The following is a 57,671-nucleotide window of genomic DNA, read 5'->3' as shown; positions in this document are numbered from 1 at the left end:
AACAGAAGTACAGATAAATTGCAACGAAATAAAATCCGAATAAGAAGATAGTGAGAAAAGCAAATAAAAAGATAAAACTATAGAATAAAAATAAATATAAAATAAATACAAAATAAAAATAGAAAACATATTGACATATGACAATAATAAATATATTATAAACATATGAACAATTATTCATATGTTTGGAGAAAGGTGGAATTAAAATGATAAATCACAATGTAGAATGTTGCGATGAATGTAAGACTCATGAAGACTTGTTGAAAATCGTTAATGATAATATGCCTGATGAGGATGAATTATATGATTTGGCAGAGTTATTTAAAGTATTTGGAGATTCTACAAGAATACGTATACTTTTTGTATTATTTGAATCTGAAGTATGTGTATGTGATTTGGCAGAAACTTTGAACATGACTCAGTCAGCCGTATCTCATCAGTTGAGAATTTTAAAGCAGGCTAAACTTATTAAGAATAGAAGAGAAGGTAAATCAATTTTCTATTCACTTGCAGATGGTCATGTGAGAACGATAATTTCCCAGGGAATTGAACATATAGAAGAAAAATAAATATATTAGAGATTAGAAAGTCAGTACTAAAGCATTAGTGGAAAGGATGTTAATTATGAAGAAGAAATTTAAATTACAGGATTTGGATTGTGCAAATTGTGCAGCAAAGATGGAAGATTTAATTAAGAAAATTGATGGAGTAAATGATGCATCTGTAAGCTTTATGACACAGAAGATGATGGTTGATGCAGACGATGCAAGATTTGATGACATTATGAAAGAAGTAGTAAAGGTTTGTGCAAAGGTAGAACCTGACTGCAAGATTTTATTATAATTGTCCATAATTATAAAGCCGGCAGATTTTCAATGCATAAGTCAAAGAAAGTTACCGGCTTTATAAATAGAAATTAGAAAAGACAGTTTTTGATTATACATCCGTAAAATAAATACGGAAGAATGGAGCATGTTATGAGTGAAAAGCAAAAAAAGATGTTAGGACGAATAATAGCCACATTAATTTTGTTTGTAATTCTTCTTGTATTAGAAAAAACAGGAAAGTTTGATGATATAAATAAATGGATATTATTTGTTATTTATCTTGTACCATACATTATTATTGGATATGACATTGTGTTTAAGGCATTTAGAAATATAAGTCATGGACAGGTGTTTGATGAAAACTTTTTGATGATGATTGCTACATTTGGTGCATTTGGAGTTGGTGAATATTCAGAAGCAGTAGCAGTTATGCTGTTTTATCAGGTTGGTGAATTATTTCAGGCATATGCTGTTGGTAAATCAAGAAAGTCAATTTCAGACATGATGGATATTTGCCCGGAATATGCAAATATTGAAACTGAAAACGGATTAGAACAGGTTGACCCGGATGATGTAGAGGTAGGAAGTATTATAGTAATTAAACCGGGAGAAAAAGTACCACTTGACGGAGTTGTTATTGAAGGAGAGTCATTTGTTGACACTGCAGCCTTAACAGGGGAATCTGTTCCAAGAAAGGTTAGCGTAGGCGATGAAATTATAAGTGGATGTGTTAACGGAAGTACTACCTTAAAAGTAAAAACTACAAAGGAATTTGATGATTCTACAGTAGCTAAGATTCTTGAGTTAGTAGAAAATGCAAGTAGTAAGAAAGCTCGAGTTGAAAACTTTATTACAAGATTTGCAAAGTATTATACACCTGTAGTTACTATTGGTGCAGTTGCTTTGGCAATAATACCGCCTTTGTTTTGTGGTGGACAGTGGGGGGATTGGATTCAGAGGGCTTGTATATTCCTTGTAATCTCATGTCCATGTGCTTTAGTTATATCAGTTCCGTTGGGATTTTTCGGTGGAATTGGAGCTGCTTCTAGAATTGGAATACTTGTAAAGGGAAGCAATTATTTAGAAGCATTGGCAGAAATGTCAACAATAGTATTTGACAAGACAGGAACTCTAACTAAAGGTGAGTTTAAAGTATCAGGGATAAATGCAGTCGGATGTAGTGAAAAGGAATTGTTGGAAGTAGCAGCATATAGTGAATCGTATTCGACACATCCTATTGCTGAGTCTATTAAAAATGCATATGGAGAAAAAATAGATACATCAAAACTTCAGAATGTTGAAGAAATTGCAGGGCATGGAATACATGCACAGTTTGCAGGAAAAGATGTTTTTGTTGGCAATGAAAAACTGATGAATAAACAAAACATTTCCTATGAAAAATGTGATGCAATTGGGACAATAATTTATGTAGCGATTGATGGCAAATTTGCAGGCTCACTAGTAATTTCTGATGAAATAAAAGAGGGCACTAAAGAAGCTATTGCTGATATGAAACATGTTGGTGTTAAAAAGACAGTAATGCTTAGCGGAGACCAGAAGGAAATAGTTGAGAAGGTGGCAAATGAACTTGGAATTGATGAATATCATGCACAATTGTTGCCGGCAGACAAAGTAGACCGTGTAGAAAAACTTCTTGAACAAAAGAACGAAAAGGATAAAGTAGCATTTGTTGGTGATGGAATTAACGATGCTCCTGTACTCACAAGAGCTGACATAGGTATTGCAATGGGAAGTATGGGAAGTGATGCGGCAATTGAAGCAGCGGACGTTGTATTAATGGATGATGATGTTACAAAAATTGCTTCAGTTGTAAAAATATCAGGAAAAACACTCTCGATTGTAAAACAAAACATTGTATTTGCATTAGGAGTTAAAGCGTTAGTACTTATATTAGGAGCTTTTGGCGTTGCAAATATGTGGGAAGCAGTATTTGCAGACGTTGGAGTATCAGTAATAGCAATACTTAACTCAATGCGAACATTGAAAGAAGAATAGATGAATAAAATGAAAAACATGGCCAGTTTAAAATTGACCATGTTTTTTGAGTTTAAAGATAATATATAAACAAATAAGTATACAAAAATTATACAGGAATAACATGGTGCAAATTTGTGATTAATAATTTAGTGCCATTTATTGACACAAAAAAACAAGTGTGCTATAAAATGAGTTAGAAACAAATAACTACAGATAGATGATTGAAACATTTTAGTAATGCTTTGCATAATAGGGCAATAAAATGGATTGCTAAATTTTAATAAGTTTTACAATAGTTTTGAAGTCTTAAGGTAGCAGTAGAATTAGGAGGAGAAAAATGTTAGACATATTAAAGAAAATTGATATTAAGAAAACAGGAATTTTTGCAGCAGGTGTATTGTTTGGAACAGCAGGTGTAAAAGTTTTAGGAAGTAAGGATGCTAAAAAAGTATATACAAACTGTACAGCAGCAGCTCTTAGAGCTAAAGATTGTGTTATGAAGACAGCTACAACAATTCAGGAAAATGCAGAAGATATTTATGCAGAAGCTCAGCAGATTAATGAAGAAAGAGCTGCAGCAGAGGAAGCAGAAAATATTGAAGATGAATTTGAAGATGTAGTTGAAGATACAACAGAAGATGCAGAGTAAATTTGAAGTTAATAGTTTATAACTTATTAAATTACATAAATGCAGATAAAAATAACTTTATATCGAAATAGGTACTATGAAAGCAGCGAGGGCAGGGAATAACTGCTTAAGTTGCTTTTTATAGTTGTATGGAGGCACAATAATGAAAGTTAAAATTATGCATGAAATAAAAGGCCGTATACGTTTTCATGTCACTCAAAAAAGAATGTCATATGAACAGGCGGATATATTGCAATATTATTTTTCTATGGGAAAGAATATTACTCATGTAAATGTTCAAAACAGAACAGGTGATGTGACTGTATGTTATCAGGGAGATAGAGAAGAAGTTATTAAAATGATTAAAACATTTTCTTATGAGAATGTTGAAGTCCCAAAGATATTTCTTGAAAATTCGGGTAGAGAATTAAATGAAAAATACAAAGAAAAACTTATAAATAAAGTAGTTCTTAGATATAGTTCAAAATTATTTATCCCATATCCAATAAGAGCAGCCATATCAGTTGTTAAATCAACAAAATATATTAAACATGGAATACAGACTCTTCTCAAAGGAAAAATTGAAGTACCGGTATTAGATGCAACGGCAATAACAGTTTCTATGCTTAGAGGAGATATGGAAACAGCAGGTTCAGTAATGTTTTTACTTGGAATAGGTGAAATTCTTGAAGAGTGGACTCACAAGAAATCTGTTGATGATTTAGCAAGAAGCATGTCACTTAACATTGATAAAGTATGGCTTGTTGGCAGTGATGGAAAAGAAGTTCTTGTTGATTCAAATCAGATAAAAGCAGGGGACAAAGTTGTAGTACATATGGGAAATATTATTCCTTTTGATGGCACGGTTACAGATGGAGATGCCATGGTAAATCAGGCATCTATGACAGGAGAATCACTTCCGGTACAAAAGGAAAAAGATAGTTCAGTATATGCAGGAACAGTTGTTGAAGAAGGGGAACTTACAATTTGTGTTAAAGAGGTAAGTGGCTCAGGAAGATTTGATAAAATTGTATCAATGATTGAAGAGTCGGAAAAACTCAAGTCTCAGGTAGAAGGAAAAGCAGAACATTTGGCAGACAGACTTGTTCCATATACTTTACTTGGAACAGGTATAACGTGGCTTATAACAAGAAATGTTACAAGAGCTTTGTCAGTGCTCATGGTTGACTTTTCATGTGCATTAAAACTTGCTATGCCGATATCTGTTTTGTCAGCAATTAGAGAGGCAAGTATTTATAACATAACCGTAAAGGGTGGTAAATATCTTGAAGCAATAGCAGAAGCAGACAGTATTGTGTTTGATAAAACAGGCACACTTACAAAGGCACAACCTACAGTTGTAGATGTTATTTCATTCAACGGACAGTCTCAGGATGAATTGTTAAAAATTGCAGCGTGCTTAGAAGAACATTTTCCACATTCTATGGCTAAGGCTGTTGTAGATGCAGCAGCAAAGAAAGGTCTTGAACACGAAGAAGAACATACAAAGGTTGAATATATAGTTGCTCATGGCATTTCTACGTTTTATAACGGAAGAAAAACAATTATAGGAAGCTCACATTTTGTATTTGAAGATGAAAAATGTGTCGTTCCAAAAGGAATGGAAGAAAAATTTGATAATTTGCCATTGCAGTGTTCTCATCTTTATCTTGCGATTGAAAATGAACTTGCAGGTGTAATCTGTATAGAAGATCCGCTTAGAGATGAAGCAGAAGCAGTTATTAATTCATTAAAAAAGGCAGGATTAAGTAAAGTTGTTATGATGACAGGTGATAGTGAAAGGACTGCCTCGGTTATAGCAAAACGTGTTGGTGTTGATGAATATTATTCAGAAGTACTTCCGGAGGATAAGGCAAAATTTGTAGAAAAAGAAAAGTCGCTTGGGCGAAAAGTTATAATGATAGGTGATGGTGTAAATGATTCACCGGCGTTATCAGCGGCAGATGTAGGAATTGCAATAAGTGATGGCGCTCAAATTGCAAGAGAAATTGCTGATGTTACAATAGGTGCTGACAGTTTATATGAAATCGTAACATTAAAAGCAATTAGTAATGGACTAATGAAGAAAATTCATAAAAACTACAAAGATATAGCAATATTTAACACAGGATTAATTGTTCTTGGAGTGGCAGGAATTATTCAGCCTACATTAGCAGCACTTTTGCATAATACATCAACTTTATTAATAAGCTTGCGTAGTATGCAGAATTTATTGGATGACTAATAAGTTAAAACAATAACAATTATGTTTGGTCAAAAGTTTACAACTGTGATGGATACGGATTGGTATATAGTATTTTATAAAAGTGAAAAATTCAAGGCTCTAAATCTTAAGAAGTAAAGTTTAGAACCTTGAATGATGAACTTTAAGAAAATTATATAAACCAATCCTTTTTATTATTACAGTTTAATTATCACACTCTAAAACAAGAACTTCACAGCTTTCAAGGCTAATAGAGGTAGTCGGTAGAGAACTCCTGCCTTTATTAGAAAGAATAATGTGTTTAAAGGAATATTCAACGGGAACGGTAGCAGTATCCTTTCCAAAGTTTGCAATAACAAGTATACGTTTGTTATTAAATACACGATAATAAGCCATAACTGTTTCTGTATTTTCATATGCAGGAATAAATTCGCCGTAAGTAAATGTTTCTATATATTCATCAGACTTGCGTACTGATAATAATTTTTTGTAGTAGTTAAGCACAGAATCGGAATCTTTTTCCTGAGTATCAACATTAATTAATTTATAATTCGAGTTAACTTTTAACCAAGGTGTACCATTTGTAAAGCCGGCATTTTTAGAAGAATCCCACTGCATAGGTGTTCTTGCATTGTCACGACTCATTTTGCTACAGGCAGCTAATGCATCCGTGTCATTAAGACCGGCTTTTCTTGCAATGTAATATTGGTCTATTGTGTTTATGTCGTTAAATTCATCAACGCTTTTCCAAATGGCATTTTGCATTCCAATTTCCTGCCCCTGATAAATAAATGGAATTCCACGAAGCAAAACACTTATTGTCCCTAGCATTTTTGTACCATCAGCGTTTCTGGCATATTCAGGTAAAAATCTTGATACTCCACGAGGTTCGTCATGGTTTTCTATAATATTTGCTTCAAATCCAACCTTTTGGACATCAAGTTGTGAGTTAATGATGGTTTCACGCCACTTCTTAAAAGTGATGTCTGGTGAATCATACCAACCATGCTTACCGTCACTAAGGCACTGCGCACTGAAATCAAAAATAGTTGAGAAATATCCGTTTTCGCCAATAAACTTATTAAGTTCAGATTTGTTTAAATTAAAAGCTTCGGCAACAGTAAATGCTTCATATTTCTCAAACGTGTTTTTCTTTAAGTCGTCTAACAATTCGCCTATTCCATCAACACTCTCTATCATGCGCCAACATCCTGACAAGCCATCAGGACCGTCAGGTCCAAAATCAGGAAAATCAAGGTCTTTTTTGATATTCATAATTGCATCAATTCTAAACCCGGCAAGACCTTTTTCAAGCCACCAGTTTACCATATCAAAAAGTTTTTGCCTTAGAATTGGATTTTCCCAATTTAAATCGGGCTGTTCTTTTGCAAACATATGTAAATAATATTTATCAGTTCCAGGTACAGGTTCCCAACAACTACCACCAAAATATGAACGATAATTGCTAGGTGGATTACCATTTTTGCCTTCTCTGAAATAGAAATAATCAGCGTATTCGCCATCAGGGTCAGCTAAAGCTTTCCTAAACCATTCATGTTGATCAGAACAGTGATTTATAACTAAATCCATTATAATGTACATATTACGTTTTTTTGCTTCAGAAAGTAATTCATCAAAATCTTCCATAGTTCCGAATTCTTTGGCAATAGAATAATAGTCAGAAATATCATAGCCCTGATCAATAAAAGGTGACTTGTAAATAGGAGAAAGCCATATAATGTCAATTCCTAATTCTTTTAAATAATCCAGTTTAGATATTATACCTTTTAAATCACCAATTCCATCCCCATTAGTATCAAGAAAACTTTTAGGATAAATCTGATAAGCAACCTTATCATGCCACCATTTTTTATTCATATAAATACCTCATTTTTACTAAAACTGATGCTTAGTAAATTCTTTCACTCATATAATGTAAATACATTGAAATATATGTATTATACTGCTATTATAAAAATAAAAAATGAAATTATCTTGCAGTATTTTAACAATATATAACACAATACTGCTATTGAAAATAAAATATATGAAGTAATGATAAGAGGTAATGAATTTGAAAAAGGTACATACACTTGCGATAGATCAAAAAGAAGATGCTAAACATGGAGAAAGTTTTTTTCCCGTACAAAAATATATAACAAATCTTTCTTCAGAATACATGGGAGTAACTAACCATTGGCACGAAGAGGCGGAACTTACGTTGATTACAAGTGGAAAATGTATATATAAGATTGATTTAGTTGAATATGAAGTAGAAGAAGGAGATATTTTATTTGTTCCTCCATTGTTTTTACATTCAATAACATTAGGAAATAATAAAAAAGTAAGTTCTGAAACATATGTATTTCACCTGAAATTTTTAGGAGGAAATTCTACAGATATATGCTCGACAAGGTATCTTGCACCTATTATGAATCAGGAGTTTTCCATGCCATACGTTATAAAACCAAATTATCCGGCATATGTATCTCTTAGAAAAATATTTAATCAGATTAATACAACATATGACGAATCAATAATTGGTTATGAACTTGCATTGAAATCATTATTTTTACAAACAATATTCTTATTGCTTCAATATAGTAAAAAGGTAGCGGTGCCGGAGACAGAAAAGGTGTCGGACAAGATAAAAAATGTACTTGATTATATTGAACTTCATTATTCTGAAACAATTACCGTGTCACAATTAGCTAAACTTTGTTATTTTAGTGATTATCATTTTATGCGATTTTTTAAAAAACATATGAATATGACTTGTGTTGAATACATTAATAATTTGCGGCTTGAAAAAGCAGTCGAATTATTTGAAAAGGGAAACTCATCAATAATGGAAGTTTCATTATCTGTAGGGTTTCACAATCTTTCATATTTTCACAGGGCATTTAAGAAAAAGTATCATATGACGCCTCTTTCTTTTATAAATGATTTGAAAAAATATAGTTAAAGTATTTAAGAATTGATATTTCGATATCTTCCCGGAGTAGTGCCGTATTTTTTCTTAAAGCATCTGTTAAAATAAGATAAATTCTCAAATCCGGTATTAACAGAGATATCAATAATATCATCAGAAGTTGTGGTTAATAATTTAGCTGCAACTTCTAAACGATAATCATTAAGATATTGTATAAAACTCATACCCATAGTTTCCTTAAAAAATTTCATGAAATAGGATTTACTGTAAAAGCAATGACCTGCAATTTCCTCTATAGTAATATTACTTTGAAAATTATCTGCAATATAAGTCAGAATAGACTTTACCTTATCAAGGGACTTTTTACTGATAGGTTTAACTTCGTTTAAGCCACAACTTGAAATTAAGATATAAAATATTTGAAACAGATGGGATTTGACTGATAACTGATATGCATATGGACGAAAATCACATAATCTGTCAATTTCATTGATTTGGGAAACAACAGGATTATAGTATTCAAAACAGTCATTAATAACAGGATAGATATTTAAATTTCCCGAAAGCAAAGAACTAACAAATTTATCATTACATAAATCATATCCTGAAGATTTAAGAAGACCTGATTTAAATAATATATTTTCATATTCCATAATATTATCTTCATTCTGACTTATTGAATGCAATTGACCTGGAAATACAAAAATTATATTTCCGGCTTCAACTGAGTATGATACTAAATTAACATTAACTATTCCGCAACCTTTCTTTATTACTATAATTTCAACTTCATTATGCCAATGCAAATTAACAGAATTGAAATCTAAAGGAATAGAACACAAATAAGTATTATAAGGAAAATCATCAGGTGTATGAGTTTTAGTTTCGTGATAAATCTTGTATTGATCTTTATTCATAAAATAACCTCCAAAATAAAAAAAGGATAGTATTGTGCAAATAATCGAAAGAATAATGCAATAAATTATAAGATGACAATATTATAATATAAACACAAAAATAAAACCATAATATTTTAGGAGGTACAAAAATGCAACTTTCGGAAATTATTAAAACAGAATATAATAAATCAATTTCAGAATGTACAAACGAAGAGATTTATTATTCATTGCTTACTTTAGTCAAAAATATGGCTGAAAGTAAACAACATAAAAATTCTAAGAAGAAACTATATTATATTTCAGCGGAATTTCTTATAGGAAAATTGTTATCAAATAATCTTATAAATCTTGGAATTTATGATGATGTAAAAAAAGAACTTGCAGATAATGGGAAAAATCTATGTGAAATAGAAGAATTTGAAAAAGAGCCGTCTCTTGGAAATGGTGGGCTTGGAAGACTTGCGGCATGCTTTTTAGATTCAATAGCAACATTAGGCCTTAACGGGGATGGAGTAGGATTAAATTATCATTTTGGCTTGTTTAAGCAGATATTTAAAAATAATGCCCAGACTACAGTACCCGATCCATGGCTTACTAAGAAAAGCTGGTTAAATAAGACAGATGTAACATATAAGGTTAAATTTAAAGGAATGACTGTTACTTCAAGAATGTATGATATTGATGTTACAGGATATAACAGCACAACAAATAAGCTTCATTTATTTGATATTGAAAGTGTTGATGAAAACATTGTAGAAGACGGAATTAATTTTAATAAAGAAGATATAGAAAAGAATCTTACGTTATTCCTTTATCCTGATGATAGTGATGATGCAGGTAGAATTTTAAGAATTTATCAGCAGTATTTTATGGTATCAAGTGCGGCGCAACTTATTTTAGATGAGTGTATTGAAAAAGGGTGCAAACTTTATGATTTATCAGACTATGCTGTAATCCAGATAAATGATACACATCCAACAATGGTTATTCCTGAACTTATTCGTTTGTTGGTAGAACGTGGATTAGAAATGGACGACGCAATAGAAGCAGTTACTAAGTCATGTGCATATACAAATCATACAATTCTTGCAGAGGCTTTAGAAAAGTGGCCTATTTCTTATTTGAAAAAGGCAGTACCTCAGCTTATGCCAATTATTGAAGTATTGGATGATAAGGTAAGAAGAAAATATGATGACAGCTCAGTTTACATTATTGACAGAGAAGAAAGAGTTCATATGGCTCATATAGATATTCATTATTCTTCTAGTGTAAATGGAGTAGCATCGCTTCATACGGATATTCTCAAAAATGTTGAACTAAATAATTTTTACAGAATATATCCTGAAAAATTTAATAATAAAACAAACGGAATTACTTTTAGAAGATGGCTACTTCATAGTAATCCGCAGCTTACAGAACTTATCATATCACTTATAGGAGACGGATATAAAAAGGATGCTACACAATTAGAGAAACTTTTAGAATATAAAGATAATGAAGAAGTGTTAAATAAAATACTTGAAATAAAAGACACTAAGAAAATGGAATTGAAAAATGTATTACGTGATAGACAGAATATTTCAATTAATGAAAATTCAATATTTGATATTCAGATTAAAAGACTTCACGAATATAAACGTCAACAGTTAAATGCTTTATATGTGATTCACAAGTATTTGGAAATTAAAGCAGGTAAAAAGCCAACAACTCCAATAACAGTATTTTTCGGAGCAAAAGCAGCTCCGGCATATATCATTGCACAGGATATTATACACCTTATTCTTTGCTTGCAGGAACTAATAAACAATGACCATGAGGTTAATCCATATCTTAATGTAGTTATGGTTGAGAATTATAATGTTACATGGGCAGAAAAATTAATTCCGGCATGTGATATTTCTGAACAGATTTCACTTGCATCAAAAGAAGCAAGTGGAACAGGAAATATGAAGTTTATGCTTAATGGAGCAGTTACACTAGGAACTGAAGATGGTGCAAATGTAGAAATACATGAACTTGTAGGCGATGATAACATCTATATTTTTGGCGATTTAAGTGAAACTGTTGTAGAAAGATATGCAAACGGAAGTTATAACGCAGCACAGTATTATAATGATAATGCACAAATAAAAGAAGCTGTAGATTTTATAACAGGTAATGAATTAATGGCAATAGGTGACAAGGAAAGATTAGAAAGACTTTCTCATGAACTTATATGGAAAGACTGGTTTATGACATTCCCTGACTTTGATGCTTATGTAAAGACAAGAGAACAGGCTTATGCTGATTATGAAAATAGAAAAGAATGGGCAAAAAAGATGCTTGTTAATATTGCAAAAGCCGGATATTTTTCATCAGATAGAACAATTGAAGAGTATAACAGAGATATTTGGAAATTATAAAAATATATAGAAATAAAAGTACCGTAAAATGGTTGGCTATAAAACTTTTTTATGGTACTTTTTTATTGCGTATTTGTCAGAAAAATAGACAGCAAAATGGCAAAAAGAAAGTGTTTAACAAGAGTGCAAAATACAAAAAAAACTGTGGTAAATGTATAAAAAAGATATAAAAACGTTGCAATGGATGTGAAAAATGCACAAAAAATACGTGAAAAATTAGCTAAAAGGCTGAAAAGACCGAAAATGGTCAGAATACCATTGAAAACGTTTCCAAAAAGTGCTAGTATCAAGCTATGGGAAACGTTTCCAATGTGAAGTTAAATAAAAAACTTTGAGAAGGAAACAACGGAGACCTTTAGTTATTTTTTATTTGAAAAGGAGAAAGAAATATGCGTAGAAAATTATTTAGTGTAGCATTATGCGCAACAATGGTAGCAGGTTTATTTGCAGGATGTGGAAACAGTTCAAGCAGTGATAAGTCAAGTGCTAAAGGATCAGTTTACTGGTTAAACTTCAAACCTGAAGCAGATGAAGCTTTACAGGATATAGCTAAGACTTATGAAAAAGAAAAAGGAGTTAAAGTAAAAGTAGTTACAGCTGCTTCAGGAAATTACAATTCAACATTGACATCTGAAATGGGAAAATCAGCAGCCCCAACATTATTCGTAGTTGGAAATCAGGCAGCAGTAAAGACATGGGATGATTATTGCATCGATCTTAAAGATACAGATGTTTACAAAGAATTAAGTACAGATGCATTTAACTTAACAGATGCAGATGGAAAGGTTTGCTCAATTGGTTACTGTTATGAAAGTTATGGAATTATCGTAAACAAGAAGTTGCTTAAGGAAGCAGGTTATGAAGTAACAGATATTAAAGATTTTGCTTCATTAAAATCAGTTGCAGAAGATATTCATAAGAGAGCTGATAAACTTGGATTTGATGCATTTACATCATCAGGCATGGATGATTCATCATCTTGGAGATTTACAGGACATTTAGCAAATATGCCTTTATTCTATGAAGGAAGAGATGAAGGATGGACAGAAGCTCCTTCAGAAATCAAAGGAACATATTTAGATAATTACAAAAATGTATGGGATTTATATATTAACAATAGTAAATATGACAAGAATTCTTTAGCAACAGGTGGATATGATGCTGAAGCAGAATTTAAGAATGGAGAAGCAGTATTCTTCCAGAATGGTACATGGGAATATGATAAATTGAAAAAGTCAATTTCAGATGATGATATGCAGATGATTCCAATTTACTGTGGAGTTGAAGGAGAAGAAAAAGCTGGTCTTTGCTCAGGAACAGAAAACTGTTGGGCAGTTAATGCAAAAGCTTCAGAAAAAGATCAGAAAGCAACACTTGATTTCATGAACTGGTTAGTAACATCTGATGAAGGAACAAAAGTTATGGCAGAACAGTTCGGTGCTATTCCTTACAAGAAAGCAGCAGACAGTGGTAACGTATTCTTAAAGAATGCAAATGATTTACTTGAAGCAGGAAATTACAACGTAGACTGGACATTTAACTACACACCAAACGTAGATGAATGGAGAGCAAGCCTTGTAGCAGCAATGAACAAATATGATGCAGGTGGATCATGGGATGATGTTAAGACAGCATTTGTTCAGGGATGGGCTACTCAGTATAAAGCAGCTAATAAGTAATAAGGTTTTAGATTGATAAGTATAAAATCATAATTAAATTATTAACACATTGTGGGGCAGGCAGTGTCTGCCCCTTTATTAAAAAATAGAAAAATATTGAAAATTCTATTTTGAATAAGAATTAGGAGGAGATTGAAGTGAAAGGAAAAAAGAAAAAACATAATGGTGGAACATCTGTAAATTCTAAACTTCTTCGCAAACCTATTCAAAGATGCTTTCTTCTATTTTTAGCACCTACATTTTTAGCATTTTGCATTGGATTTATATATCCTTTCTTGAGAGGTATTTATTTATCATTTTGTGAATTTGTTACAATAGGTGATGCTTCTTTTGTAGGTTTTAGAAATTATATGGATGCATTTAATGATGCGTCATTTATACATGCATTTTGGTATACAGCTTTGTATGCAATAGTATCCCTATTTATAATAAATGTGTTAGCTTTCTTAATAGCATATTTATTAACATTGGGGATTAAGGGAGCAAACTTATTCAGAACAGCATTTTTTATGCCTAACCTTATAGGTGGTATTGTTCTTGGTTATATTTGGAGTATGATTTTTAATGGCGTTTTAGGAAAAATTAATACTTCAATTCTTATGGAAACAAGATATGGCTTTTGGGGATTAATTATTCTTATGTGCTGGCAACAGGTAGGATATATGATGATTATATATATTGCAGGTTTGCAGGCAGTTCCGGGAGAATTAATTGAAGCAGCAAAAATTGATGGAGCAACAAAATGGCAGACATTGACAAGAGTTACAATCCCAAATATTATGCCATCAATTACAATTTGTTTATTCTTAACAATAACAAATGGATTTAAACTTTTTGATCAGAACTTAGCTTTAACAAACGGACAGCCGTTTGAACAGTTAAAGGATGGTTCAGTTATAAAGACAACAGAAATGTTGGCACTTAACATTTACAACACATTTTACGGACAGTCTCTTACAGGTAAGGGAGTTGCCCAGGCGAAAGCCGTTATATTCTTTATCTTAGTTGCAGGTATATCAATTATCCAGCTTAAGGCAACAAGATCTAAGGAGGTGCAGCAGTAATGAACAATGAGAAAACAGTGAATTCAACAATTAAAGATTCTACAGTGAAAGCTACACCGAAAAAGAAAAAAATGAAAGAGACAAGTGAAATTCCATTAAAACATGGAAAACTGTTGACTGCAATAATGACAATTGTAACTTTAGTTTATGTTAGTCCTATATTTATTGTGTTAATGAACTCTTTCAAAGCTAACACCTTTGTAAAAACAGACACATTTGCATGGCCTACTGGTGAGGCGTTAGTAGGTTGGGCAAACTATATCAAAGGTTTTACATTTGGAAATTATCCGTTTTTTAAATCGGTATTATATAGTTTTGTAATTACAGTTTTATCAACAGCGTTGATTTTGATTTGTACATCAATGGCAGCATGGTACATAGCAAGAGTTGACAGCATGGTTTGTAAGATAGTATATTACTTGTTTGTATTTTCAATGGTAGTACCATTCCAGATGGTAATGTTCACATTGTCAAATACAGCAGATTCATTGGGACTTAACACACCTTGGTCAATTCCAATTATATATTTGGGATTTGGAGCAGGAATGGCAGTATTTATGTTTACAGGATTTATAAAAGGTTTACCGCTTGAAATTGAAGAAGCAGCAGCAATTGATGGATGTGGACCAATAAGAACATTTTTTATTGTCATTATCCCAATGTTAAAGCCAACGCTTATATCAGTTGGAATTCTTGAAATAATGTGGATTTGGAATGATTACTTACTTCCATATTTAGTTCTTGACTTAGATAAATATAGAACAATTCCTATTCATATCCAGTACTTACAGGGAAGTTATGGTTCAGTTGATTTAGGAGCTATAATGGCACTTATTATATTAAGTATTATACCTGTTATTATATTCTATCTGACATGTCAGAAGCATATTATAAAAGGTGTGGCTGCAGGAGCAGTAAAAGGTTAAATGATATTTAAGGAGGAACTATGAGGGCTAGTGGAATTTTATTACCGATTTCCAGTTTGCCGGGAAAATATGGTATTGGAAGTTTTTCAAAAGAAGCATATAGGTTTGTAGATTTTTTGAAAAATGCCCATCAGAAATATTGGCAAATATTGCCTATAGGTCCAACCAGTTATGGAGATTCACCTTATCAGTCATTTTCTACTTATGCAGGAAATCCTTATTTTATCAGTTTAGAGGAATTGATTGAAGAAGGACTGTTAACTGAGGAAGAATGTGATAAGGTGGACTTTGGTAACAGAATAGACAAAGTTAACTATGAAAAATTGTATAACGGTAGATTTAAACTTTTAAAGAAGGCTTATAAAAAGAGCAATATAAGTGAAAAAGAAGATTTTGACAAATTTAAAAGCGAGAATTGTTATTGGTTAAATGATTATGCAATGTTTATGGCCATAAAAGACAGATTTAATGGTCAAAGCTTTGATAAATGGGCTGAAGATATAAAACTCAGATGGGAATATTCAATGGAATATTATCAGAATGAATTAAAGGATGAAATTGAATTTTATAAATTCATTCAATATGAGTTTTACAGGCAATGGTATAAATTAAAAAAGTATGCTAACGAAAATGGCATAAAGATTATTGGAGATATTCCAATATATGTGGCTTATGACAGTGCTGATGTATGGGCACATCCTGAATTATTTCAAATGGATGAAAATGGAAAACCGGTTGCAGTTGCAGGATGTCCTCCTGATGGATTTTCAGCAACAGGACAATTATGGGGAAATCCATTATACAGATGGGATTATCATAAGCAAACAAATTATGATTGGTGGATAAAGCGTATAGAAAGAAGTGTCAAACTATACGATGTTGTAAGGATTGATCATTTTAGAGGGTTTGATGAGTATTATTCAATTCCAGCTGAGGATGAAGATGCAACAAACGGACATTGGGAAAAGGGACCTGGGATTGACTTATTTAATGCAATTAAATATTGTCTTGGTGATGTAAATATAATAGCAGAAGATTTAGGATACATAACTGATACAGTAAGACAGTTGGTTAAAGACTCAGGTTTTCCAAATATGAAAGTTTTAGAATTTGCTTTTGATAGCAGAGATTCATCAGGACCGAAAGATTATCTGCCATATAATTATGATAAAAACTGTGTTGTTTATACAGGCACACATGATAATGAAACATTAAAGGGGTGGCTTGATAGTATCGAACCTGAGGAAGTGGAAATGATTCAAAAATACATAGGAAGAAGAGTTGATGACAAAGCAGAACTTGTTGATGAAATAATAAGACTGGCACAGGCATCAACGGCAGATACATGCATTATTCCTATGCAGGATTATCTGCATTTAGATAACAAAGCAAGAATGAATACTCCGTCTACGTTAGGAAATAATTGGATGTGGCGCATGAAATCTACTCAGATTACTAAAAAGTTAACAAATGCAATTAAAGAATTAACAGTTCTTTATGGCAGAGATTAACATAGCATATAAAAGCTACGATGGATATATTCTTTTCGTAGCTTTTTGCATAAACAGAATGTTTGTGATAAAATACTAAACCGTGAAAAATTTAGTAAATGTAGAATGAAAGGGGAAAGACATGGCAAATTTAACTATTAAAGACATAGCAAAAATATGTGGAGTTGGAATTAGCACTGTCTCTCGAGCAATTAATGATGACCCAGGTATTAATCAGGAAACCAGGAAGAGAATTTTAAAAGTTATAAAAGAATATAATTATGTTCCTAACAATAGTGCGAGAAATTTAAAAATGACAGACTCAAATACAATAGCATTACTTATAAAGGGAATTGATAACCAGTTTTTTCAGGGAATGTTAAAAATATTTGAAGAAGAATTGAAAAAATTAGAATATACATTTCTGTTACATGCAGTAGGTGAAGATCAGGATGATGTTAGTGTTGCAGTTCAGTTAGCAAAAGAAAAAAGATTAAAGGGACTTATTTTTCTTGGAGGTCAAATGGATTATTTGGATACAAGATTAGAGGAAATAGGTGTTCCATATGTATTATGCACTGTAGCAGTAAATATGATGGCACCAAAGAGAAACTGCTCGTCAGTATCTATAGACGATGAGAAAGAAAGTTATAGGGCGGTTGATTATTTGTGCAAAAAAGGGCACAGAAAAATAGCAATGATTTCAGGAAAAAATACTGACCAGGCTGTAGGTGGACTTAGATTAAGAGGCTATATGAGAGCATTAAAAGATAATGGCATAGACATAAATGATAACTTAATCAGATACATGAAAGATGATATTCCTGAATATACAGTAGCAAATGGATATGAAGTAACAAAAGAATTGTTAAAGTCAAAAGAAGAATTTACTGCATTATATGCAATATCAGATTTAACAGCTTTTGGAGCATACAAGGCAATATCTGAAGAGGGTAAATCAATACCTGATGATTACTCTGTTTTAGGGTTTGATGGAATTGAAATGTCAAAGTATTTTCAACCGTCATTATCAACAATGAAACAGCCTTGTGAACAAATGGTAAAATCATCAATAGATTTATTAATGGAACAGATAAATGGAAATAACGAAAAGAAACAATTAATCTTTGAAGCAGAATTGCTTGAGAGAGATTCTGTAAAAGAAATTTAAGGAGAACTATAGGTGTTTGGAATTGATGGCAAATTTTACGAAATAGTTTCAGCAATAGCTGATTTGGTAATTTTGAATTTATTGTTTGTACTTTGTTCGTTGCCAATATTTACTATTGGAGCATCGACGACGGCACTTTTTGGTGTTACTAAGAAGATGGCAGATAATAGAGAAGGGTACATAGTAAGAACTTATTTTAAGTTATTTAAAGAAAATTTTAAACAGTCAACTGCAATGTGGCTGATTTTATTGATGTTGTCAATAATTCCTACACTTGATTTATACATAGTGAATAGTTTAAAGGAAGGGATAGTAGTTACAGCATTGAAAGGACTGCTTCTTGGATTTGCGCTTGCAATACTGTTTGTGTTTCTTTACGCAATGGCATTGCAAAGTACTTTTGAAAATACAATTAAAACTACTTTGAAAAATGCATTGCTTATGGGTATCGGGCATTTCCCATGGACTTTATTGATACTTTGTATAACGTTACTTCCGGTTATTTTAATTATATTTTTAGGTAAAGATGCCGTAAGTATTATTTATATTATGCTATTTGCCGGATTTGCTTTGTTGGCGTATTTAAACTCATATATTTTAAATTTTATTTTCAAAAAATATATGTAAACAAATATTTAATACTTAAGTTAAGGATGATTATAAATGTTCGACTAAAAAATGTAAAGTTAATGTTTTGGTGTTAACATTATATATGATAAAGAAAAAAATCTGTCACTGATAGAAATATCATCAGGGGCGGATTTTTTTTGCAATTATTTGGGAGAGAAGAATAGAAAGCAAAAATAAATTCTTGTTAAAGTCAAAAATTACTTGAAATTATCACTGAGTTAGTATAGTATGATTATAGTTAGAAATAACTAACTTCAACAAATAAATCATTTGGACTCTTTTAGAAATACTAACCGAAAGGATAGCTACCTTTCGGTATAGAGTCCTAGTCAACAGAAAGGAGATGCGGATAGTGAATTATTTGCAGATTGAAAAAATAATTGGAAGAGAAATATTGGATTCAAGAGGAAATCCAACAGTAGAAGCAGAAGTATATTTAGCAGATGGTACAATTGGAAGAGGAACGGCACCAAGTGGAGCATCAACAGGTGAGTTTGAAGCATTAGAACTTAGAGATGGTGATAAAAATAGATATTTAGGAAAAGGTGTACAGAAAGCCGTAGAAAATATTAATACAATTATAAATGATACAATTACAGGAATGGATGCATCAAATATTTATGCTGTAGATAAGGCTATGATTGATGCAGACGGTACAAAAGGAAAAACAAAATTAGGGGCAAATGCTATTCTTGCAGTATCGATTGCAACAGCAAGGGCAGCTTCAATTGCCTTAGATATTCCTCTTTATAGATTCTTAGGCGGAATTTCAGGAAACAGATTACCTGTACCTATGATGAATATTGTAAATGGTGGATGCCATGCTTTATCATCGGGATTAGATGTACAGGAATTTATGATTATGCCTGTTGGAGCACCATCATTTAAGGAATGTTTAAGATGGTGTTCTGAAGTTTTCCACGCTTTAGCAGGAATTTTAAAAGAAAAAGGATTAGCAACATCAGTTGGTGATGAAGGCGGATTTGCACCTGCACTTAAATCTGATGAAGAAGCTATTGAAACTATCCTTGAAGCTGTAAAGAAAGCAGGATATGAACCTGGTAAAGATTTCAAGATTGCAATGGATGCGGCATCATCAGAATGGAAGAGCGAAAAAGGAAAAGGATATTATAAACTTCCAAAGGCAGGAACAGAATACACTGCAGAAGAACTTATTGAACATTGGGCTAAGTTATGTGAAAAATATCCTATCATTTCAATTGAAGACGGTCTTGATGAAGAAGACTGGGAAGGTTGGAAGAAGCTTACAGACAGACTTGGTGACAAAGTTCAGTTAGTAGGTGATGACTTATTTGTTACTAATACTGAAAGACTTGCAAAAGGTATTGAGATGGGAGCTGGTAATGCAATCCTTATCAAATTAAATCAGATTGGTTCGGTTTCAGAAACATTAGAAGCAATTAAGATGGCTCATAAAGCAGGCTACACAGCTATTTCATCACATCGTTCAGGTGAAACAGCAGACACTACAATTGCTGACCTTGCAGTTGCACTTAATACATGTCAGATTAAGACAGGTGCTCCTAGCAGAAGTGAACGTGTTGCTAAATATAATCAGCTTTTAAGAATCGAAGAAGAACTTGGAACAAGTGCTGTATATCCTGGAAACAGAGCATTTAACGTAAAATAATTAAAAATTAAACATATCGTATGATGTCAGAGGTAAAAGGTCTAAGCCTGTATGAGCATTAAAGTCAGGGCTTTTACCTTAGGCATAATTGTATAGCTTTATTGTATTAAAAATATATGAATATTTTATACAATGAATAATAGGAATCCTTTTTAGGCATGGAAGATGCCTGAAAGGGATTTTTTAATATAGAAAATTTCATAGAAATCCTATTATGTAAAAAAATTTGATTAAAAAGTGGCAAAATAAATGTTCTTATCAAATTACACAACAAAATAGGAATATAAAGTTAGGTCTTTGATTTGTAACCAAACAAAAGTGCATAGTACCAAACAAAATATACACTAGTGAAAATTGTCATAAAAAAGTAAAATTGGAAATAAATGTAAAATCCTAATTACAAATAGGAGGTATGAGTGACGAATATACAGACTGAAAGTAAGAAAAGATTGCGAATTGTAAGAGAATGGTTACAAATGTCACAGGCACAGTTGGCAAAAGAATTACATATGAATACGGAAGCTTATAGAAGAATAGAGGTTGGAAAGGTAAACATTCCGATTGAAATACTATATGAATTAGAAAATAAATTTGATATTTCAGCAAGTTTTATTATATGTGGAAATGTACAAAGTGATATGGATAAATGTTTGGATGTAGATGTATTACTTAGAAATGAATTGGAAGGTTTTGAACAGAGAATAAAGAAATATCAGGCTGAAGAAGGTTTTGAACAGAGAATAAAAAAATATAAGAATAAAATATGTGATAATTAAAATAAGGATAGTACGAAAAAGTTAATATATTTAGCAAAATATTTTAAATGTGTTTATGTGGAGAAGGTTTTGCTTAGTTATAAATTATAGGGAATAATTTATAAAATACGAAAGAAGAAATATATATAACACAATGTCATTATTCGTAGAATGAATATGATGTTGTGTTTTTATGTATAGGAGAAATGAATGAAAAAGATTTTAATTTGGGTAAGTGATGAAAGCCTGAAAAAAGTAAGTATGGTGGTAAATGAAGTAAATAGTGATATTTGTATATTATCAGTTAAAACGCAAAAAGAGGCAAATTCAGTTATAATTAATAATGATGTTGATTTGTTTATTATTGAAATAAATTCAAATAACGATAGTTTTGAATTTGCGAAAGATGTAAGAAAACAGAGGGCGTATAGATTTATTCCGGTTGTTATTATGGCTGATAATGAGAAACTTATTTTTCAAGCATATGAAATTGTCAGATGCTATGCTTTTATGAAAAAACCATATGACATGGAAGGACTAAAAGAAATATTGAAGAAACTAAATAATTATAAATTTGTAAAAAGAAAGAGTGACAAAGTTAAATTTAAGCACAATGGTGTTATTTATTTTTTTAATAAATCCGAAATAAAATATATAGAAAACAGCAACAGACAGGTTAAGATATATAGTAATGATACGGTTACAAACATAGGGTATAAAACATGTGACAGTATTATAGAGCGATTAGGTTGTAAAGATTTTGTACGGTGTAGCAGAAATGGTATAGTAAATGCAGCTCATATAGTAAATATTAGTGATGAAGGAATAATTGAAATCAAGGAATTTGATAAAAAGATAGAAATTGGAAGTAGTATTAAAAAGCAATTTATACAGGATATCAATGAATTAAATATTTTATTTAACTTAGATATATATAAAGTTATCAGGTAAGTTAAATTACATATAAAATAATAAAGATGGGTCGGGAAAATCATAGAAAAAACGAAATGACATAAAAAGTTATAAAAAAAGTGCTTGATTTTATCGCTTTACCTTACTAAAATAAATATGATAGTGTCACAAAAGATAAGATTAAGGGTGACAACTGGAGAGTTCTGATAGCTGAGGTAAACAGTTATACAGACGCCGAAGGTGTAAGGTGATATTTAAATTTTTAGAAGCATCACTAATCTCTCAGGCAAAAGGACAGGAGGAATATTATGAGCAATTTTACAGATTTTTTAGTTAAGGTAGATGATTTAGTTTGGGGAATCCCACTTATTGTGTTGATTCTTGCAGCAGGCATCTACCTTACTTTTCGGTTAAGACTATTACAGATAGTGCATTTGCCTAAGGCACTTAAGTATATGTTTAAGAACGAAGAAGAAGGACACGGGGAAGTTAGTAGTTTTGGAGCACTATGTACAGCATTATCAGCAACAATTGGTACAGGTAACATTGTAGGTGTAGCAACAGCTATTGGATGTACAGCACTTGGTACTGCAGTAGGTGGACCGGGAGCGTTATTTTGGATGTGGGTAGCTGCTTTCTTTGGAATGGCAACAAAATATTCAGAAGGATTTTTAGCAGTACGCTATAGAACGATTGATGAAGAAGGTCATGTACTTGGTGGACCATTCTATTACATAGAAAATGGTATGGGACATAAATGGAAATGGCTTGCGAAGATATTTGCATTCTTTGGAGCATGTGTAGGTTTATTTGGTATCGGAACATTTACACAGGTTAACGGAATTGCATCAGCGGTCCAGTCATTCTTTGACCCTAATAAAGAAAATACAATTAGTATTCTAGGAAATGATTATTCAATTGCTATTGTAATCACAGCTTTTGTTTTAGCTATCTGTGTAGGATTGGTTGTAATTGGTGGTATTAAGAGAATTGCTAATGTATCACAGGTAATTGTACCATTTATGGCTGTTTTATATATTGTTTCAGTATTAGTTTTAATTGTAACTAATATTACAAAATTACCTGGAGCAATAGCGACAATAGTTGAATATGCATTTGGTGCAAAGGCAGTAGCAGGTGGTGTATTTGCATCTATAGCAATTTCAATGCAAAAAGGTATAGCAAGAGGTATTTTCTCAAATGAAGCAGGCCTTGGTTCAGCACCTATCGCAGCAGCTGCAGCAAAGACAAAAGATCCTGTTCGTCAGGGACTTGTAACAATGACAGGTACTTTCATAGATACAATTATTGTTTGTACGTTAACTGGTCTTTCAATTGTAATGATGGGTTCATATAAAGTTGTCGGACTTGAAGGTGTTCAGGTTACAACACATGCTTTCCAGAACGGATTAAGTTTTCTCCCATCAGAAGTTTCAGCATTCATATTAATGGTATGTTTAGTATTCTTTGCATTCACAACTATTCTTGGATGGGATTACTATGGTGAAAGATGTTTGGAATATTTATCAAATAAAAGTAAAACTGCTGTAAAGGTTTATAGATGGTTATACATTTTAGCAGTATTCATCGGACCATATATGACTGTTAAGGCAGTATGGACAATCGCAGATATATTTAATGGACTTATGGCCATTCCAAATATTATTGCATTGTTTGTATTAAGTGGTATAGTTGCAAAAGAAACAAAAGATTATTTTGATGAAAAAAAGAAACAGAATAATAAATAGAGTATCTTAATAAATATTTTAGGAAGATATAAAACAATAAAAATAAGAAGGCAGTCTGAATGCTGATTATATGTACGAGAAATTTCGGATACATATAATAATGATTCAGGCTGCCTTTTAAGTATATGCATTTTGACGCAAGATATAAGTATATTCAGATTAGTTTACAAATATAATTTAAGTTATGTTCTTAACCTATTTATTTAAATGAAAGAACGCGGGGAAGTCAAACAAAAACATAGTTTGTTTAAAATGATTTCTGCATTATAATTAAGAAATTATTTGAGTAGAAAAATAATAAGAAAATCTTTTGTAAATATGGATGTTTTACAACAAAGGTATAATTGAATTTTTTTAGTAACTATGGTATTCTAGTTACAGATTTTGTATTAGTGCGCCCATTTTGTGGAATGATACAGATAAACATACGAAATAATAATAGAAAAAAGAGGAATAAACAATGAAGAGAGTGTTACTTAAACTTAGCGGTGAAGCTTTAGCCGGTGATAAGAAAACCGGATTTGATGAGGCAACTTGTGTTGCAGTTGCTAAGCAGGTTAAGCAACTTGTAGATAAGAATATAGAAGTTGGAATAGTTATAGGTGGAGGGAATTTCTGGAGAGGTCGTACAAGCGAAAAGATTGACAGACCTAAGGCAGATGGAATCGGTATGCTTGCCACAATTATGAACTGTATGTATGTGTCAGAAATATTCAGAACAGAAGGAATGGACACAGATGTATTTACACCATTTACATGCGGAACATGGACTAAATTATTTTCAAAGGATGAAGCTGTTAATGGATTAAAGGCAGGTAAGGTTTGTTTCTTCGCCGGAGGAACAGGTCATCCATATTTTTCAACAGATATGACAATGGTTTTAAGAGCCATTGAAATTGAAGCAGATTGTATTTTAGGAGCTAAAGCAATTGACGGTGTGTATGATAGTGATCCTGCTGTTAACCCGGATGCTAAGAAATATGATGAATTACCAATAAGTAAGATTGTAGATGACAGACTTGGAGTAATTGATCTTGCAGCAAGTGTTTTGGCAATGGAAAATAAAATGCCAATGCTTTTATTCGGATTGAATGAAGAAAATAGCATTATTAAGGCAGCAACAGGCGAGAAAATAGGAACAAAAATTACAGTAGAATAATTTATAGAATGAAGGAGTTTTAACATGGAAGAATTAATTATGACATATGAAGATAAGATGGAAAAGTCATTAGACAATTTATATGGTGAATACACATCTATTAGAGCTGGACGTGCTAATCCACATATTTTAGATAAGATTACAGTTGATTATTACGGTTCACCAACACCACTTCAGCAGGTTGGCAATATATCAGTGCCTGAAGCAAGAATGATTGTAATTCAGCCTTGGGAAGCATCTATTTTGAAAGATATTGAAAAAGCACTTTTAATGTCTGATTTAGGATTAACACCAACTAATGATGGAAAGATGATTAGACTTGTTTTCCCTGAATTAACAGAAGAAAGAAGAAAAGAACTTGTAAAGGATGTTAAGAAAAAAGGTGAAAATGCAAAAGTTGCAGTTAGAAATATTAGAAGAGATGCAATGGATGCAATTAAGAAAAAAGGAAAAGAAGATGGAATTTCAGAAGATGAAATTAAGGAATATCAGGATGATGTTCAGAAATCTACAGATAAATATGTTGCAAAGATTGATGCAGCAGTAGAAGAAAAATCAAAGGAAATATTAACAGTATAATAGAAATGTTAATAAATCCTCAGCAAAAACAATTTCGTATTAATAAGTGGCTTTTGCAAAGAATAAAAATTGATTCTGTGCAAAAGCCATTTTAGAATGTATACAGAAACCGGAGGAAGTATGGCAGAGAGTATAGATTTAACAGGAATGAATATACCTAATCATATTGCCATTATTATGGATGGCAATGGAAGATGGGCAAAAAAGAGATTTTTACCTAGAAATGCAGGACATGTGGCAGGAGCAAAGACAGTAGAAAAAATAATAGAAGACGCATATGATTTAGGCGTTAAGTATTTGACTGTATATGCATTTTCAACAGAAAACTGGAACAGACCTGATGATGAAGTTGCAGCTTTAATGAAACTTCTCAAAAATTATTTAAAAGACTGTATTAAAAGAGCAAACAGCAACAATATGAGAGTAAGAGTTATAGGTGAAAGGAGCAGATTAGAACCTGAGATTGTTGAAAAAATAGAAGAATTAGAAGAGTGTTCAAAAAATAATACAGGTATTACATTTATCATTGCACTTAATTATGGAGCAAGAGATGAAATTGTAAGAGGAATCAGAAAAATATCTAGAGAATGTGCTGAAGGCAAAATTGCTCCGGAAGATATTACAGAAGATATGTTTAACGGTTTTTTAGATACTCACGATATTCCTGACCCTGATTTATTAATCAGAACAAGTGGAGAGTTAAGATTGTCAAATTATCTTTTATGGCAGCTTGCATATACAGAATTTTATTTTACAGATGTTTTATGGCCTGATTTTAATAAAGAGGAATTAAAAAAAGCTATAGCTAAGTATAATGAAAGAGACAGAAGATTTGGAAAAGTTGAGGAGAACTAAAGATGGTAATCAGTAAATTTATGAATAAATCTTTTTATGAAAGACTTTTTAGCGGAATAATTTTGGTGATAATTGCACTTATAACCATTATTTTAGGAAATGATGTTTTACTTGTTACAGTTGGAATTGTTTCCTTAATTGGTTTATATGAAATGAACAGAGTGTTTGGTATTGAAAAATATGCTACAGGAATAATGGCATATATTGCAGTAATTATTTATTATGCAATGCTTCGTTTTGATATGATGACATATGTTCCATTTTTAATAGTTGCATTACTCATTGCGTGCATGGCTGTTTATGTTTTTGAATTTCCAAAATGCAAGACTGAACAGGTAATGGCAGCAATTTTTGGAACAATATATGTAGCAGTTATGTTATCTTTTGTTTATTTGGTAAGAATGGGTAATAATGGTGCATATAATGTATGGTTGATATTCTTATGCTCATGGGGAAGTGATACATGTGCGTATGTATTTGGTGTAGCATTTGGAAAGCATAAAATGGCACCGGTGTTAAGCCCAAAGAAATCTATAGAAGGTGCTGTAGGTGGAATACTTGGAGCAGCTGTATTAGGATTTATATATGCAACAGTATTTCAGAATAATATAGAAATGAGATATTTAGACCCTAGAATAGCATATCCAATCGTATGTGCAGCAGGAAGTCTTATTGCAATGACAGGAGATTTAGCTGCATCAGCAATAAAGAGAAATCATGATATTAAGGATTATGGTACACTTATACCGGGACATGGTGGCATAATGGATAGGTTTGACAGCGTAATATTTGTTGCACCTATAGTATGGCTCTTAATAAATTTCTTCTAAAATTTTAATATGAAAAAACTTAAATGTTAACAATTACAACATATACATTAGATAAAATATCATTTATGATAATTTTATGGTGCAGGTAAAATAAAAATAATTGTAGAATAGGTGGGAATGACAGTATGTCAAATATTATCAGTATTATAATAGCATTAATAATTTTCAGCGTATTAGTATTAATACATGAATTTGGACATTTCATTGTAGCAAAGAAAAATGGAATAGTAGTAAATGAATTCTCCATTGGAATGGGACCAAGAATTTGTAGTTTTGAAAAAGGTGGAACAAAGTATTCAATTAAATGTCTTCCATTTGGTGGCTCATGTGCCATGTTAGGAGAAGATGAAGATACAGTTGTAGAAGGTTCATTTAATTCAAAGTCGGTGTGGGCAAGAATGGCAGTAGTTTTTGCAGGACCTTTCTTTAACTTTATTCTTGCATTTGTTTTATCAGTCATTGTTATAGCAGCAATTGGAACAGATAAATCTTATGTAACGGCAGTGGATAAGTCATCACCTGCTTATGAAGCAGGGCTTAGAAAAGGAGATATAATTACTAAATATAATGGTACAGGAGTAAGTATCGGTAGAGAATTGTATTTAGAAGATTTTGTTAATCCTTTAGGTTCGGATAATGTAAAACTTACATTCATAAGAGATGGAAAAAAACAGAAAATTTCTTATAAGCCGGAAGAAGTAAAGAAATATATGGTTGGTATGTCATATAATTCCGGTGATACAGAGGCGACTATAGGAAATGTAACAGCCGGCAGTGCAATGGATGAAGCAGGAGCTCAGCCGGGAGATGTAGTGGTTGCTGTTGATGGAACAGAAATTAAATCAGGTGATGAGTTACAGAAATATATTGAAGAAAATCCATTTGGTGATAATACAGTTACGATAACGGTTAATAGAAATGGAAAGACTAAGGAACTTAAGATGACACCTCAGTATCAGACGGTTTATTCAAAAGGTTTTGAGTACAATCTTGCAAGAAAGAGAATGTCATTTGGAAGAACTTTAAAATATAGTTTTGTAGAAGTAAAATACCAGATTAATACAGTATTAAAGAGTTTAAAGATGCTTGTTACTGGAAAGGTTTCAGCAAATGAAGTATCAGGACCGGTGGGAATTGTAAGTGCAATTGGTGATACTTATAAAGCAAGTAAATCAGAAGGTGCATACAGGGCACTTTTAAGTCTCATCAATATGGCTATAATGTTGAGTGCAAACTTAGGTGTGATGAATCTTTTACCTTTGCCGGCATTAGATGGTGGAAGACTTGTATTTTGCATTATTGAAGTTATTAAGGGAAAACCTGTATCAAGAGATAAGGAAGGAATGGTACATTTCATTGGATTTGCATTATTGATGGTATTAATGCTATTCTTAATCTTTAACGATGTTAGAAAACTGTTGTAAGTAACTGCAAGTAATGTGAATGAAATTTTTTATAAATTTGTAAAATGCATCTGATTTGCAATAAAAATTAGGAGTCTGAATATGTATAGAGATTGTACAAAAGTGATAAAAATAGGTGATAAGGTAATTGGAGGAGGAAATCCAATCCTTATTCAGTCAATGACGAATACTAAAACAGAAGATGTAGAGGCAACTGTAAAGCAGATAAAGGAGTTAACTGTTGCAGGATGCGATATTATAAGATGTGCAGTTCCAACAATGGAGGCTGCTAAGGCTTTGAAGAAAATAAAAAAACAAATATCCATTCCATTAGTTGCAGATATTCATTTTGATTATAGACTTGCAATAGCAGCAATGGAAAATGGTGCAGATAAGATAAGAATTAATCCGGGAAACATCGGCAGCTTAGATAGAGTTAAAGCTGTAGTAGATGTGGCTAAGGAAAGAAATATCCCTATCCGTGTCGGTGTTAACAGCGGCTCATTAGAAAAACATATATTAGAAAAATATGGAAGAGTGACAGCAGAAGGAATTGTGGAGAGTGCACTTGATAAAGTTAAAATAATAGAAGATTTAGGCTATGATAATCTTGTTATAAGCATTAAATCATCAGATGTTTTAATGTGTGTAAAAGCTCATGAACTGATTGCTGATAAAACTAAATATCCATTACATGTTGGTATAACTGAATCAGGAACAGTTACATCAGGAAACATTAAGTCTGCAATTGGATTAGGACTTATTTTGAGTCAGGGAATAGGAGATACTATAAGAGTTTCTCTTACAGGAGATCCTGTTGAAGAGATAAGAAGTGCTAATTTAATTTTAAAGACTTTAGGATTAAAGCAGGGAGGAATTTCTGTAGTTTCATGCCCTACTTGTGGAAGAACACAGATTGACTTAATAGGACTTGCAACAAAAGTAGAAAAATTAGTGGAAAAATACCAGAATCTTGATATTAAAGTAGCTGTTATGGGATGTGTTGTAAACGGACCGGGAGAAGCTAAAGAAGCAGATTTGGGAATAGCAGGCGGAAATGGTGTCGGTATCCTTATGAAAAAAGGTGAAATAATTAAAAAGGTTCCTGAAGAAGAATTACTTAAAGCATTAGAATACGAATTGAAAAATTGGAGTGAGTAATATATGGAAAGAAAAACTTTTTTTGAAGTATTTCCAGATGTAAAACTTAATAGTGAATTAACAGAAATATTTGAACAGGTTGAAGTTACAAGAATTACTGCTAACAGAGACAGAACAAAATTGCGTATTTATATAGAAAGCAGCAGGCTTATTAATAAGCCTGCTATTTTATCTGTAGAAAATGAATTATGCAGACAATTAAAGATGGGAAAGAAAATATCCGTTCAGATAATGGAGCATTACAGTTTATCACAACAATATACTCCAAAAAATTTATTTGACATATATAAGGATAGTATTTATACGGAACTTTCCCAAAAAAGTGCGCTGATAGCGACAATGTATAAAAAGGCACAATTTCAGTTCTTGTCCGATTCAGCTTTAGAGATGGAACTTGAAACGCATCTTATGACAGAGGAACGTATGAATGTCATAAAAAATACAATTGAGAATATTTACAATATTCGTTTTAATATTCCGCTAAAAGTTGTAATTAAGAAAGTTGAAGCACAAAAGGACAAATTTAAAGAACAGAAAGAAAAGAAACTTAGAAATGAAGTTGAAATCTTAATGAGCAGAAATAAGAGCAATAAGCCTGAAAAACAGGAAGAAAAGGCACAGGAAACACCTGAAAGACCTAAGATTGTAAAATCAACCCGCTCGGATAATCCTGATGTCGTATATGGTAGAGATTTCGAATTTGATGAAGAAACTAAAATTGCAGAATTATTTGATGACTCAGGTGAAGTAGTTATTAAGGGACAGATATTTAATATGGATGAAAGAGAAACAAGAAAAGGAAAGATTATTGTTTCTTTATCTGTAACTGATTTTACAGATAGTGTAATGGTTAAATTGTTCTTAGATAATACAGAGGTTTTGGCAGATTTTAAAAGTCGTGTAGGTAAAGGCAAATTTGTAAGAATTAAAGGTAGAGCAGCTTATGATCCATATGATAAGGAAGTAAATGTTGGACACATCTTTGGAATGAAGCTTATATCAAATTTTGTTGAAATAAGACATGACACAGCAGTTGATAAGAGAATTGAATTACACTGCCATACAAAAATGAGCGATATGGACGGTGTAAGTGATGTAAGAAAAATTGTCAGAAGGGCTTATGACTGGGGTCACAAAGCAATTGCAATTACTGACCACGGTGTTGTTCAGGGCTTCCCTGATGCATGGCATGAATATTGCGATATCAAGAGTATGTGTAAAAAGCAGGGAAAAGAATTTGACTTTAAAGTAATATATGGTGTTGAAGCATATCTTGTAGATGATTTGAAGGATATGATAACAAATCCAAGAGGACAAAGCCTTAAAGACAGATATGTAGTATTTGATATCGAAACAACCGGTTTTATTCCATCTCTTGATAAAATAATAGAAATAGGTGCCGTTAAAGTTGAAAATGGTCAGATTGTGGACAGGTTTAGTACTTTTGTAAATCCTAAAGTGCCTATTCCATTTAGAATTGAAAAGTTAACCGGTATTAATGACAATATGGTAATTCATGCACCTGAAATTGAAGAAGTACTTCCAAAGTTCCTTGAATTTTGCGAAGGAGCAATTATGGTGGCACATAATGCGGATTTTGATATGAGTTTTATTTCAGCAAATGCAAAAAGATTAGGATTACCATGCGATTTTACAGTTGTGGATACATTATTAATGGCCAGATTCCTTATTATAGGGCTTGGACGATATAAACTTGATAATGTTGCAAAGGCATTGGGAGTTTCTCTGGAAAATCATCATAGAGCTGTTGATGATGCCGAATGTACGGCGCATATATTCTTAAGAATGTGTGATTTGCTTGAAGAAAAAGATATTCATGACTTAGATAAGGCCAATGAGGCAGGAAAAATGTCTGAAAATGCAATGAAGAAGGCAAAAGCGCATCATGCAATCATATTAGTGCAAAATAATATAGGAAGAGTAAATTTGTATAGGCTTATATCTATTTCTCATATAGATACATTTGCAAATGGTAAACCAAGAATTCATAAAAGTGACTATTTGAAATATAAAGAAGGATTGATTATTGGTAGTGCCTGTGAAGCAGGAGAATTATATCAGGCAATATTACATGAACATAGTCAGCAGGAAATTATGCGAATAGCTGATTTCTATGATTATTTTGAAGTGCAGCCTCTTGGAAATAACCAGTTTATGGTTAAGACAGGCGACCCTGAAAAGGATGATAAGAGACTTCTCAATTCAAATGAAGATTTAATTAATATAAATAAAAAGATAATTGAACTTGGAAAGAAACTCGGAAAACTTACGGTTGCTACATGTGACGTACATTTCCTTGATCCTGAAGATGAAATGTACAGAAGAATTATTCAGTATGGTAACGGATTTAAAGATGCAGATGAACAGCCACCGCTTTATTTAAGAACAACTGATGAAATGCTTAATGAATTTAGTTATCTTGACAGTGATTTAGCGGAAGAAATTGTTATAACAAATCCGGCAAAGATTAGTGATATGATTGAGGATATTTCACCAATCCATCCGGATAAATGTCCACCGGTGCTTGATAATTCAGAAGAGGAACTTAGAAATTCGTGTCATGCAAGAGCGAAAGAAATATATGGTGACCCTGTACCAAAAGTAGTTCACGACAGACTTGAAAAAGAATTGGATTCTATTATTGGTAACGGCTATGCGGTTATGTATATAATGGCAAGACGTTTGGTTTTAAAATCAAATGAAGACGGATATCTGGTAGGTTCAAGAGGTTCCGTAGGTTCATCATTTGCGGCAACTATGTCAGGAATTACGGAAGTAAATCCACTTAAACCACATTATTACTGTCTTAACTGTCAGTATTCGGAATTTGATTCTGAAGAAATACGTTCATTAAATGGTGGTGTAGGCTGGGATTTGCCGGATAAAAAATGCCCAAGATGTGGGGCACCGCTTCATAAAGATGGAATTGATACACCATTTGAAACTTTCCTTGGATTTAACGGTGACAAGGAACCTGATATTGACTTAAACTTTTCGGGTGAATATCAGGCAAATGCCCACGCATATACAGAAGTTATGTTTGGTAAAGGACATACTTTCAGAGCAGGAACCATTACAGGTGTAGCTGATAAAACAGCATTTGGTTATGTAAAGAATTATTTTGAAGAGCATGATATACATAAGCGTTATGTTGAAATCGACAGAATAGCAAGAGGATGTACCGGTATAAGAAAGAGTACAGGACAGCATCCGGGTGGTATTGTTATTGTCCCAAGAGATAAGGAAATATATGAATTTACACCAATCCAAAAACCTGCAAATGATATGACGACAGATACGCTTACAACTCATTTTGAATATCATGCCATAGATGCTAACCTTCTTAAGCTTGATATTCTTGGACATGATGATCCGACAATGATTAGAAGACTTGAAAAGTTAACAGGAACGAATGCTGTAGAGATTCCGTTTGATGATCCGAAGCTTATGTCTTTATTTGAAAGCCCGGAAGCATTAGGAGTAACATCTGAACAGATAAGAGGATGTCCTATCGGGACGCTGGGTCTTCCTGAAATGGGAACAGATTTTGTTATTCAAATGTATGTTGATGCAAAGCCAAAAACAATAGCCGATTTGATTAGGTGTTCGGGATTGTCACATGGTACGGACGTATGGGTTGGAAATGCTCAGGAGTTAATTGCACAGGGCAAATGTACTATTTCAACAGCAATTTGTACCCGTGATGATATTATGACTTATCTTATTGACAAAGGAATTGACCCGGGTATTAGCTTTAAGATAATGGAAGCTGTAAGAAAAGGTAAGGGACTTACTCCTGAAAATGAGCAGATTATGATTGATAATGGTGTGCCTGATTGGTATATATGGTCATGTAAAAAGATTAAATACATGTTCCCGAAAGCCCATGCAGCAGCTTACGTTATGATGGCTCTTCGAGTTGCATATTATAAAGTTTATTACCCACAGGCATATTATGCAGCTTATTTTGCCATAAGAGCAAAGGCATTTAACTATGAACTAATGTGTCAGGGTAAGGAACGTTGCGAGTATTATCTGGACAATCTTATGCGTAAGAAAGAGAATAATGAAACAAGTAAAAAAGATGAAGATACAATTGGGGATTTAAAAGTAGTACAGGAAATGTATGCAAGAGGATATGAATTTGAACCAATTGACCTTTACAGAGCAAAAGCAAAAGAGTTTCAGGTTATTGATGGAAAGGTAATGCCGTCATTTAGTGCAATAGAAGGAATGGGAGATAAAGCTGCAGAAATGCTTGAAGCGGCAGCAAAAGATGGAAAATTCCTTTCAAAAGATGATTTGAGAGAAAGGGCAAAAGTAAGTAAGACAGTTGTGGAAACAATGTCAGACCTAGGTTTGCTTGATGGAATGCCTGAAGGAAATCAGTTATCTATATTTGATTTGTAAAATATTAAGCATGTAGTTATACAAAAATATTTTTGTATAGCTGCATGTTTTTTTGTGTAAAAATCAATATTTACAGGTTGATAAATAATGAAATAATATGAAAAAAATAGAAACGTTTCAACACCGATAAATAAAAGAATTTGGTAGAAAAATACAAAAAAATGTTGGATAATAATAATAAATAGTACAATTTGATGAAAAAAATCTGTGCAAAGTTGGACTTCAAAATAAAAATAAACAAATTATAATTAAATTAAGTCGAAGGGGAAAAGGTGAGAATATGAACCGAAGAGGCAATAAAATATTAAACGAATTAATTTGGAATGAAAAACTGAACATATCAGAATTTAAAGAAAAATATAATGTTCAGGAACGCTCCATACGACTGGATATTAAGGGAATAAATGATGACTTGCAAAAAGCAGGATTGCCGGTTATTTCCGAAAATTCTGAGGGAGAATTAGAGCTAGAAAATAAGAGACAAATCAATATAAAAGAATTTGAAAAATTTATTACAAATTATGATTTTTATTCATATACAATGACTAAAAATGAAAGACACACTGTTTTGGCATTGATACTTCTTAATGGAAGAGAATACATAACTGTTGATAAATTAAAAAAAGAAATTGGTGTAAGTAGAAATACAATTTTAAGTGATTTACAGGAATTGAAAATATGGTTTGAAGACAGGGATATGAATTTAAAAGCCAAAGCTCATGTGGGTTATACAATTGAAGCATCAGAATCACAGATTCGTGAGAATATTTTGAAGTTATTGGAAATTAACAGTGAAGAATATTATCAAAACGGATATATGCTTAATATTTATTGGAATCTACTTTTGAAACAAGTTGATTATGCACAGAGTTTTGATTATTTGAAAAGTATTCTTTTAGAGGAAGAGGAAGATACAGGAGTTATATTAGAAGATTACTCATTTTATGAAGCTATTGTTGAATTGGTAATAATGGTAAACAGAATGAGTCGGGAGAAATATCTTACTTCTTTTGAAGAGAGTGGAAGAGAAGAAATTGAAATTAGTTCAAAGTATCCATTTAGTAAATCGGTGCTCAATAAAATAGCAGTAAAATATGACATCAGAATAACAGAAGAAGAAATACTTATGTTTACTAAGTGCCTGAGAAGAAAGAGATATCTTAAGGGTGAAAGAAACAGTGCAAATTCTTTGGATATAAAGGTAATGATTGCAGAAGCAATTCATTCGATATCAGGAAAATTAGGAATAGATTTTTATCTTGATTTTGGATTGTATGATTTGATGGTTGCTCATATGAAATCGGCTGTCTACAGAGTTATGAATGGAGAAGTTTTAGTAAATCCGTTCAAAGAAGCAATTATAAACGATTATCCTGAAATACTGAAGATTGTACATAAGGAATTAGAAAAACTGGAAGGATTTATAGGAAAGAAATTTTCGGAAGATGAGGTATTATTTCTTGTTTTGTATTTTGCATCAGTAATTGAAAAAGAAAAAGTTGAAAACAATAAAAATAAAAAAATTCCGGTAGCACTTGTTTGTGCAACAGGAAGAGGAACAGTTCAATTTATGTTGGCAAAGTTAAAAATACTTGATGATATTATAGAAATTGTCAGTGTATCGTCACATCATAATATGAAGGAAATAGAACAATCGGGAGCTAAGATGATTATTTCAACAATTCCTTTACCGGATGCAGTTTTACCGAGTGTAGTCATAAGAAGTCCAATGCTAGATGACAAGGATATACTGAATATTCAACAAAAAGTATTTGAACTTAAGGGACAGAATAAAGAAGAAATGGAATTGCCTAATATAAAAGATATAAATGAGAATACCGGAAAGGACATACAAGGAGCATTTTATCAATTACTTTCAACAGATAGAATTGTTCTTGATTATCCGGCTAAAGATTGGGAAGAGGCAATAAAATGTGCAGGACAGTTACTCCGTGATTCAGGAACTGTAACAGGTCAGTATATTGATGAAATGGTTAACAATGTAAAAAAACATGGAGCATATATTGTAGTATGCAAGGGAATGGCACTTCCACATGCTGATAGTAGTAAGGGAGTTATAAAAGAGGCAGCCTCATTTGTAAGACTAAAAAAAGGAATAGAATTCGGAAGTGAATTTAACGATCCGGTAAGATATGTAATAGGAATGAGTATTAAGGATGCTGAAAGCATTAATCAGGCAATATATGACATGATGATGATTTTTGGAGACGAAAATAATATCAGGAAGTTTGATGAACTTCCTAATGAACAATCAGTTTTAGATATGATAAAGAGTTTTGAAAAAAAGTAAAAGGAGAGAGAAAGATGAAAAAGATAACAAGCAATAAAGAAAAACATTATTTAGCAGTTACTTTATCAGGTGAAAATGACAAAGAAGTTTTAACACAGATGGCTTCAGCATTACAGGAGGAAGGATATGTAAAGGATAGTTTTCCTGAGGCAATCCTAAAAAGAGAAGAAGTTTATCCTACAGGTCTTCCGGTTGGAGAAATAAGTGTGGCAATTCCACATACAGATCCTGAACATGTAAATGATGCAGCAATTTGTCTTGGAATTTTAGACAAACCCGTAACATTTAATGTAATGGGAATGGAGGGAGAAACAACTGATGTTTCAATATTGTTTATGCTTTCAATTAAACATAAAGAAGATCAAATGGATATGCTCCAGAAATTAATAACCGTATGCCAGAATCAAGATACATTAAAAGAGATTATGGCACAGGACATGGACAAAATTAATGAAGTTATGACCACTCTTGTAGAGGGGTAGGAACTTAATAAATTGCCAAAAGGCAAATAATTATATGAAAGGAGAAACAGATATGAAAAGAATAGTTATCGCATGTGGATCAGGAGTAGCAACATCAACAGTTGCAAACCAGAAGGTATCTCAGTATCTTAATGAGCACGGATATGCAGGAAAATACCAGATTGAACAGTGTCAGGTATCTGAACTTGCAGAAAAAGCAAAAAATGCTGACTTTGCCATTGCTACAACAGTAGTTGGTGGAAACATTCCTTGTCCTGTAATACCTGGACTTCCATTATTGACAGGTATCGGAGTTGACAAATTGTTCAGTGATGTAGAAGAACAGATGAAAAAGTAGAAAAAATAACACGTAAGAAAATATTTGAAATTATTTTCAAATGAGATTAAGAAGGGAGAAAAAGCATGCAATATATTATTGATTTTTTTAGTTACATTAATGGTTTAGGTGCAAGCGTAATGATGCCAATTATTTTAACAATTTTTGGTGTTATTTTAGGAGCAAAGTTTGGTAAAGCCCTTAGAGGTGGATTAACAGTAGGTGTAGGTTTCATTGGACTTAACCTTGCAGTAGGACTTATTGGTACTTATTTAGCACCGGCAGTTCAGGAAATGGCCGACAGATTCCATTTATCACTTACAACTGTAGATGTAGGTTGGCCTGCAGCAGCAGCGATTGCTATGGGTACAACAATTGGTCTTATAATTATTCCAATTGGTTTAATTGTTAACATTATTATGTTACTTACAAATACAACTCAGACAATCGACGTTGATATTTGGAACTATTGGCATTTCGCATTTACAGGTTCATTAGTTGCTATTGTAACAGATAACCTTGCATATGGTATTATAGCAGCTGTTATTAATATTATTATAGTATTTGTAATTGCTGACTACACAGCACCAAAGGCAGAAGAAGTTTTAGGAATGCCGGGCGTTTCACTTCCTCATGGATTTACAGCAGCCTTTGTTCCATTTGCAATCGTAGTTAACTGGATTATCGATAAGATTCCGGGAGTTAACAAGATCGATATTAATATTGAAAAATTACAGAAGAAATTCGGTGTATTTGGTGAACCAATTATTATTGGTACAGTATTAGGTCTTGTTATCGGAGTATTAGCAGGATATCCATTAAAAGACATTTTAACATGTGGTATTTACTTAGGTGCTGCATTAGTACTTATTCCAAAAATGGCTGCATTACTTATGGAAGGTCTTATGCCAATTTCAGAAGCAGCTCAGGGATTTATTTCAAAGAGATTCTCAAACAGAGGAAAGATTTATATTGGACTTGACTCAGCAGTAGGTGTAGGACATCCTGTTACATTAACAGTATCACTTATTCTTGTACCGGTTGCTGTATTCCTTGCAGTTATTCTTCCTGGAAACACAGTACTTCCAATGACTGACTTATCAGTATTACCATATATGTTCGTATTAATTGTACCATTAGTTGGTGGTAATGGATTCCGTGCAATTATAACAGGTATTGTTGCATTAATCGGTGGTTTATATATTTCAACTGACCTTGCAGCAGTTACTACATCTGTAGCTCATACAGTAGATGCAGCTACATATGATGGTGTTACAAAGATTTCATCAATTTGTGATGGTGCAAACCCACTTACATGGCTTATTTACAGAGCAGGTAACTTAAGCATTATAGCATTAGTGGTTGTGGGAATTGTAGCACTTGCATTAGCTTTCTTAAACAGACAGCGTATTATTAAAGCAGCTCATGCTGAAGAAAAATAAAAATGAAAGGTAAATGTATATATGAAAAGTTATGTGTATAATAAATCACACTATTTCATTCAACATACTTTACCGGGGTTATTCACACTCCTGATTGGGCTTTATTGCCTAATCAGGCAGGTGATGACCGGATTTAGTGGTTTGTTGATGTTTATATTAATCATTTGTGTATATAATGTGTGGAATGAATTTATATCTTTAAGTAATCCGTATGAATTTGAATTGGGAAAAGACAGTGTAACTTTTCGTGCATACAAACAGGAACATACTTATAAGATAAGTGAAATGACAAATTTCTCAATGAGAATGGTTGCAGGAAATACATCAATATATATGAATATAAATAAAGGTGGGATTTTAAAAGGAAGATATTGGATTAGAGTATCTGAATTTGAAGAACAGGATGAAATAGTAGATTATTTTTATGATTTAGATGAAAAAGTTAATCCGGATTCTGTTGTTACCAGAGCAAGAAAAGAAGGTAGAGAAAGATTAGCTCAGAAAAAAGAACTGGAAAAACAGAAGAAAATCAGTAAGAAATTAGTTAAAAATTAATTAGTATATAGTAAATTTGAAAACAATGTAATTAAAATAGATTATTTTATTTAATCCATAGGATTGATAGGAGGGATAGTAATGCTGGTAACATTAAAAGAATTACTTGATGAAGCGAAAGTAGAACATAAGGCAGTTGGAGCTTTTAACGGTACAACACTAGAAGCAATCAGAGGAATTATTCAGGCGGCGGAAGAACTTAATTCACCTGTTATATTACAGCATGCACAAAGCCATGATGATTTAATTGATTTAGAAGAGATAGGACCGGTTATGAAGTATTATGCTGAAAGGGCGAAAGTTCCTGTTGCATTACATTTAGACCATGGTTCAAGTTTTGATAGATGTGTTCAGGCTTTAAAATTAGGCTTTACATCCGTTATGTATGATGCATCAGCTAAAAGTTTTGAAGAAAATGCAGCAGAAACAGCAGAAATAGTTAAAATTGCACATGCAGTTGGAGCAAGTGTTGAAGCTGAATTGGGACATATTTTCACATCAAAAGTCGTACAGGGTGAAGGAGCAGGAGCTGATAGCACTGATGATTATGAAGACTTAGATAACATATATACAGATCCTGAAGTAGCAAAGAAGTTTGTTGAAATGACAAATGTAGATTGCCTTGCAGTTGCATTTGGTACGACACACGGAGTATATCTGACTGAACCAAAATTGGATTTACCTAGAGTTGCAAGACTTAGAGAAGCAACAAACATTCCATTGGTTATGCATGGTGGTTCAGGAGTATCAGATGAGGATTATGCTGTAGCTATTGAAAATGGAATTTGTAAAGTTAATTACTATACATATATGAATACAGCAGGTGGAAAAGCATCAAAGGAATATTGGCAGGATGATAGTAAGCCATTGTTCTATGACTCAATGTCATTAGTTGCAACAGAAGCAATTAAAGAGGATGTAAAGCGTGCAATAAAGGTATTTCAGAAAATAAAATAATTAACTACTACTTAATTTTATGAAAAGGAGAGTATAGATGGCAGTATATAAAGAAACAATTATGTTAAAATCACACGGTGGTACACCAACATATGTAAATATTACACCACAGGTTAGAGAAGCAATAGAGAAAAGTGGAATAAAGAATGGAATTTGTGTAGCAATTTCACCACATACAACATGCTCAGTATTTTTTGAAGAATTTGTACATGATTACAATGAAGCAGGAGATGAATTTTTACAGGAAGATTTGAATGATGTATTAAAGAAAATCATACCTGATCATGTAAATGCAGATCAGTATAATTATCCTGGTGAAGAACATTATAAAGCTGTTGAATCATGGCCTGATGCAGCTACATATTTACCAAATGGTGATAGAACAGCCTTATTTAATGGAGATGCCCATTTAAGATCTACACTTGTTGGTTCAAGTGCCACATTGGAAGTTGATGATGGAAAATTGGGTGTAGGACCTACGGGATATGTTTATTTTGTAGATTTTGACAGAACAAGAGAAAGAACAAGAAAATGTAAAATTATTGTTATAGGAGAATAGGAGGAGAGTAAAATGGCAAAAGCAGAATCACCTTTTTTGATTGTTAATCCAAAGTCATATTTATATGGTGAAAAAAGTTTGGAATTAGCAAAGGCAGCAGATAAAACTGCAAAAGAAACAGGACTTCAGATTTATTTTACATGCCCATATGCTGACATAAGATTAATAAAGGAAAATACAGAAAATCTTATTGTGTGTGCTCAATCAATGGATCCTTTGACTCCTGGAAGAGGAATGGGACATGTACTTCCTGAATCATTAAAGGAAGCAGGAGCAGAGGCAGTATTTTTAAATCATGCTGAAAATCCTAAAACAGTTTCAGATTTATATGCAACAATTAAAAGAGCAAAAGAATTAGGAATGATTACAATAGTTTGTGCAGATTCAACAGTTGAGGCAAAGGCAGTTGCATGTATGGATCCTGATATAGTATTAGCAGAACCAACAGATTTGATTGGAACAGGAAAGGTAGCAGATGACTCATATACTATTGAAACAGTAAAGGGTCTTCACGAGGTTAATCCTAATGTATTAGTAATGATTGCATCAGGAGTAAGCACAGCAGATGATTGCTATAATGTAGTAAAACTTGGAGCAGATGGAACAGGTGCTACATCAGGTATTTTAAATGCACCATCTCCGGCACAGAGAGTACATGAAATGGCTGAGGCAATCGTTAAAGCTAAAAAAGAGAAATAGCCACATTGACATAACTAGTCTTTCATAATTTGGGGAGTAATACTAAATAATTTTTATTACTCCCTACCTTTTTGCATAAATTATATACTTAACATCTGGTTTGAGGGGCAACTACTTTATTTTTTACAAAAAATGTGATATTCTTGTCTTAGATTTTGCTTAATTTTACAAAAATTATACTTTTAAATAATAAAATAAAAGATAAATATAAGAGATTAAGAAATAATAGAGAAAGAATATATAATGATGTTTCCTTAAATGAAGGAGACAGAATGGAGTATCATGAAGAATATTTCAATATTGGGGTCTACTGGTTCAGTGGGAACTCAGACATTAGAAATTGTAAGAGCTAATAATGATTTAAAAGTAGTTGCAATTGCAGCTAAGAAAAATATAAAGAAACTTGAAGAACAGATTAGAGAATTTGATCCTGAAATTGTATGTGTATATGATGAAGATGCAGCTGAACAATTAAAGATTTCTGTTGCAGATAAGAATGTAAAGATAGTAACAGGAATGGATGGATTAATTGAAGCAGCGACATATGATAAGGCTAAGTTAGTTGTAACGGCTTTTGTGGGAATGATAGGAATAATACCTACTTTAGAATGTATAAAAGCCGGAAAGGATATTGCATTAGCTAACAAAGAGACTCTTGTTACTGCAGGACATTTGGTAATGGATTTAGCAAAGAAACATAACGTAAAGATATTACCTGTAGATAGTGAGCATAGTGCAATTTTTCAATCAATAAATGGAGAAAACCATAAAGAAATTGATAAGATAATTTTAACAGCTTCAGGCGGTCCGTTTAGAACATGGGAAAAATCAAAAATGAAAAACGTTACCATTGAAGATGCTTTAAAACATCCTAATTGGAAGATGGGACCAAAGATTACAATTGATTCAGCAACTATGGTTAATAAAGGCTTAGAGGTATTAGAAGCAAAATGGTTATTTGACGTGGATGTAGATGATGTTCAGATAGTAATTCAGCCTCAGAGCATTATTCATTCTATGGTTCAGTTTAATGATGGTGCTGTTATGGCCCAATTAGGTTTGCCAGATATGAAATTACCAATTCAATATGCAATTTATTATCCGGAGAGAAGATATCTTGCCGGAGAAAAAGCAGATTTTGGAAAAATAGCCCAAATTACATTTGAAGACCCGGACTTTGAAAAATTTAAAGGTTTATCACTTGCATATAGAGCAGGAAAGATAGGAGGTTCTATGCCTACGGTTCTTAATGCAGCAAATGAAAAAGCAGTTGCAATGTTTTTAAACCGACAGATAAGTTTTTTGGAAATTACGGAAATTATTGAATATTGTATGAGTTATCATCAGACTATTCATAATCCGACGGTACAACAGATATTGGATATTGAACAATGGGTGGATGAAATAGTCGATAAAAGATGGTAACATAATTAATTTGCGTATTGTAGGTTGAAAATAAACAGATTTGGGATAATGGGATGAAGAAAGGAGAGTATGAGATATATGAAAAGTCTCATACAAATAACATTATGAAGTTTTTTATTGACACAGCAAACGTAGATGATATCAGAAAGGCAAATGATATGGGAGTTATTTGTGGTGTAACTACAAACCCATCATTGATTGCTAAAGAGGGAAGAAATTTTAACGAAGTTATTAAAGAAATTACTACTATTGTAGATGGACCTATAAGCGGTGAAGTTAAAGCAACAACAACTGATGCAGAGGGTATGATTGCAGAAGGAAGAGAAATAGCTTCAATTCATCCGAATATGGTTGTAAAGATTCCAATGACTGTCGAGGGCTTGAAGGCTGTCAAGGTACTTTCAAAAGAAGGAATTAAAACAAATGTTACTTTGATTTTTTCAGCAAATCAGGCAATACTTGCAGCTGAGGCAGGTGCATCATATGTATCACCATTCCTAGGAAGACTTGATGATATTAATCAGCCGGGAATTGATTTAATAAGAACAATAGCAGAAATTTTTGATATTTACGGATATGAAACTGAAATTATAGCTGCATCTGTACGAAATCCAATTCATGTTACGGATTGTGCATTAGCAGGAGCTGATATTGCTACAGTTCCTTATAAGGTAATTGAAACAATGACAAAGCATCCATTGACAGATCAGGGAATAGCTAAATTCCAGGCAGATTATAAAGCTGTATTTGGAGAATAAAATAAAAAAGTTCGATTGTAACGAGCCGAACTCAAAGATGCTACGCATCTTTTTCGTTACGGCTGTCGCGGATGAATAAAAAAGTTCGATTGTAACGAGCCGAACTCAGAGATGCTGCGCATCTTCTTCGTTACGGCTGTCGCCGCATAAATAAAGAAAGACCAACACGAGTTTTCAAGCAAGCTTGAAACGTAGTGTTGGTCTTTCTTTATTTGCGTGGCTCGTTACAATCGAACTTTACGTATTTTTTACTTAGAGATGGTTATGGATTTTACATTGGGCATTTATGATTAAGAAGAATTAACAAATGCGCATATTTAGTTAATTATTTTTAAACTAAATAAAAGAAAATGTAAATTAGAGCGATGAAATAAATCGTCAGATTATGGAGGAATTAAGAAATGAGAAAATTAGCAGTTTTAGCACTTAGTGCAGCATTAGTTATGGGAACAATGACAGGTTGTGGTTCTACAAATTCAGACGCAAAGAATTCTGATAATGCAGGAACAAATAAAAGCGCAAGTTCAGAAACAGGATTTGATACATCTAAAGATATTTCAGTTGTTTCAAGAGAAGATGGTTCTGGTACAAGAGGAGCTTTCATTGAATTAACAGGTGTTGAAGAAAAAGATGCAGATGGAAATAAGGTTGATAACACAACATTAGATGCAAGCATTACAAACAGCACAGAAGTAATGATGACAACGGTGTCAGGAAATGATTACGCAATCGGTTATGCTTCACTTGGTTCATTAAATGACACAGTTAAGGCAGTTAAAGTAGGTGGAGTTGAAGCTACAGCAGATAACATTAATGCAGGTACATATACACTTGCAAGACCATTTAACATCGTAACAGGTGATAGCGTAAGTGAAGTAGCACAGGATTTCATTAACTATATTATGAGTGAAGATGGACAGAAAATTATTTCAGACAATGGTTATATCGAAGTAGAAAATACAGGAAGTTTTACATCATCCAAAGTAAAAGGAAGCATCGTAGTAGCCGGTTCTTCATCAGTAACTCCTGTAATGGAAAAATTAAAAGAAGCTTATGCCAAAGTTAACTCAAATGCATCAATTGAAATTCAGGAAAGTGATTCTACAACAGGTGTTAATTCAGCAATTGAAGGAACATGTGATATCGGAATGGCATCAAGAGATTTAAAGGATGAAGAAAAAGGAGTTAAGGCAACAGCAATTGCAAAAGACGGTATTGCAGTAATTGTTAATAATAACAACACAATTGATGACTTAACAGTAGATCAGATTAAAGATATTTTTACAGGTGCAGTTACAACTTGGGCAGATGTTAAATAATTTGAAAATCAACAAAGCTTAGAATTTGAAAAAATAAAAAGTGAAATTAAGCCTGGCTAGCAAAGTATTAATTGGTAAGTCAGGCTTAAGAAATATATGAGGAAAAGAAATGCAGGAAAAAAATAATGTAGGCACAAATACAGGATGGAAAAAATTCAAAGAGTTATTTATGAAAATAATTTTTTTGATTGCAGCCTGTGTGTCAATTGCAGCGGTAGCTTTGATTTGCATATTCTTATTTGCAAATGGAATACCGGCAATAAAAGAAATTGGATTTACTAAATTTATATTTGGTACACAGTGGCGTCCGACGAATAACATATATGGTATTTTACCAATGATTGTAGGAAGTATATACGTTACAGCCGGAGCATTGATTATAGGTGTACCAATTGGACTTTTAACAGCTATATTTTTAGCAAGATTTTGTCCGAAGCCTTTGTACAAAATACTTAAACCTGGAATTGAACTCATGGCTGGAATCCCATCGGTAATATATGGTTTCTTTGGATTGGTTGTTTTGGTACCGGCAGTAAGAGATAATTTTGGTGGTGATGGTCTTAGTATGCTAACAGCAAGCATGTTACTTGGAATGATGATTTTACCAACAATTATTTCGGTATCAGAGTCATCTATAAGGGCCGTACCTGATAAATATTATCAAGGGGCATTAGCACTTGGTGCAACACATGAAAGAAGTGTTTTTCTTACTGTTGTTCCGGCAGCAAAATCAGGAATTTTGGCAGCGGTTATATTAGGAGTAGGAAGAGCAATAGGAGAAACAATGGCAGTAATTATGGTTGCAGGAAATCAGCCAAGAATGCCGGAGGGTATGTTAAAAGGTGTTAGAACGTTAACAACAAATATAGTAATGGAAATGGGATATGCTGCGGGATTACATAGAGAGGCACTTATAGCAACAGGTGTTGTTCTGTTTGTATTTATTCTTATAATCAATCTACTGTTTTCAATTATAAAAAATAAAGAAAAACATCAATATTAAAGGAGTAAAGTAGATTATGAATAATGACAAATTATCACAAATAAAAGGAATAAATAAAGTTTCCTTTTTACAGAGATTAAAAAGTTATAAAAGAAAACCGGGCTCCTTTATATTGTTATTATTAGTTGGATTAGCAGCACTAGCAACAACATTATGCTTAGGTTTTATAGTTTGCTATATATTAATTAAAGGTATACCAAACCTTACACCTGATTTATTCGCATGGGAATATAATTCAGAAAATGTATCAATGATGCCGGCGATTATAAATACTATATCAATGACATTGTTGTCACTTCTTTTTTCAGCACCAATTGGAATATTTTCAGCAATATATCTTGTGGAATATGCAAAAAGAGGAAATAAACTTGTTGGAATTATGCGAATAACAGCAGAAACATTAACAGGAATTCCTTCTATTGTATATGGCTTATTTGGAGCATTATTCTTTGTTTCAACTCTTAAATGGAAACTTTCATTAATGGCAGGTGCATGTACATTGGCGATTATGGTACTTCCTGTAATATTAAGAACAACAGAAGAAGCATTAATGTCTGTGCCGGATTCATATAGAGAAGGAAGTTTCGGACTTGGAGCAGGAAAGTTAAGAACAGTATTTAAGGTAGTTTTACCGTCAGCCATTCCCGGAATTCTGTCAGGAGTTATTCTTGCAATAGGTAGAATTGTAGGTGAAACAGCAGCTTTAATTTATACGGCAGGTGCAGCTACAAAGGTAGCAGGAGGGTTATTTGAATCAGGAAGAACTTTAGCAGTTCATATGTACAGCCTTTCAAGAGAAGGATTACATACAGACCAGACATATGCTACAGCAGTAGTACTTTTAATTATGGTACTTCTTATAAATGGAGCATCAGGACTTATTGCAAAGAAATTTGAAAAGGCAAGTGGCGGAGAAAAATAAAGCTAAATAATAATAAAAAAAATGAAAAGAATTCCGAATGAATTTAAAGGAGAAAGAAATGAGTAGTAAATTTGATGTAAAAAATTTGAATTTATATTATGGCGAATATCATGCCCTAAAAAATGTAAATATGGAAATACCTGAAAAACAGATTACAGCATTCATCGGACCTTCAGGATGCGGAAAATCAACTTTCCTTAAGACATTAAACAGAATGAATGATTTAGTTGAAGGATGCAAAATAACAGGTGATATAAAGTTAGATGGTGAAGATATATATGGAAATATGGATGTAAATCTTTTGAGAAAAAGAGTAGGAATGGTATTTCAGAATCCAAATCCATTCCCAATGAGTGTGTATGACAATATAGCTTATGGACCAAGAACACATGGAATCCATTCAAAAAGTAAATTAGATGAAATAGTAGAAAAGTCATTGAGACAGGCTGCAATTTGGGATGAATTAAAAGACAGATTGAAAAAATCAGCTTTAGGATTATCTGGTGGACAGCAACAAAGATTATGTATTGCAAGGGCATTAGCAGTTGAACCGGAAGTTATTTTAATGGATGAACCTACATCAGCACTTGATCCTATTTCTACATCAAAGATTGAAGATTTAGCATTAGAGCTTAAAGATAAATATACAATTATTATGGTAACTCATAATATGCAACAGGCAACAAGAATTTCAGATAATACAGCCTTCTTTTTACTTGGAGAAGTAATTGAATATGATAATACAGAAAAACTATTCTCAATGCCTAAAAATAAAAAGACAGAAGAGTACATTACAGGAAGATTTGGCTGATTTCATAACAAAATGATATTAAAGATGTTTATGTCAGAGTTAAGTAAAAGAGCAATGTACGATATATGCAGTGCATGTTATGTAATATGAAGATACGTGACAATATTGGAACGGATTTAGTAGAAAGAGAGGTTGGACGAAAATGAGAGATAAATATATGAAACAGTTGGAAAACTTAAACAACAATATGATTGAAATGGGGGCAATGATTGAAAAATCTATAGAGAATGCGATTTCTGCATTAGTAAGACAGGATGTTGAAACAGCAAAGAAAGCGATTGAATATGATGCTGAAATTGACGAAATGGAAAAGAATATTGAAAACATGTGCATGAAAATTTTACTAAGCCAGCAACCGGTAGCAAGTGATTTACGTACGGTTTCATCAGCTTTAAAAATGGTTACCGATATGGAAAGAATAGGTGACCATGCAGCAGATATTTCAGAAATAACAATAATGATGGCAGATAAGCCATATAGATGTAAATTAGAAAAGATTGAGAAAATGGCAAAAGAAACAATGATAATGCTTGTCCAAAGTATAGAGTCATATGTTAACAAGGATATTGAGAAAGCTAAAGCGGTAATAAATCATGATGATATAGTTGATGGATTATTTGACGAAGTAAAAAAAGCCCTGATTGTTGCCATAAAAGATGATGAGGAAGATGGAGAACAGATGGCAGATTTATTAATGGTTGCAAAATATTTGGAAAGAATAGGCGACCATGCAACAAATATATCCGAATGGGTAATTTATTCAATTACAGGAAAAAGATAAAAACATTAAATTACAGTTTAAGCCAAAGGATGAAATAGGCGGAATGGAGTGTATTATGAATAGCATTTATTTAATAGCCGAGAAAATTACAAAGGGAAAAAATATTAGTACATATAAGATGTTTTTAGTATTAAGTGTAGTGATATGGTTAATTGGAATGTCTGTAATAGCAGTTCCATTTTTTATAACAGGTAAGATTTCCTGGCAGATAATGGCAATTATTGTAGGATATCCGACAACATTTTGCGGATTATTTGGTGGAACAATATATTTATATCGTAAAGATTGAAATTTTACATAGATTTTACATGAATATCCCTCTGACTTTACACTGCTAAAATACAATGCAAATGTAAAAAGAATGTAAATAAAAACGTAAGACATAAAGCCTAAGTAGTTTAACAAATATATTTGGCAGTAAGGCTTTAGGTAAAACACAGGAGGAAATTTATGGATATTTTCAATGTATTGTCCCTTATTGGAGGATTAGCGTTATTTCTTTATGGAATGAATGTTATGGGTGATGGACTTGCGAAGACAGCAGGTGGAAAATTAGAAAAAATATTGGAAAAACTTACATCAACACCTATAAAAGGCGTTATTTTAGGTGCTGCTGTAACAGGAGTAATTCAAAGCTCATCAGCTACAACTGTTATGGTGGTAGGATTTGTTAATTCGGGAATAATGAAACTGACGCAGGCAGTTGGAATTATCATGGGTGCAAATATTGGAACAACAGTTACATCATGGATTCTTAGTTTATCAGGAATTCAAAGTGATAATTTTTGGATTAAAATGTTAAAACCGTCATCATTTTCACCAATATTAGCTGTTATAGGTATTGTATTTTTATTATTTACAAAAAGTGAAAAGAAACATGATATTGGAACAATTCTTCTTGGATTTGCCGTTTTAATGTTTGGAATGGAAACAATGAGCGCAGCAGTAAAACCATTGGCGAATGTTCCTGAATTTACAAATATTCTTACTATGTTTTCTAATCCAATACTTGGTATGTTGGCAGGTGCAGTTCTTACAGCGGTGATTCAGAGTTCATCGGCATCAGTAGGAATTTTACAGGCATTATGTGCTACGGGATTTGTATCATATGGAGTTGCAATACCGATTATAATGGGACAGAATATAGGAACATGTGTTACAGCATTGATTTCAAGTATAGGTGCTAAGAAAAACGCAAAGAGAGCAGCTTTTGTACATTTATATTTTAATGTAATTGGAACTACAGTATTTATGATTGTATTTTACCTTGTAAATGGATTTGTGCATTTCTCATTTTTAGGTGATGCAACAAATGCAGCAGGAATAGCAATAGTTCATAGTTTATTTAATGTAGGTGCAACAATATTGCTTTTACCTTTTGGTAAGGTTCTTGTTAAGCTTGCAACACTTACGGTAAGAGATGAAAAAGAATCAGAAGATATTGCAGAAGATAAAACATTAGAAATGCTTGATGCTCGTTTTCTTGAAAAACCTGCATTTGCTGTAGTACAAAGTGTAAGCGTTACAAAGAAAATGGCTTCATTGTCAAGAGATGCTTTATTTAAGGCAATGAGTCTGTTTGAAAATTATGATAAAAAAACAGCTGAAGATGTAGTAAAACTGGAAAATAAAATTGACCAGTATGAGGATCAGCTTGGAACATATTTAGTAAAATTAAGCAGTAAGCAGTTATCCTTAAATGATAGCCAGACAGTATCAATTATGCTTCATGTAATTGGGGATTTTGAAAGAATCGCAGATTATGCGATTAATATAAGTAAAAAGGCAGAAAATATGCACAGTAAAGGATTGAAATTCTCATATGTTGCCTCAAAGGAACTTCAGGTGTATGGAGATGCCCTTAAAGAGATTATGAATATGACTGTAGATGTGTTTACAGCAGATAATTTGGATGAGGCTGTAAGGGTAGAGCCACTTGAAGAAGTAATAGACAGACTTAATTCTAAGATAAAGAAAAATCATGTTAAACGATTACAAAATGGAGAATGTACAATAGATATTGGTTTAATTCTCGAAGATACAATTACTAATTACGAAAGAGTTGCAGATCATTGCTCAAATGTAGCAGTATGTATGTTGCAGGTAAGAGAAGATGAATATGGAACACATGAATATTTAGATAATGTTAAACATGATGATACACAGTTTAAAAAATTATATCAGGAATATAAAGAAAAGTACTATTTAAACTAAGAATATGATATGCTTTAGTTATGTTATGTGAATAAAAAATGAGCATAATATTAGTATGCAGATTAGACAGAAATAGTTTTATGATAAACACAAGGAGGAAGATATGGCTTTAATATATATTGTTGAAGATGATAAAAACATACAGGAAATAGAAATGTTTGCATTAAAAAACATAGATTACGCTGTAGAGGGATTTGAATGTGCCGGAGATTTTTACAAAAGGCTGTATGAGAAACTTCCGGACCTTGTGTTGTTAGATGTGATGCTTCCGGATGAAGATGGTCTTGAAATAGTAAAAAAATTAAGAAAAAGACCGGATACCATGAGAGTGCCAATCATCATGGTTACAGCTAAAACTACAGAAATAGATAAAGTAAAAGGACTTGATATGGGAGCAGATGATTATATAACCAAACCATTTGGAGTAATGGAACTTATATCAAGGGTAAAGGCACTTCTTAGAAGAAGCAGAAATCTGCAGGAAGAAAAAATGATATCTATAGGTAATGTGTTTATGGATACTGAAAAAAGAGCTGTTTATGTAAATGATGAGCCTTGTGAACTTACATACAAAGAATTTGAACTATTAAAATTACTTATGATTAATGCAGGAATTGTATTACATAGAGATACAATAATGGCAGACGTATGGGGAACAGATTACGAAGGTGAATCAAGAACATTAGACATGCATATAAAAACTTTAAGACACAAACTTAAAGAGGCAGGAAATAGAATTAAGACGGTAAGAAATGTAGGATATAGGATGGAGTAATGTAATGAAGAAAAAAATAAATACGCAATTTATTATAGTTTCATTTATTGCTATTATATTAACTATGAGTTTGTCTGTAGGAACATTTTATGAATTGTTTGTACAAGAAATGAGAAATGACATGAAAGCATACACCCATGTACTTAGAAGTGCAGGGGTGTTTAATGCGTCTAATGAGGAAAAATTAAATCTCAAAAACGAAGATTTGCGAATAACAATAATAGATGCAGATGGAACTGTTGTTTATGATAATGAAGCAAATGATATTGAAATGGATAATCATAAAGACAGACCTGAAATAGAATCGGCGCTCAAAAATGGTGAGGGCTCAGATGTTAGAAAATCTTCAACTCTTAATAAGAGCACATATTATTATGCAGTACTTTTGGATGATGGACAGGTTTTAAGAATTGCAAAAGAAGCTAGTAGTGTGTGGAATATTTTTATAAAAGTGCTTCCGCTTATTTTAGGAATCATAATATTAATGCTTTTTTCTGTTGGAATTATTACTCATTATATTACAAAAAGTATTGTAAAACCGGTAGAAGAACTTGCTAATAATATTGATGAAATAAAAGATATAAAAACATATAAAGAGATACAGCCTTTTATCGATACAATAAAGAAACAACATGAGGATATAGTAAAAAATTCTCATGTGCGGCAGGAATTTACAGCGAACGTATCGCATGAATTAAAGACTCCTCTTACATCCATTTCAGGATATTCGGAATTAATTGAAAATGGAATGGCAACACAGGAAGATACTATAAGATTTGCAGGAGAAATACACAAAAGTTCTCAAAGACTTCTAACACTTATAAATGACATCATAGAATTGTCTGAACTTGATTCGTCAGAAAGCAAAGTTGCAATGGAAACAGTAAATATATACGACATTGCAAAAAATTGTGTGGAAATGCTTAAATTTAATGCTAAAGATCATGGAGTCAATTTAAAATTTGAAGGAACACCATGTAATATAACTGCTAATAAGATGATGATGGAAGAATTAGTGTATAATCTTCTGAGTAATGCTATCAGATATAACAGAGAGGGTGGAAGTGCCACTGTACGTGTTAATAAAATATTAGATAGAGTAAATCTTGAGGTACTAGATACCGGAATAGGAATTTCAAAGGAAAATCAGAAACGAATATTTGAAAGATTTTACAGAGTTGATAAGAGCAGGTCAAAATCAACAGGTGGAACAGGACTTGGACTAGCAATAGTTAAGCATATTTTGATAAAACATAATGCACAGCTTGAACTCGAGAGTACCGAAGGAAAGGGAACTCATATAACAGTAATCTTCCAACCATCACAAAAAAAAGGCTTAATCAATAATAAAATCCGGTAGCCGGATGAACGATGGTTAGAATAAAAGTATAAAGAAATGTAAATGAAAAGGCTTATAATATAGAAGAATCGAATACTTCTGTATTATAAGCCTTTTATAAGAGAAAAAAGTATGAAAAAAATTTGAACACAAAGAAAAGTTGAAAAATGTGTTCACAAATTTAAGATAATAGTCATTTTATGCATTGCTTTCAGAAGGTTGTGTTGAACCAACAAAACTTCTGATTATGTCCTGTCTTGTTACGATGCCAATAAAATAATCTCTGTCATCTGTAACAGGAATAAAATTCTGGCTCATTGAGCGATTTAACAGCTCATCCATTTTCACATCTACGCGAACTGCAGGATTATAATTTTTCTTTATTATATCTTTAACCAAATAAGGTTTTTCACTTTTTACCTTATTGTTCATATAGTCAACAAGACTCCATAAAAAGTCACTAACGCTAACACAACCTACATATTTTTCATCCTTTGATAAAACCGGAATAGCGGTATAACCATGTTCCTTCATAGCTTCTAATCCCTGTTCAAATGTAAATGTGTCATATATGTAGGAAACCTCTGATTTATTTTTTAATAACATTAAAACGTTCATATAATTTATACTATGCAGATATTCTGCAACCCTTTCTCAATTATTCAAAAACTAAAATTGCGAAACAATTATAAAATTTCTGTTGTGATACATGTCTGGTTCGACAAAAGAACGCTCGCGCTGCTTGCTGCTCGTAGCAGTTCTAAATATTCAGCACACAGACAGACTTTGAAACCTGCGGTTTCATTCAGCCTATGCACTAAATATTTGAACCGACGGCGTCAAATGCACTTTCGTCAAACCAGACATGTATCACAAACAAAATTTTGTTTAAGAGTGTTTCGATTTTATGATTTTATGATAATTGAAGAATGTGTACAAAATTAAAAGAAAGTTTGATAATTTTATGAAAGATTATTAAAGATAAAGTTAGGAAAAAGAAGAGTGTAAATAATAAAAGTGTAAATAATAAAAGTGCTTGCAAATTTGACGGTTCTTGTTATAATAGTACAGTAATATTTTTTAGGCCTGTTGGTCAAGAGGTTAAGACGCCGCCCTCTCAAGGCGGAATCACGGGTTCAATTCCCGTACAGGCTGCTTGTAGAATCACAGAATTATTTCTGTGATTTTTTTGTATGAGATAAGATTTTACTTATGGAACGAAGTATTCAAAGTTCTTTACTGCGTAACTTATAGAGGGGTGAGGAACCATATTTTTCTTAGCAATTAAGGAAAATTCTCAAGTTCAGCGGCATCTTTAAAATATTTTAATTGTAGTAACTCCATAAAAAATCCACTATCCATAATTAATAATATCTGTAAGTCATAATATGCCATACTATTTATAATTTTAATATAGGCGATAAAAAAAACAATAATTCTAAAAATGAAAAATATATAAAATTCATTATAGGCATATAAAAAGAATAAATGAAAAACTTACATCTTCTTGCCGGAAGCGTTAAATTTATAAGTTTTTATCCCATCATTAAAATATGTATTTGTTACTAAAGACCCATTTCCTGTTGCAAGATATTTTGCTCCTTTAACGGTAATCCAACCTGTACACATTTCTCCGGTAGAAGGGCTTAAGTAAAATTTCCTGTTATCTACAGTTAAAAAACCTGTTTTCATTTTTCCGGTAACAGTGTCAAAATAATACCATTTACCGGAGTATTTAACCCAACCGGTTACGATGTTGTTGTCGCCTGTTAAATAATATGTATCCTTACCGTCTTTTACAAATTTACCGGAAATTATTTCTTTATTTAGTCCAAAATATGAAATGATGGAATCGGCATCCTTTTTACCAAGAAGGTATCTTTTAGCTACTGTATTAAAATATTTTTTGCAGTCAGATTTATTTGTGATATATCCGTGCTCAATAATAACACTTGGAATATTGTATAAAACACCATTTCTGACAATAGAATAATAATCCATTCTAGACCCGTTTTTGTAATGCAAACCTTTGTATTTTCGCATCCAAAAACCACGTTTTTTTAATCCTAAGGAATGTAAGTTCTTTAAGGCAATTTTACCAAATGAGGTAGTTTGTAAATGAATTCTTTTATTATAACCGGAGTCATATGCTGCAAGCATTAAAGCACCGGTTTTATTTTTATTTTCATTAGCATTGATATGAAGACTTATTAAAAAATCAGCATTAAGTCTTTTTGAATATCTGTTTCTTGCTGTAAGGCAGTCTCCAAGTCCGAGGGTAGAGAGACAATTATTGGTTGTTCTTGTCGTATAAACTGTAATGTCACCATAATTGTCTAATTTGTTTTTGCATGCTTTAGAAATATCAAGTACAATATCTTCTTCTTTAAGTCCATATCCACGGGCACCGATATGCTTTTTGCAATGACCGGGATCAAGAACTATGACCTTAGAAGTTAAAGGCGATAAGTCAGATTTAATATAATCAGATTTATCGGAAGGTAAAGAAACGGCCTTAGTATCGTTACTTAAAGAAGTTTCTGATAAGTTGTAAGTTGTAGTGACTTCATTTGTAGTACTTTCATTTAAAGAAGTATCTGCAACAGAAGCCTTTGTATTTGTAGAAAATGTTAAAGTGCATGTAAGCATTGATAAAATTAGTGTGTGTTTTAAAATCCTTTTCATTATAATATGTACCTTCCAATGATTTTTTCCTGTATAAGTATAAATGATTATTATAAAAATTACATTACTAAATAGGTAAAAATTGTAAAATTATGCAAAATCCATGAAATAAAAAGAAGAGTATGTGGTAAAAAGCATTTAAAAATTTCTTTATGAGATAGTTTTGTGTTGCTTTTACGCTGGTTTTATGTCGTTAAACCGCCATTTTTACGCCATTTGCTTGACACAAAATAAAAGCAGAGTTATACTGTTTAACGTAAATATTGACTAGATGATAAGGAGTGGACCAGAGGTCCACTCTTTGTTATTGTTAAAAAGTCTTAAATAAAGACATAATAATAGTAGAAAGTTGAGGAGAAAGCGTGTCAAGAAGAGAAGAATACGAAGCAAAGACAGAAGCACTACTTCAGCCAATGGTTGACGAAAGAGGATTCGAATTAGTTGACGTAGAGTATGTAAAAGAAGGCAGTAACTGGTATTTGAGAGCTTTTATAGATAAGCCGGGCGGAATATCTATAGATGATATTGAACCGATAAGCAGAGAACTCAGTGAAAAGTTAGACCAGGAAGATTTTATAAGCGATGCTTATATATTAGAAGTAAGTTCTCCGGGACTTGGAAGACCATTAAAGAAAGATAAGGATTTTGTAAGAAGTATAGGTGAAGAAATTGAAATTCATTTATATAGAGCTATAAACAAACAAAAAGAATTTGTGGGAATCTTAAAGGAATTCAACAAAGAAGAGAATACTTTTACAGTTGAATTAGAAGATGGCGAAGAAACGGTGTTTAACAGAGCTGATGTTGCACTCGTAAGATTGACATTTGATTTCTAACAATTACTTTGTATCAAATAGAACAGAAAATAGTCCGATGAAGGACAACAGTATGTAGAGATAATTAGGAGGATAAAGGAAAATGAATAAAGAATTAATTGAATCATTAAATGTACTGGAAAAAGAAAAAGAGATTAGTAAAGAAGTGTTATTTGAAGCAATCGAAAATTCGCTTGTAGTTGCATATAAGAATAATTTTAATAAAGCTGACAATGTTATTGTTAATGTTGACAGAGAAACAGGAGATTTCCACATTTATTCACAGAAGGAAGTTGTTGAAGAAGTATTTGATCCTGTAATTGAAATTTCATTAGAAGATGCAAGAGCAATTAAGGGAACATACGAAATCGGAGATATGGTTAATGTAGAAATCCAGTCAAAGGACTTCGGAAGAATTGCAACACAGAGTGCTAAGAATGGTATTTTACAGAAAATCAGAGAAGAAGAAAGAAAGAGTGTATTTGAACAGTACTATGAAAAACAGAATGACATTATTACAGGTATTGTTCAAAGAATTAATGGAAAGAATATTAGCGTAAATCTTGGAAAGACAGATACTGTTTTAATGGAAAAGGAACAGGTACCAGGAGAACATTTCAGACCAACAGACAGAATTAAGTTATATATTACAGAAGTTAAAGATGGAAATAAAGGACCAAGAATCGTTGTTTCAAGAACTCATCCGGGATTAGTAAAGCGTTTATTTGAACAGGAAGTTTCAGAAATCCAGGACGGAACAGTTGAAATCAAGAGTATTTCAAGAGAAGCAGGTTCAAGAACAAAGATGGCAGTTTACTCAAACAATCCTAATGTAGATGCAGTAGGTGCATGTGTAGGTGTAAATGGAGCAAGAGTTAATGCAATCGTAGATGAACTTTGTGGTGAAAAGATTGATATTATAAATTGGGATGAAAATCCTGCAATTTTAATTGAAAATGCATTAAGCCCTGCAAAAGTTGTTTCAGTATTAGCTGATCCTGACGAAAAAGAAGCTATGGTAATCGTTCCTGATTATCAGTTATCTTTAGCAATCGGTAAAGAAGGTCAGAATGCAAGACTTGCAGCAAGACTTACAGGATTCAAGATTGATATCAAGAGTGAAACACAGGCAAAAGAAGCCGGAATTCA

General features: G+C 32.4%; 49 protein-coding genes, 1 tRNA gene and 1 riboswitch (1 of these 51 only partly in view). Of the genes, 46 read left to right on the top strand and 4 right to left on the bottom strand.

The genetic code is table 11. The features are described from left to right. Positions 1 to 206: 206 nt before the first annotated feature. The 5 genes from N5B56_RS02380 to N5B56_RS02360 all read left to right on the top strand — a co-directional run bounded on the left by N5B56_RS02380 (position 207) and on the right by N5B56_RS02360 (position 5,698). The gene (locus N5B56_RS02380; protein WP_022087925.1) at positions 207 to 569 is read left to right on the top strand and encodes an ArsR/SmtB family transcription factor; all 363 of its coding nucleotides are present in this window, start codon (positions 207 to 209) and stop codon (positions 567 to 569) included. Positions 570 to 624: 55 nt separating this feature from the next. Further along, the gene (locus N5B56_RS02375) at positions 625 to 843 is read left to right on the top strand and encodes a cation transporter (RefSeq protein WP_260978304.1); all 219 of its coding nucleotides are present in this window, start codon (positions 625 to 627) and stop codon (positions 841 to 843) included. Positions 844 to 977: 134 nt separating this feature from the next. Then, positions 978 to 2,843 carry a heavy metal translocating P-type ATPase gene (locus tag N5B56_RS02370; RefSeq protein ID WP_260978303.1) on the top strand — a complete coding sequence of 622 codons (1,866 nt, stop codon included), beginning with the start codon at positions 978 to 980 and terminating at the stop codon, positions 2,841 to 2,843. Positions 2,844 to 3,162: 319 nt separating this feature from the next. Next, a complete protein-coding gene (locus tag N5B56_RS02365; protein WP_022087928.1) occupies positions 3,163 to 3,474 on the top strand; it encodes a DUF6110 family protein in 312 nt (103 codons plus the stop codon). Between the two features lie 142 nt (positions 3,475 to 3,616). Beyond that, positions 3,617 to 5,698 carry a heavy metal translocating P-type ATPase gene (locus N5B56_RS02360; protein ID WP_260978302.1) on the top strand — a complete coding sequence of 694 codons (2,082 nt, stop codon included), beginning with the start codon at positions 3,617 to 3,619 and terminating at the stop codon, positions 5,696 to 5,698. Between the two features lie 183 nt (positions 5,699 to 5,881). Here the strand turns inward: N5B56_RS02360 and N5B56_RS02355 are convergent, their stop codons facing one another. Next, positions 5,882 to 7,555: an alpha-glucosidase gene (locus tag N5B56_RS02355; RefSeq protein ID WP_260978301.1), complete on the bottom strand. Its 1,674-nt coding sequence runs from the start codon at positions 7,553 to 7,555 to the stop codon at positions 5,882 to 5,884. 196 nt (positions 7,556 to 7,751) lie between these two features. On the opposite strand from N5B56_RS02355, the gene N5B56_RS02350 reads away from it, so the two are divergent. Further along, positions 7,752 to 8,642, top strand: coding sequence for an AraC family transcriptional regulator (locus tag N5B56_RS02350; RefSeq protein WP_346432180.1), 891 nt, complete (start codon positions 7,752 to 7,754; stop codon positions 8,640 to 8,642). Positions 8,643 to 8,647: 5 nt separating this feature from the next. Here the strand turns inward: N5B56_RS02350 and N5B56_RS02345 are convergent, their stop codons facing one another. Further along, positions 8,648 to 9,526, bottom strand: a complete 879-nt coding sequence (locus N5B56_RS02345) for an AraC family transcriptional regulator (RefSeq protein ID WP_260978299.1) — start codon at positions 9,524 to 9,526, stop codon at positions 8,648 to 8,650. A gap of 131 nt (positions 9,527 to 9,657) precedes the next feature. Here N5B56_RS02345 and N5B56_RS02340 point away from each other — a divergent pair, with 131 nt between their 5' ends. The 37 genes from N5B56_RS02340 to N5B56_RS02160 all read left to right on the top strand — a co-directional run bounded on the left by N5B56_RS02340 (position 9,658) and on the right by N5B56_RS02160 (position 53,043). Beyond that, complete coding sequence (locus N5B56_RS02340; RefSeq protein WP_022087933.1) at positions 9,658 to 11,910, top strand: glycogen/starch/alpha-glucan phosphorylase; 2,253 nt, start codon at positions 9,658 to 9,660, stop codon at positions 11,908 to 11,910. Positions 11,911 to 12,299: 389 nt separating this feature from the next. Further along, complete coding sequence (locus N5B56_RS02335) at positions 12,300 to 13,589, top strand: ABC transporter substrate-binding protein (protein ID WP_022087934.1); 1,290 nt, start codon at positions 12,300 to 12,302, stop codon at positions 13,587 to 13,589. 137 nt (positions 13,590 to 13,726) lie between these two features. After that, the gene (locus tag N5B56_RS02330; RefSeq protein WP_167553901.1) at positions 13,727 to 14,653 is read left to right on the top strand and encodes a carbohydrate ABC transporter permease; all 927 of its coding nucleotides are present in this window, start codon (positions 13,727 to 13,729) and stop codon (positions 14,651 to 14,653) included. Beyond that, positions 14,653 to 15,579 (top strand): carbohydrate ABC transporter permease, encoded by a 927-nt coding sequence (locus N5B56_RS02325; protein WP_336305939.1) that lies wholly within the window; start codon positions 14,653 to 14,655, stop codon positions 15,577 to 15,579. Before N5B56_RS02330 ends, N5B56_RS02325 begins: the two co-directional genes overlap by 1 nt. 20 nt (positions 15,580 to 15,599) lie before the next feature. Next, complete coding sequence (gene malQ, locus N5B56_RS02320; RefSeq protein WP_260978298.1) at positions 15,600 to 17,090, top strand: 4-alpha-glucanotransferase; 1,491 nt, start codon at positions 15,600 to 15,602, stop codon at positions 17,088 to 17,090. 121 nt (positions 17,091 to 17,211) lie between these two features. After that, a complete protein-coding gene (locus tag N5B56_RS02315; protein ID WP_022087836.1) occupies positions 17,212 to 18,240 on the top strand; it encodes a LacI family DNA-binding transcriptional regulator in 1,029 nt (342 codons plus the stop codon). Between the two features lie 12 nt (positions 18,241 to 18,252). After that, positions 18,253 to 18,867 carry a YesL family protein gene (locus tag N5B56_RS02310; protein WP_022087835.1) on the top strand — a complete coding sequence of 205 codons (615 nt, stop codon included), beginning with the start codon at positions 18,253 to 18,255 and terminating at the stop codon, positions 18,865 to 18,867. A gap of 355 nt (positions 18,868 to 19,222) precedes the next feature. Beyond that, complete coding sequence (eno, locus tag N5B56_RS02305; RefSeq protein ID WP_346432179.1) at positions 19,223 to 20,521, top strand: phosphopyruvate hydratase; 1,299 nt, start codon at positions 19,223 to 19,225, stop codon at positions 20,519 to 20,521. A 416-nt stretch (positions 20,522 to 20,937) separates the two neighbouring features. Continuing rightward, positions 20,938 to 21,297, top strand: coding sequence for a helix-turn-helix domain-containing protein (locus N5B56_RS02300; protein WP_022088459.1), 360 nt, complete (start codon positions 20,938 to 20,940; stop codon positions 21,295 to 21,297). Between the two features lie 189 nt (positions 21,298 to 21,486). Beyond that, positions 21,487 to 22,227 (top strand): LytR/AlgR family response regulator transcription factor, encoded by a 741-nt coding sequence (locus tag N5B56_RS02295; protein WP_118565565.1) that lies wholly within the window; start codon positions 21,487 to 21,489, stop codon positions 22,225 to 22,227. A 144-nt stretch (positions 22,228 to 22,371) separates the two neighbouring features. Beyond that, a riboswitch (glycine riboswitch) is annotated at positions 22,372 to 22,496 on the top strand. Beyond that, positions 22,497 to 23,936 (top strand): alanine/glycine:cation symporter family protein, encoded by a 1,440-nt coding sequence (locus N5B56_RS02290; RefSeq protein WP_260978296.1) that lies wholly within the window; start codon positions 22,497 to 22,499, stop codon positions 23,934 to 23,936. Positions 23,937 to 24,396: 460 nt separating this feature from the next. Continuing rightward, positions 24,397 to 25,095, top strand: a complete 699-nt coding sequence (gene pyrH, locus N5B56_RS02285; protein ID WP_022088462.1) for a UMP kinase — start codon at positions 24,397 to 24,399, stop codon at positions 25,093 to 25,095. A 24-nt stretch (positions 25,096 to 25,119) separates the two neighbouring features. Beyond that, complete coding sequence (gene frr / locus N5B56_RS02280) at positions 25,120 to 25,674, top strand: ribosome recycling factor (protein ID WP_118565563.1); 555 nt, start codon at positions 25,120 to 25,122, stop codon at positions 25,672 to 25,674. Between the two features lie 120 nt (positions 25,675 to 25,794). Beyond that, positions 25,795 to 26,529 (top strand): undecaprenyl pyrophosphate synthase, encoded by a 735-nt coding sequence (gene uppS, locus N5B56_RS02275; RefSeq protein WP_022088464.1) that lies wholly within the window; start codon positions 25,795 to 25,797, stop codon positions 26,527 to 26,529. Positions 26,530 to 26,531: 2 nt separating this feature from the next. Continuing rightward, complete coding sequence (locus tag N5B56_RS02270) at positions 26,532 to 27,359, top strand: phosphatidate cytidylyltransferase (RefSeq protein WP_260978295.1); 828 nt, start codon at positions 26,532 to 26,534, stop codon at positions 27,357 to 27,359. 125 nt (positions 27,360 to 27,484) lie between these two features. Beyond that, complete coding sequence (gene rseP / locus N5B56_RS02265; protein ID WP_022088466.1) at positions 27,485 to 28,783, top strand: RIP metalloprotease RseP; 1,299 nt, start codon at positions 27,485 to 27,487, stop codon at positions 28,781 to 28,783. Between the two features lie 81 nt (positions 28,784 to 28,864). Then, complete coding sequence (gene ispG / locus N5B56_RS02260) at positions 28,865 to 29,923, top strand: flavodoxin-dependent (E)-4-hydroxy-3-methylbut-2-enyl-diphosphate synthase (protein WP_022088467.1); 1,059 nt, start codon at positions 28,865 to 28,867, stop codon at positions 29,921 to 29,923. A gap of 3 nt (positions 29,924 to 29,926) precedes the next feature. After that, positions 29,927 to 34,354: a PolC-type DNA polymerase III gene (locus N5B56_RS02255; RefSeq protein WP_147585644.1), complete on the top strand. Its 4,428-nt coding sequence runs from the start codon at positions 29,927 to 29,929 to the stop codon at positions 34,352 to 34,354. Between the two features lie 280 nt (positions 34,355 to 34,634). Continuing rightward, positions 34,635 to 36,665 (top strand): BglG family transcription antiterminator, encoded by a 2,031-nt coding sequence (locus tag N5B56_RS02250; RefSeq protein ID WP_117909798.1) that lies wholly within the window; start codon positions 34,635 to 34,637, stop codon positions 36,663 to 36,665. A 14-nt stretch (positions 36,666 to 36,679) separates the two neighbouring features. Beyond that, entirely contained in the window at positions 36,680 to 37,147 is a 468-nt protein-coding gene (locus N5B56_RS02245) for a PTS sugar transporter subunit IIA (protein ID WP_117909799.1), read from the top strand. Positions 37,148 to 37,199: 52 nt separating this feature from the next. Then, positions 37,200 to 37,484, top strand: a complete 285-nt coding sequence (locus tag N5B56_RS02240) for a PTS sugar transporter subunit IIB (protein WP_117909800.1) — start codon at positions 37,200 to 37,202, stop codon at positions 37,482 to 37,484. A 65-nt stretch (positions 37,485 to 37,549) separates the two neighbouring features. Continuing rightward, a complete protein-coding gene (locus N5B56_RS02235) occupies positions 37,550 to 38,905 on the top strand; it encodes a PTS galactitol transporter subunit IIC (RefSeq protein ID WP_117909801.1) in 1,356 nt (451 codons plus the stop codon). 147 nt (positions 38,906 to 39,052) lie between these two features. Next, positions 39,053 to 39,460 (top strand): hypothetical protein, encoded by a 408-nt coding sequence (locus N5B56_RS02230; protein WP_243003028.1) that lies wholly within the window; start codon positions 39,053 to 39,055, stop codon positions 39,458 to 39,460. 81 nt (positions 39,461 to 39,541) lie between these two features. Continuing rightward, on the top strand, positions 39,542 to 40,417 hold the full coding sequence (locus N5B56_RS02225; protein WP_117909803.1) for a class II fructose-bisphosphate aldolase: 876 nt from the start codon (positions 39,542 to 39,544) through the stop codon (positions 40,415 to 40,417). A gap of 37 nt (positions 40,418 to 40,454) precedes the next feature. Beyond that, positions 40,455 to 40,976: a YjbQ family protein gene (locus N5B56_RS02220; protein ID WP_117909804.1), complete on the top strand. Its 522-nt coding sequence runs from the start codon at positions 40,455 to 40,457 to the stop codon at positions 40,974 to 40,976. Positions 40,977 to 40,988: 12 nt separating this feature from the next. Further along, positions 40,989 to 41,675, top strand: a complete 687-nt coding sequence (locus N5B56_RS02215; RefSeq protein WP_117909805.1) for a triose-phosphate isomerase — start codon at positions 40,989 to 40,991, stop codon at positions 41,673 to 41,675. A 282-nt stretch (positions 41,676 to 41,957) separates the two neighbouring features. Continuing rightward, entirely contained in the window at positions 41,958 to 43,100 is a 1,143-nt protein-coding gene (locus tag N5B56_RS02210; protein WP_117909806.1) for a 1-deoxy-D-xylulose-5-phosphate reductoisomerase, read from the top strand. Between the two features lie 104 nt (positions 43,101 to 43,204). Continuing rightward, entirely contained in the window at positions 43,205 to 43,858 is a 654-nt protein-coding gene (gene fsa, locus N5B56_RS02205) for a fructose-6-phosphate aldolase (RefSeq protein WP_117909857.1), read from the top strand. 401 nt (positions 43,859 to 44,259) lie between these two features. Beyond that, the gene (locus tag N5B56_RS02200) at positions 44,260 to 45,177 is read left to right on the top strand and encodes a substrate-binding domain-containing protein (protein WP_022088470.1); all 918 of its coding nucleotides are present in this window, start codon (positions 44,260 to 44,262) and stop codon (positions 45,175 to 45,177) included. Positions 45,178 to 45,286: 109 nt separating this feature from the next. Then, positions 45,287 to 46,180: a phosphate ABC transporter permease subunit PstC gene (gene pstC, locus N5B56_RS02195; protein ID WP_117909807.1), complete on the top strand. Its 894-nt coding sequence runs from the start codon at positions 45,287 to 45,289 to the stop codon at positions 46,178 to 46,180. 16 nt (positions 46,181 to 46,196) lie between these two features. After that, positions 46,197 to 47,102: a phosphate ABC transporter permease PstA gene (pstA, locus tag N5B56_RS02190; RefSeq protein ID WP_022088472.1), complete on the top strand. Its 906-nt coding sequence runs from the start codon at positions 46,197 to 46,199 to the stop codon at positions 47,100 to 47,102. A gap of 58 nt (positions 47,103 to 47,160) precedes the next feature. Further along, positions 47,161 to 47,913 carry a phosphate ABC transporter ATP-binding protein PstB gene (gene pstB, locus N5B56_RS02185; RefSeq protein ID WP_022088473.1) on the top strand — a complete coding sequence of 251 codons (753 nt, stop codon included), beginning with the start codon at positions 47,161 to 47,163 and terminating at the stop codon, positions 47,911 to 47,913. A gap of 142 nt (positions 47,914 to 48,055) precedes the next feature. Further along, on the top strand, positions 48,056 to 48,694 hold the full coding sequence (gene phoU / locus N5B56_RS02180; protein ID WP_117909809.1) for a phosphate signaling complex protein PhoU: 639 nt from the start codon (positions 48,056 to 48,058) through the stop codon (positions 48,692 to 48,694). A gap of 55 nt (positions 48,695 to 48,749) precedes the next feature. Continuing rightward, positions 48,750 to 48,983, top strand: coding sequence for a hypothetical protein (locus tag N5B56_RS02175; RefSeq protein ID WP_117909810.1), 234 nt, complete (start codon positions 48,750 to 48,752; stop codon positions 48,981 to 48,983). A 161-nt stretch (positions 48,984 to 49,144) separates the two neighbouring features. Then, a complete protein-coding gene (locus N5B56_RS02170) occupies positions 49,145 to 50,908 on the top strand; it encodes a Na/Pi cotransporter family protein (RefSeq protein WP_260978294.1) in 1,764 nt (587 codons plus the stop codon). 103 nt (positions 50,909 to 51,011) lie between these two features. Then, positions 51,012 to 51,683: a response regulator transcription factor gene (locus N5B56_RS02165; RefSeq protein WP_022088477.1), complete on the top strand. Its 672-nt coding sequence runs from the start codon at positions 51,012 to 51,014 to the stop codon at positions 51,681 to 51,683. 4 nt (positions 51,684 to 51,687) lie between these two features. Next, positions 51,688 to 53,043 (top strand): sensor histidine kinase, encoded by a 1,356-nt coding sequence (locus tag N5B56_RS02160; RefSeq protein ID WP_117909812.1) that lies wholly within the window; start codon positions 51,688 to 51,690, stop codon positions 53,041 to 53,043. A gap of 177 nt (positions 53,044 to 53,220) precedes the next feature. On the opposite strand, the gene N5B56_RS02155 is transcribed toward N5B56_RS02160, so the two are convergent. After that, the gene (locus N5B56_RS02155) at positions 53,221 to 53,628 is read right to left on the bottom strand and encodes a CBS domain-containing protein (protein WP_243053245.1); all 408 of its coding nucleotides are present in this window, start codon (positions 53,626 to 53,628) and stop codon (positions 53,221 to 53,223) included. Between the two features lie 477 nt (positions 53,629 to 54,105). Between N5B56_RS02155 and N5B56_RS02150 the strand changes: the two genes are divergently transcribed. Further along, positions 54,106 to 54,177 (top strand) — tRNA-Glu (locus tag N5B56_RS02150). A gap of 342 nt (positions 54,178 to 54,519) precedes the next feature. Here N5B56_RS02150 and N5B56_RS02145 read toward each other — a convergent pair. Continuing rightward, on the bottom strand, positions 54,520 to 55,707 hold the full coding sequence (locus N5B56_RS02145) for an N-acetylmuramoyl-L-alanine amidase (RefSeq protein ID WP_118565553.1): 1,188 nt from the start codon (positions 55,705 to 55,707) through the stop codon (positions 54,520 to 54,522). Positions 55,708 to 56,069: 362 nt separating this feature from the next. Here N5B56_RS02145 and rimP point away from each other — a divergent pair, with 362 nt between their 5' ends. Together rimP and nusA are read left to right on the top strand one after the other, a co-directional pair. After that, positions 56,070 to 56,543 carry a ribosome maturation factor RimP gene (gene rimP, locus N5B56_RS02140; RefSeq protein ID WP_022088481.1) on the top strand — a complete coding sequence of 158 codons (474 nt, stop codon included), beginning with the start codon at positions 56,070 to 56,072 and terminating at the stop codon, positions 56,541 to 56,543. An 82-nt stretch (positions 56,544 to 56,625) separates the two neighbouring features. Beyond that, positions 56,626 to 57,671, top strand: partial view of a transcription termination factor NusA gene (gene nusA, locus N5B56_RS02135; RefSeq protein WP_022088482.1) — the 5' portion only. The gene runs 166 nt beyond the window's last position; only the first 1,046 of its 1,212 coding nucleotides appear in the window; the start codon lies at positions 56,626 to 56,628; its stop codon lies off the right edge, out of view.

The sequence above is a fragment of the Eubacterium album genome, from assembly GCF_025336545.1.
In the GTDB taxonomy this organism is placed as follows: domain Bacteria; phylum Bacillota; class Clostridia; order Lachnospirales; family Lachnospiraceae; genus Eubacterium_U; species Eubacterium_U album.
Note: the sequence above shows the minus strand (reverse complement) of the source record. Positions and strands in the feature narration are given on the sequence as shown.

Coding starts and splice junctions, on each gene's coding strand:
- uppS (WP_022088464.1), top strand. CDS start 25,795: ATGGCAGAGAGTATAGATTTAACAGGAATGAATATACCTAATCATATT.
- N5B56_RS02325 (WP_336305939.1), top strand. CDS start 14,653: ATGAACAATGAGAAAACAGTGAATTCAACAATTAAAGATTCTACAGTG.
- N5B56_RS02210 (WP_117909806.1), top strand. CDS start 41,958: ATGAAGAATATTTCAATATTGGGGTCTACTGGTTCAGTGGGAACTCAG.
- pstC (WP_117909807.1), top strand. CDS start 45,287: ATGCAGGAAAAAAATAATGTAGGCACAAATACAGGATGGAAAAAATTC.
- phoU (WP_117909809.1), top strand. CDS start 48,056: ATGAGAGATAAATATATGAAACAGTTGGAAAACTTAAACAACAATATG.
- N5B56_RS02360 (WP_260978302.1), top strand. CDS start 3,617: ATGAAAGTTAAAATTATGCATGAAATAAAAGGCCGTATACGTTTTCAT.
- N5B56_RS02270 (WP_260978295.1), top strand. CDS start 26,532: ATGGTAATCAGTAAATTTATGAATAAATCTTTTTATGAAAGACTTTTT.
- rseP (WP_022088466.1), top strand. CDS start 27,485: ATGTCAAATATTATCAGTATTATAATAGCATTAATAATTTTCAGCGTA.
- N5B56_RS02345 (WP_260978299.1), bottom strand. CDS start 9,526: ATGAATAAAGATCAATACAAGATTTATCACGAAACTAAAACTCATACA.
- N5B56_RS02165 (WP_022088477.1), top strand. CDS start 51,012: ATGGCTTTAATATATATTGTTGAAGATGATAAAAACATACAGGAAATA.
- N5B56_RS02370 (WP_260978303.1), top strand. CDS start 978: ATGAGTGAAAAGCAAAAAAAGATGTTAGGACGAATAATAGCCACATTA.
- frr (WP_118565563.1), top strand. CDS start 25,120: ATGGAAGAATTAATTATGACATATGAAGATAAGATGGAAAAGTCATTA.
- N5B56_RS02255 (WP_147585644.1), top strand. CDS start 29,927: ATGGAAAGAAAAACTTTTTTTGAAGTATTTCCAGATGTAAAACTTAAT.
- N5B56_RS02155 (WP_243053245.1), bottom strand. CDS start 53,628: ATGTTATTAAAAAATAAATCAGAGGTTTCCTACATATATGACACATTT.
- N5B56_RS02220 (WP_117909804.1), top strand. CDS start 40,455: ATGGCAGTATATAAAGAAACAATTATGTTAAAATCACACGGTGGTACA.
- N5B56_RS02245 (WP_117909799.1), top strand. CDS start 36,680: ATGAAAAAGATAACAAGCAATAAAGAAAAACATTATTTAGCAGTTACT.
- N5B56_RS02200 (WP_022088470.1), top strand. CDS start 44,260: ATGAGAAAATTAGCAGTTTTAGCACTTAGTGCAGCATTAGTTATGGGA.
- N5B56_RS02175 (WP_117909810.1), top strand. CDS start 48,750: ATGAATAGCATTTATTTAATAGCCGAGAAAATTACAAAGGGAAAAAAT.
- N5B56_RS02365 (WP_022087928.1), top strand. CDS start 3,163: ATGTTAGACATATTAAAGAAAATTGATATTAAGAAAACAGGAATTTTT.
- N5B56_RS02145 (WP_118565553.1), bottom strand. CDS start 55,707: ATGAAAAGGATTTTAAAACACACACTAATTTTATCAATGCTTACATGC.
- N5B56_RS02170 (WP_260978294.1), top strand. CDS start 49,145: ATGGATATTTTCAATGTATTGTCCCTTATTGGAGGATTAGCGTTATTT.
- N5B56_RS02355 (WP_260978301.1), bottom strand. CDS start 7,555: ATGAATAAAAAATGGTGGCATGATAAGGTTGCTTATCAGATTTATCCT.
- N5B56_RS02230 (WP_243003028.1), top strand. CDS start 39,053: ATGTTTATATTAATCATTTGTGTATATAATGTGTGGAATGAATTTATA.
- N5B56_RS02250 (WP_117909798.1), top strand. CDS start 34,635: ATGAACCGAAGAGGCAATAAAATATTAAACGAATTAATTTGGAATGAA.
- N5B56_RS02340 (WP_022087933.1), top strand. CDS start 9,658: ATGCAACTTTCGGAAATTATTAAAACAGAATATAATAAATCAATTTCA.
- pstB (WP_022088473.1), top strand. CDS start 47,161: ATGAGTAGTAAATTTGATGTAAAAAATTTGAATTTATATTATGGCGAA.
- N5B56_RS02240 (WP_117909800.1), top strand. CDS start 37,200: ATGAAAAGAATAGTTATCGCATGTGGATCAGGAGTAGCAACATCAACA.
- N5B56_RS02380 (WP_022087925.1), top strand. CDS start 207: ATGATAAATCACAATGTAGAATGTTGCGATGAATGTAAGACTCATGAA.
- N5B56_RS02375 (WP_260978304.1), top strand. CDS start 625: ATGAAGAAGAAATTTAAATTACAGGATTTGGATTGTGCAAATTGTGCA.
- ispG (WP_022088467.1), top strand. CDS start 28,865: ATGTATAGAGATTGTACAAAAGTGATAAAAATAGGTGATAAGGTAATT.
- N5B56_RS02290 (WP_260978296.1), top strand. CDS start 22,497: ATGAGCAATTTTACAGATTTTTTAGTTAAGGTAGATGATTTAGTTTGG.
- N5B56_RS02295 (WP_118565565.1), top strand. CDS start 21,487: ATGAAAAAGATTTTAATTTGGGTAAGTGATGAAAGCCTGAAAAAAGTA.
- fsa (WP_117909857.1), top strand. CDS start 43,205: ATGAAGTTTTTTATTGACACAGCAAACGTAGATGATATCAGAAAGGCA.
- N5B56_RS02215 (WP_117909805.1), top strand. CDS start 40,989: ATGGCAAAAGCAGAATCACCTTTTTTGATTGTTAATCCAAAGTCATAT.
- pyrH (WP_022088462.1), top strand. CDS start 24,397: ATGAAGAGAGTGTTACTTAAACTTAGCGGTGAAGCTTTAGCCGGTGAT.
- pstA (WP_022088472.1), top strand. CDS start 46,197: ATGAATAATGACAAATTATCACAAATAAAAGGAATAAATAAAGTTTCC.
- N5B56_RS02335 (WP_022087934.1), top strand. CDS start 12,300: ATGCGTAGAAAATTATTTAGTGTAGCATTATGCGCAACAATGGTAGCA.
- N5B56_RS02315 (WP_022087836.1), top strand. CDS start 17,212: ATGGCAAATTTAACTATTAAAGACATAGCAAAAATATGTGGAGTTGGA.
- N5B56_RS02235 (WP_117909801.1), top strand. CDS start 37,550: ATGCAATATATTATTGATTTTTTTAGTTACATTAATGGTTTAGGTGCA.
- N5B56_RS02225 (WP_117909803.1), top strand. CDS start 39,542: ATGCTGGTAACATTAAAAGAATTACTTGATGAAGCGAAAGTAGAACAT.
- N5B56_RS02160 (WP_117909812.1), top strand. CDS start 51,688: ATGAAGAAAAAAATAAATACGCAATTTATTATAGTTTCATTTATTGCT.
- malQ (WP_260978298.1), top strand. CDS start 15,600: ATGAGGGCTAGTGGAATTTTATTACCGATTTCCAGTTTGCCGGGAAAA.